The sequence below is a fragment of the Stutzerimonas sp. genome, assembly GCF_982611455.1.
Genome location: NZ_CEXBBO010000012.1, coordinates 1 through 57,671, shown reverse-complemented (window position 1 = coordinate 57,671; position 57,671 = coordinate 1). Strand labels below are relative to the sequence as shown.

Annotated in this window: 45 protein-coding genes and 1 pseudogene (1 of these 46 running past the window's edge); 21 read left to right on the top strand and 25 right to left on the bottom strand. The window is 61.4% G+C overall.

Annotated elements, in window-relative coordinates:
* From AC2LD7_RS09635 to bioB, 9 genes are all read right to left on the bottom strand, one after another.
* Positions 1 to 1,356, bottom strand: partial view of an acyl-CoA dehydrogenase C-terminal domain-containing protein gene (locus tag AC2LD7_RS09635; RefSeq protein ID WP_484597535.1) — the 5' portion only. 438 nt of this gene lie to the left of the window's left edge; the window shows 1,356 of its 1,794 coding nt (coding positions 1–1,356); it begins with the start codon at positions 1,354 to 1,356; its stop codon lies off the left edge, out of view.
* A gap of 106 nt (positions 1,357 to 1,462) precedes the next feature.
* Positions 1,463 to 2,764 (bottom strand): GGDEF domain-containing protein, encoded by a 1,302-nt coding sequence (locus tag AC2LD7_RS09630; protein WP_484597534.1) that lies wholly within the window; start codon positions 2,762 to 2,764, stop codon positions 1,463 to 1,465.
* 151 nt (positions 2,765 to 2,915) lie between these two features.
* Positions 2,916 to 4,721, bottom strand: coding sequence for a phenylacyl-CoA dehydrogenase (locus tag AC2LD7_RS09625; protein ID WP_484597533.1), 1,806 nt, complete (start codon positions 4,719 to 4,721; stop codon positions 2,916 to 2,918).
* A gap of 245 nt (positions 4,722 to 4,966) precedes the next feature.
* A complete protein-coding gene (locus AC2LD7_RS09620) occupies positions 4,967 to 5,224 on the bottom strand; it encodes a hypothetical protein (protein WP_484597532.1) in 258 nt (85 codons plus the stop codon).
* A gap of 138 nt (positions 5,225 to 5,362) precedes the next feature.
* Entirely contained in the window at positions 5,363 to 6,049 is a 687-nt protein-coding gene (bioD, locus tag AC2LD7_RS09615; RefSeq protein WP_484597531.1) for a dethiobiotin synthase, read from the bottom strand.
* On the bottom strand, positions 6,046 to 6,861 hold the full coding sequence (gene bioC / locus AC2LD7_RS09610) for a malonyl-ACP O-methyltransferase BioC (RefSeq protein WP_484597530.1): 816 nt from the start codon (positions 6,859 to 6,861) through the stop codon (positions 6,046 to 6,048). The genes bioD and bioC overlap by 4 nt, the downstream gene beginning before the upstream one ends.
* Positions 6,858 to 7,580, bottom strand: coding sequence for an alpha/beta fold hydrolase (locus AC2LD7_RS09605; RefSeq protein WP_484597529.1), 723 nt, complete (start codon positions 7,578 to 7,580; stop codon positions 6,858 to 6,860). Before AC2LD7_RS09605 ends, bioC begins: the two co-directional genes overlap by 4 nt.
* On the bottom strand, positions 7,573 to 8,754 hold the full coding sequence (gene bioF / locus AC2LD7_RS09600; RefSeq protein WP_484597528.1) for an 8-amino-7-oxononanoate synthase: 1,182 nt from the start codon (positions 8,752 to 8,754) through the stop codon (positions 7,573 to 7,575). Before bioF ends, AC2LD7_RS09605 begins: the two co-directional genes overlap by 8 nt.
* Before the next feature lie 91 nt (positions 8,755 to 8,845).
* A complete protein-coding gene (bioB, locus tag AC2LD7_RS09595) occupies positions 8,846 to 9,901 on the bottom strand; it encodes a biotin synthase BioB (RefSeq protein ID WP_484597527.1) in 1,056 nt (351 codons plus the stop codon).
* Between the two features lie 93 nt (positions 9,902 to 9,994).
* Here bioB and AC2LD7_RS09590 point away from each other — a divergent pair, with 93 nt between their 5' ends.
* Together AC2LD7_RS09590 and AC2LD7_RS09585 are read left to right on the top strand one after the other, a co-directional pair.
* Positions 9,995 to 10,699 (top strand): phosphoribosyltransferase family protein, encoded by a 705-nt coding sequence (locus AC2LD7_RS09590; protein ID WP_484597526.1) that lies wholly within the window; start codon positions 9,995 to 9,997, stop codon positions 10,697 to 10,699.
* 69 nt (positions 10,700 to 10,768) lie between these two features.
* Positions 10,769 to 11,743, top strand: coding sequence for a serine/threonine protein kinase (locus tag AC2LD7_RS09585; protein WP_484597525.1), 975 nt, complete (start codon positions 10,769 to 10,771; stop codon positions 11,741 to 11,743).
* A gap of 139 nt (positions 11,744 to 11,882) precedes the next feature.
* Here AC2LD7_RS09585 and AC2LD7_RS09580 read toward each other — a convergent pair whose 3' ends face one another.
* Positions 11,883 to 12,722, bottom strand: coding sequence for a 23S rRNA (adenine(2030)-N(6))-methyltransferase RlmJ (locus AC2LD7_RS09580; protein ID WP_484597524.1), 840 nt, complete (start codon positions 12,720 to 12,722; stop codon positions 11,883 to 11,885).
* A 147-nt stretch (positions 12,723 to 12,869) separates the two neighbouring features.
* On the opposite strand from AC2LD7_RS09580, the gene AC2LD7_RS09575 reads away from it, so the two are divergent.
* Both AC2LD7_RS09575 and AC2LD7_RS09570 read left to right on the top strand, forming a co-directional pair.
* Positions 12,870 to 13,913 carry an NAD(P)H-dependent flavin oxidoreductase gene (locus tag AC2LD7_RS09575; protein ID WP_484597523.1) on the top strand — a complete coding sequence of 348 codons (1,044 nt, stop codon included), beginning with the start codon at positions 12,870 to 12,872 and terminating at the stop codon, positions 13,911 to 13,913.
* Positions 13,914 to 14,009: 96 nt separating this feature from the next.
* Positions 14,010 to 14,531 carry a sterol desaturase family protein gene (locus AC2LD7_RS09570; protein WP_484597522.1) on the top strand — a complete coding sequence of 174 codons (522 nt, stop codon included), beginning with the start codon at positions 14,010 to 14,012 and terminating at the stop codon, positions 14,529 to 14,531.
* Here the strand turns inward: AC2LD7_RS09570 and AC2LD7_RS09565 are convergent.
* The 5 genes from AC2LD7_RS09565 to fni are packed head-to-tail and all read right to left on the bottom strand — an operon-like array spanning position 14,491 to position 20,478.
* Positions 14,491 to 15,423 (bottom strand): phytoene/squalene synthase family protein, encoded by a 933-nt coding sequence (locus tag AC2LD7_RS09565; RefSeq protein ID WP_484597521.1) that lies wholly within the window; start codon positions 15,421 to 15,423, stop codon positions 14,491 to 14,493. The two genes, AC2LD7_RS09570 and AC2LD7_RS09565, sit on opposite strands and share 41 nt — an antisense overlap.
* Positions 15,420 to 16,937, bottom strand: a complete 1,518-nt coding sequence (locus tag AC2LD7_RS09560) for a phytoene desaturase (protein ID WP_484597520.1) — start codon at positions 16,935 to 16,937, stop codon at positions 15,420 to 15,422. The genes AC2LD7_RS09565 and AC2LD7_RS09560 overlap by 4 nt, the downstream gene beginning before the upstream one ends.
* Positions 16,934 to 18,100, bottom strand: coding sequence for a lycopene beta-cyclase CrtY (gene crtY, locus AC2LD7_RS09555; protein ID WP_484597519.1), 1,167 nt, complete (start codon positions 18,098 to 18,100; stop codon positions 16,934 to 16,936). The genes AC2LD7_RS09560 and crtY overlap by 4 nt, the downstream gene beginning before the upstream one ends.
* Complete coding sequence (locus AC2LD7_RS09550) at positions 18,093 to 19,382, bottom strand: glycosyltransferase (RefSeq protein WP_484597518.1); 1,290 nt, start codon at positions 19,380 to 19,382, stop codon at positions 18,093 to 18,095. The genes crtY and AC2LD7_RS09550 overlap by 8 nt, the downstream gene beginning before the upstream one ends.
* A 46-nt stretch (positions 19,383 to 19,428) precedes the next feature.
* On the bottom strand, positions 19,429 to 20,478 hold the full coding sequence (gene fni, locus AC2LD7_RS09545; RefSeq protein WP_484597517.1) for a type 2 isopentenyl-diphosphate Delta-isomerase: 1,050 nt from the start codon (positions 20,476 to 20,478) through the stop codon (positions 19,429 to 19,431).
* Positions 20,479 to 20,593: 115 nt separating this feature from the next.
* Between fni and AC2LD7_RS09540 the strand changes: the two genes are divergently transcribed.
* The 12 genes from AC2LD7_RS09540 (at position 20,594) to AC2LD7_RS09485 (ending at position 40,917) form a co-directional block, all read left to right on the top strand.
* The gene (locus tag AC2LD7_RS09540) at positions 20,594 to 21,496 is read left to right on the top strand and encodes a polyprenyl synthetase family protein (protein ID WP_484597516.1); all 903 of its coding nucleotides are present in this window, start codon (positions 20,594 to 20,596) and stop codon (positions 21,494 to 21,496) included.
* Positions 21,497 to 21,616: 120 nt separating this feature from the next.
* Entirely contained in the window at positions 21,617 to 23,419 is a 1,803-nt protein-coding gene (locus AC2LD7_RS09535; RefSeq protein WP_484597515.1) for an acyl-CoA dehydrogenase, read from the top strand.
* A gap of 226 nt (positions 23,420 to 23,645) precedes the next feature.
* Positions 23,646 to 25,391 (top strand): potassium/proton antiporter, encoded by a 1,746-nt coding sequence (locus tag AC2LD7_RS09530; RefSeq protein ID WP_484597514.1) that lies wholly within the window; start codon positions 23,646 to 23,648, stop codon positions 25,389 to 25,391.
* Between the two features lie 112 nt (positions 25,392 to 25,503).
* Entirely contained in the window at positions 25,504 to 28,794 is a 3,291-nt protein-coding gene (gene mscK / locus AC2LD7_RS09525) for a mechanosensitive channel MscK (RefSeq protein ID WP_484597513.1), read from the top strand.
* Between the two features lie 84 nt (positions 28,795 to 28,878).
* On the top strand, positions 28,879 to 30,339 hold the full coding sequence (gene selO, locus AC2LD7_RS09520) for a protein adenylyltransferase SelO (RefSeq protein ID WP_484597512.1): 1,461 nt from the start codon (positions 28,879 to 28,881) through the stop codon (positions 30,337 to 30,339).
* A 281-nt stretch (positions 30,340 to 30,620) separates the two neighbouring features.
* Complete coding sequence (locus AC2LD7_RS09515) at positions 30,621 to 31,139, top strand: Hcp family type VI secretion system effector (protein ID WP_484597511.1); 519 nt, start codon at positions 30,621 to 30,623, stop codon at positions 31,137 to 31,139.
* A 190-nt stretch (positions 31,140 to 31,329) separates the two neighbouring features.
* A complete protein-coding gene (locus tag AC2LD7_RS09510; protein ID WP_484597510.1) occupies positions 31,330 to 33,423 on the top strand; it encodes a type VI secretion system Vgr family protein in 2,094 nt (697 codons plus the stop codon).
* A complete protein-coding gene (locus tag AC2LD7_RS09505; RefSeq protein WP_484597509.1) occupies positions 33,420 to 34,001 on the top strand; it encodes a DUF4123 domain-containing protein in 582 nt (193 codons plus the stop codon). Before AC2LD7_RS09510 ends, AC2LD7_RS09505 begins: the two co-directional genes overlap by 4 nt.
* Positions 33,998 to 36,676 (top strand): toxin VasX, encoded by a 2,679-nt coding sequence (locus tag AC2LD7_RS09500; protein WP_484597508.1) that lies wholly within the window; start codon positions 33,998 to 34,000, stop codon positions 36,674 to 36,676. Before AC2LD7_RS09505 ends, AC2LD7_RS09500 begins: the two co-directional genes overlap by 4 nt.
* The gene (locus tag AC2LD7_RS09495; RefSeq protein ID WP_484597507.1) at positions 36,667 to 37,626 is read left to right on the top strand and encodes a hypothetical protein; all 960 of its coding nucleotides are present in this window, start codon (positions 36,667 to 36,669) and stop codon (positions 37,624 to 37,626) included. Before AC2LD7_RS09500 ends, AC2LD7_RS09495 begins: the two co-directional genes overlap by 10 nt.
* Before the next feature lie 218 nt (positions 37,627 to 37,844).
* A complete protein-coding gene (locus tag AC2LD7_RS09490; protein ID WP_484597506.1) occupies positions 37,845 to 39,716 on the top strand; it encodes a di-heme-cytochrome C peroxidase in 1,872 nt (623 codons plus the stop codon).
* A gap of 52 nt (positions 39,717 to 39,768) precedes the next feature.
* The gene (locus AC2LD7_RS09485; RefSeq protein ID WP_484597505.1) at positions 39,769 to 40,917 is read left to right on the top strand and encodes a catalase family protein; all 1,149 of its coding nucleotides are present in this window, start codon (positions 39,769 to 39,771) and stop codon (positions 40,915 to 40,917) included.
* A 93-nt stretch (positions 40,918 to 41,010) separates the two neighbouring features.
* On the opposite strand, the gene AC2LD7_RS09480 is transcribed toward AC2LD7_RS09485, so the two are convergent.
* The 7 genes from AC2LD7_RS09480 to AC2LD7_RS09450 form a co-directional block, all read right to left on the bottom strand.
* Positions 41,011 to 42,207: a hybrid sensor histidine kinase/response regulator gene (locus AC2LD7_RS09480; protein WP_484597504.1), complete on the bottom strand. Its 1,197-nt coding sequence runs from the start codon at positions 42,205 to 42,207 to the stop codon at positions 41,011 to 41,013.
* 3 nt (positions 42,208 to 42,210) lie between these two features.
* The gene (locus tag AC2LD7_RS09475; protein WP_484597503.1) at positions 42,211 to 42,813 is read right to left on the bottom strand and encodes a chemotaxis protein CheB; all 603 of its coding nucleotides are present in this window, start codon (positions 42,811 to 42,813) and stop codon (positions 42,211 to 42,213) included.
* A complete protein-coding gene (locus tag AC2LD7_RS09470; protein ID WP_484597502.1) occupies positions 42,810 to 43,628 on the bottom strand; it encodes a CheR family methyltransferase in 819 nt (272 codons plus the stop codon). Before AC2LD7_RS09470 ends, AC2LD7_RS09475 begins: the two co-directional genes overlap by 4 nt.
* A 1-nt stretch (position 43,629) precedes the next feature.
* Positions 43,630 to 47,139, bottom strand: coding sequence for a response regulator (locus AC2LD7_RS09465; RefSeq protein WP_484597501.1), 3,510 nt, complete (start codon positions 47,137 to 47,139; stop codon positions 43,630 to 43,632).
* A gap of 207 nt (positions 47,140 to 47,346) precedes the next feature.
* The gene (locus AC2LD7_RS09460) at positions 47,347 to 47,505 is read right to left on the bottom strand and encodes a YqaE/Pmp3 family membrane protein (protein ID WP_131649596.1); all 159 of its coding nucleotides are present in this window, start codon (positions 47,503 to 47,505) and stop codon (positions 47,347 to 47,349) included.
* Positions 47,506 to 47,860: 355 nt separating this feature from the next.
* Positions 47,861 to 48,082, bottom strand: coding sequence for a hypothetical protein (locus AC2LD7_RS09455; RefSeq protein ID WP_484597500.1), 222 nt, complete (start codon positions 48,080 to 48,082; stop codon positions 47,861 to 47,863).
* Complete coding sequence (locus AC2LD7_RS09450; protein WP_484597499.1) at positions 48,082 to 48,915, bottom strand: MBL fold metallo-hydrolase; 834 nt, start codon at positions 48,913 to 48,915, stop codon at positions 48,082 to 48,084. The genes AC2LD7_RS09455 and AC2LD7_RS09450 overlap by 1 nt, the downstream gene beginning before the upstream one ends.
* Positions 48,916 to 49,127: 212 nt before the next feature.
* Between AC2LD7_RS09450 and AC2LD7_RS09445 the strand changes: the two genes are divergently transcribed.
* From AC2LD7_RS09445 to AC2LD7_RS09435, 3 genes are read left to right on the top strand one after another with little or no spacing between them, the layout of a single operon-like run.
* Positions 49,128 to 50,510: an NfeD family protein gene (locus AC2LD7_RS09445; protein WP_484597498.1), complete on the top strand. Its 1,383-nt coding sequence runs from the start codon at positions 49,128 to 49,130 to the stop codon at positions 50,508 to 50,510.
* A gap of 3 nt (positions 50,511 to 50,513) precedes the next feature.
* On the top strand, positions 50,514 to 51,281 hold the full coding sequence (locus tag AC2LD7_RS09440; RefSeq protein ID WP_484597497.1) for a slipin family protein: 768 nt from the start codon (positions 50,514 to 50,516) through the stop codon (positions 51,279 to 51,281).
* Between the two features lie 7 nt (positions 51,282 to 51,288).
* Complete coding sequence (locus AC2LD7_RS09435; RefSeq protein WP_484597496.1) at positions 51,289 to 51,792, top strand: LEA/WHy family protein; 504 nt, start codon at positions 51,289 to 51,291, stop codon at positions 51,790 to 51,792.
* Between the two features lie 129 nt (positions 51,793 to 51,921).
* Here the strand turns inward: AC2LD7_RS09435 and treF are convergent, their stop codons facing one another.
* Complete coding sequence (treF, locus tag AC2LD7_RS09430) at positions 51,922 to 53,547, bottom strand: alpha,alpha-trehalase TreF (protein WP_484597582.1); 1,626 nt, start codon at positions 53,545 to 53,547, stop codon at positions 51,922 to 51,924.
* Positions 53,544 to 54,310 (bottom strand): annotated as a pseudogene (locus tag AC2LD7_RS09425) (SDR family NAD(P)-dependent oxidoreductase). The gene treF and the pseudogene AC2LD7_RS09425 overlap by 4 nt, the downstream one beginning before the upstream one ends.
* A gap of 189 nt (positions 54,311 to 54,499) precedes the next feature.
* Between AC2LD7_RS09425 and rarD the strand changes: the two are divergent.
* The gene (rarD, locus tag AC2LD7_RS09420; RefSeq protein ID WP_484597495.1) at positions 54,500 to 55,393 is read left to right on the top strand and encodes an EamA family transporter RarD; all 894 of its coding nucleotides are present in this window, start codon (positions 54,500 to 54,502) and stop codon (positions 55,391 to 55,393) included.
* Between the two features lie 18 nt (positions 55,394 to 55,411).
* Here the strand turns inward: rarD and AC2LD7_RS09415 are convergent, their stop codons facing one another.
* Positions 55,412 to 55,930 carry a glycine cleavage system transcriptional repressor gene (locus tag AC2LD7_RS09415; RefSeq protein WP_484597494.1) on the bottom strand — a complete coding sequence of 173 codons (519 nt, stop codon included), beginning with the start codon at positions 55,928 to 55,930 and terminating at the stop codon, positions 55,412 to 55,414.
* Positions 55,931 to 56,212: 282 nt separating this feature from the next.
* On the opposite strand from AC2LD7_RS09415, the gene AC2LD7_RS09410 reads away from it, so the two are divergent.
* Positions 56,213 to 57,671 (top strand): malate synthase G (locus tag AC2LD7_RS09410; protein WP_484597493.1); only part of this gene is annotated, 1,459 nt, incomplete at its 3' end.

Sequence of the window (57,671 nt, the reverse complement as noted above, 5' to 3'; positions counted from 1 at the left end):
GCGACCCAGCAGGTCCAAGGCCTGGATGCCGTTGGTGCCCTCGTAAATCGGCGCGATGCGACAGTCGCGTACCAGCTGCTCCATGCCCCACTCGCGGATGTAACCGTGGCCGCCGAATACCTGCATACCGAGGTTAGTCACTTCCAGTCCGGTGTCGGTCATGAACGCCTTGCAAATCGGCGTGAGAAACGCGAGCAGACTTTCAGCCTCCTTGCGCTTGTTTTCTTCCGGGCTGTGCAGCTGATCGAGCAATTGCGCGGTGAAATAGGCCAGCGCGCGGTTGCCCTCGTTGAACGCCTTCATAGTCAATAGCATGCGCCGCACGTCAGGGTGCACGATGATCGGATCGGCCGGCTTTTCCGGAAACTTCGCGCCAGTCAGAGCACGCATTTGCAAGCGCTCGTTGGCGTACTGGATCGCGCCCTGGAAGCTCGCCTCACCGTTGCACAGGCCCTGCATGCCGGTTCCCAGACGTGCATGGTTCATCATCGTGAACATGCAGTTCAGGCCCTTGTTCGGCTCGCCGATGAGAAAGCCGGTGGCGCCATCGAAATTGATCACGCAGGAGGCCGAAGCCTTGATGCCCATCTTGTGCTCGATGGAGCCACAAGCAACGCCGTTACGCTCACCCGCCTTGCCTGCGGCATCAGGCAAAAACTTTGGCACGATGAACAACGAGATACCCTTGGTGCCGGCTGGCGCGTCGGGCAGTTTGGCCAGCACCAGATGCACGATGTTCTCGCTCATGTCGTGCTCACCGGCGGAAATGAAAATCTTCGTGCCGTTGATCGAATAACTGCCGTCGCTGCGTGGCGCGGCGCGGGTCTTGATCAAGCCTAGGTCCGTGCCGCAGTGGGATTCGGTCAGGCACATGGTCCCGGTCCAGCGACCTTCGGTCATGCGAGGCAGATAGGTCTGCTTCTGTTCATCGGTGCCGTGGGCTCCGATCGCCGCCATCGCGCCGTGGGTCAGCCCCGGATACATGCCGAACGAGGTATTGGCCGACCCGATCATCTCACCGATGACCAGCCCCAATGAATGAGGCAGACCCTGACCTCCAAATCGCGGGTCCGAAGCCAGCCCCATCCAGCCGCCTTCGGCATATTGGGCAAAGGCTTCCTTGAAGCCCTTGGGTGTGGTCACCATGCCGTTATCGAAATGACAGCCCTCCTCGTCACCGCTGCGATTGAGCGGTGCGAGCACTTGCTCACAGAACTTGGCACCCTCCTCGAGGATGGCGCCGACCATGTCCGGCGTGGCGTCATCCGCCCCATTGGCGGCATAGCTGCCGTGGAAGTCGAACACTTCATCGATCAGAAAGCGCATGTCGCGCAGGGGAGCCTTGTAAGCGGGCATTTTGTTCTCCAGGAATGCGCGATGCGCTGTTATCGCCGGCACGCTACTGGTAGATCAGCCTGTTCAACAATCACATTGCGGGCGATGAATGCGCCGTCATAACCGCCTAGGCGTCGGTGGCCGACTGTTTCGCTGTGCGCACCGCGCCGCGGCGATTCTCACCATGGGCGCGGATGCAGTTACGTCCCGCCCCCTTGGCACTGTAGAGCGCCTGGTCCGCCGTTTTGATGACTTCGTCCGGGCTGCGCTGTGTCGCCAATCGTTCGGCAACACCGATGCTGATGGTCACCGAAACCGCTTCGGCGGCGCTGCCACCGCGACGCTGCCGCCCCTGTTCAGTCGTCTTCGACCGGCTGGCCTTGTCGCGCAGTTGCAACGGATAGCCTTCGACCGCTTGCCGTAGAGCCTCCAGATGCGGCAGACAGTGCTGCAGATCACGGCCAGGAAACACCAGCGCAAATTCCTCACCGCCGTAACGGTACGCACGCCCGCCGCCGCCGACCTTGCGCAGCCGGCTCGCCACCAGCCGCAGTACCTGATCACCTACATCATGACCGTGGGTATCGTTGAACGCTTTGAAGCGATCAACGTCCGCCATGGCGATGACATATTGCCGGCCCAGCCGCTGCAGGCGCTCGTTCAGCGCCCGGCGCCCAGGCAGGCCTGTCAGTTCGTCACGGAACGCCATCTGGTAAGCCTCCTGTGCGATGGCCAGTGCCAGTATCAACATCATCAGACTGCTCATGACGTTAAGCGCGCCCGGTTGATCGAATACGTGCGGCAGCATCAGCAACAATCCGGCCAAGGCGACGAACTGGGCCGCATGAACCGGCCTTGGTCGCTGCAGGTATTGCACCAGCAACCCCACCAGCGCCAGCAGAAACACCGGATAGGCCAGCTGAATCAGTTGTAGCCAGTCCGCCTGCAGCAACGGCCAACGAACTTCCACCAACCAGTCGAGCATCGTGTCAGGAAAACGCCTCGCCAAAGCCAGTGCAACCGCAGCAACGGCAAACAGCACAGCAATCCGTGCTAGGCCATCCTGCAGCAGGTGTGTCCGCTCCTGCCACAGCCCATAAAGGCCGTAGAGCGCTGGCAGCAGCAGACTGCAAAGGTGAAAGGTCAATGCGGCCCCAGGCAGCAGCGCGCCGCTGGTACGATAATGGTCCGCCTGGGTATCCAACAGGAAATAGACGATATAGACCACCAGCAGCAGGCAGGTCTCGCGAACCCGTCCATAGGCGATGCAAAACGCGCCGCCAAGCAACAGTAGGACAGTGGGCAGCACGTTGAATAATGACGTGAAGAACTCGTTGAGGCTCGGTTGCCGCGCAGTCACCAGCCCGCCGAGCAGCAATGCCAGCGGGGCGTAGAAATGACTCAAGCGCGCGACATCCAGACGAGGCACGAAGGCTCCGCGATTGATCGTGGAAAGCAGGCATTGTGCCTGTATTCGATCATGCAATCACCCAACCAGATAGCAACATCGGGTGCAGGCTGGGTTTACCGAAGATAAAAAAACCGCTGCCGGGGCAGCGGTTCCTTTTCGTTGCGGGGCCTCAGTAGGCCAATTCGAAGTGAGCCTCGTCCATATCCATCAGGTTGTCAGCACCAGACAGCATGGTTTCAACGTGGGTGCGGGTACGCGGCAGGATGCGTTGGAAGTAGAAGCGCGCCGTCTGCACTTTGGCGGTGTAGAAGCCATCGCTGTCTTCGCCAGCTGCGATCTTCTCGGACGCCAAACGCGCCATATCGGCCCAGAAGTAGGCCAGGCAGGCGTAGCCGCAGTACATCAGGTAGTCCACTGAGGCTGCACCGACCTCTTCGCGATTCTTCATGGCCGCCATGCCGACTTTCATGGTCAGGTCGCCCCACTCCTTGTTCAGCTTGGCCAGCGGTTCGACGAACTGCTTGACCGACTCGTTGCCTTCGTTGGCCTGGCAGAACTTGTGAATCACCTTGGTGAATCCCTTCAGCGCTTCGCCCTGCGACATCAGCACCTTACGGCCCAAGAGGTCGAGCGCCTGGATGCCAGTGGTACCTTCGTACAGGCAGGAGATACGACTGTCGCGAACGTTCTGCTCCATGCCCCACTCGGCGATGAAGCCGTGGCCACCATAGATTTGCACGCCGTGATTGGCAGACTCGAAACCCACTTCGGTCATGAACGCCTTGGCGATCGGCGTGAGGAAAGCGAGCATGGCGTCGGCGGCCTTGCGCTGCTCCTCGTCTGCGCTGCGCTGGACGATATCGACCTGCTTCGCGGCAAAGTAGAGCATTGCCCGGTTGCCTTCGGCGAACGCCTTCATGGTCAATAGCATGCGGCGCACGTCGGGGTGAACGATGATCGGGTCAGCAGCCTTCTCGGGCGCCTTCGGGCCGGTCAGCGAACGCATCTGCAGACGCTCACGAGCGTACTTGATGCCGCCTTGGAAGCCGATCTCGGCGTGGGCCAGGCCCTGCAGGGCAGTACCCAGACGCGCGGTGTTCATGAAGGTGAACATGCAGTTCAGGCCCTTGTTCGGCGGGCCGATCAGGAAGCCGGTGGCGCCGTCGAAGTTCATCACGCAAGTGGCGTTGCCGTGAATGCCCATCTTGTGCTCCAGCGAGCCGCAAGACACGCCATTGCGCTCGCCTACGCTGCCTTCAACGTTCGGCAGAAACTTCGGCACGATGAACAGCGAGATGCCCTTGGTGCCTTGCGGCGCATCGGGCAGGCGAGCCAGGACGATATGGACGATGTTGTCGGCCATGTCGTGTTCGCCAGCCGAAATGAAGATCTTGGTGCCGGATACCTTATAACTGCCATCGGCCTGAGGCTCGGCCTTGGTGCGCAGCATGCCCAGGTCGGTGCCGCAATGCGGCTCGGTGAGGCACATGGTGCCGGTCCATTCGCCGGAAACCAGCTTGGTCAGATAAGTCTGCTGCTGCTCGGCCGTGCCGTGCTCATGCAAGGTATTCATCGCGCCGTGGGACAGACCGGGATACATGCCCCAGGACCAGTTGGCTTCGCCGACCATCTCGCTGATGGCCATGCCCAGCGACTCGGGTAATCCCTGACCGCCGTGCTCGACATCATGGGCCAGGCTCGGCCAGCCGCCCTCGACGAACTGCTGGTAGGCCGCCTTGAAGCCGGTCGGCGTTTTGACGCCGTTTTCGCTCCAGGTACAACCTTCGACGTCACCCACGCGGTTGAGGGGGGCGATCACCTGTTCACAGAACTTGGCGCCCTCGTCGAGGATAGCGTTGACCATGTCCGGGGTGGCGTCTTCACAACCCGGAAGGTTTTGATAATGCGCTTCGTAGCCGAGCAATTCGTCGCGTACGAAGCGGATATCGCGCAAGGGGGCCTTGTATTCAGGCATAGCGTAAACCTCAACGGTAGGTTCTTTGATTCAGGCGACCGGTCGACCAGTCACGCTTGGTTTGGGTTGTGACCGCCTAGCAGCAGCTCGGCAGATCAAACAGGCGTTTGAAACATACGTTTAGGCCTGAACGATGTCAAGCAGGGACCATGACGCCATTCGTCGGCATCTGGATCAGCATAAGCAGTGTTTCGGAGCATGCGCGCACAGGCGCAAAGAACGCCGGCCAGAAAGACCGGCGGATGTCAGGCTTTGGTGTTGACCAGAGTGCCGAGCACTTCATCAGCGGTCTGCAACATGCGCACACCCGCATTGGCTGCGTGCTCGCCGACCTTCATTTGCACAAGCTGCTCGGTGAGCTCGACCGTATCGGCTAAGGCTTGGGAGTTGCCGACGGCCGGCAAGGTTTGTTCAGCGATTGCGGCGCCGGCCTGGTCGATACGCTGCTGCCCCGCTTGGTAGGCACCAAGGCCGGCAGAGAGGAGGCTGTGATTGATCTGCATGGTGCTGCTCCGCGCAATCAGGTAGCCATCATTGAAGCAGAGCCATCCTTCTGACGCCAGTTCCACATCGCTATAAGGGCCTGCATTTCATTACCAAATGCACATCGGAGGGCGAGCGTTTGCGGACACGAGCAGGTTTCACTGCACCTCAAGCGGCCCAAGATCGAGATACGGCGCCACCTCGCAGGGACCTGCCGCTGCGAGGCGCGGCACCCGTCCGAGGCAAGGCGCCGATAAACGCTCGGCAAGCGTGGCGAGGTTTTGCTCCAGCCGCGACGTTTCGGGCTCGACGATATTGGCGACCCAACCCGCCAGGCGCAGCCCGTCGCGCTCGATCGCCTCTGCACTGAGTAACGCATGATTGATGCAACCAAGGCGCACCCCGACCACCAGGATGACCGGTAGGCCGAGCTGCATAGCGAGATCGGAAAGATTCTCGCGACCGGCCAATGGCACGCGCCAGCCTCCCGCCCCCTCGACTAGCGAAAAGTCCGCTTGCAAAGCCAACATTTGCCGTACCGGTTCGGCCAATTGCGCAACGCTTAGATCGACACCCGTCTCCCGCGCGGCCAGATGCGGTGCAATGGCCGGTTCGAAGGCGAACGGATTGACCTGCTCGTAACGCATCGCAAGCGTGCATTCGCCGAGCAGCGCCAACGCATCGCCATTGCGTAGCCCCTCGGCTGTCATTTCACAGCCCGATGCCACCGGTTTCGCCGCAGCCGTGCTGAGCCTCATCAGCCGCGCCGCATGCAGCAGGCCGGCAGCAATGGTGGTTTTGCCGATCTCAGTGTCGGTGCCGGTCACGAAAAACGCAGCAGTCATGAGGATTCCTTGCGCAACACGCCGTAAACCACTTGATAGGTCGCCGGCAGTCCGCTGGGCGTGCGGAACCGTTCGTAGGCATCGATCAGGGCGCGAACCCGCGCCCGACCGGTGAGCCCCCCGGGACGGCCGGGGTTGAGATTGTGCGCACCCAGCGCTTTGAGTTCACCGGTCAGTTGGCGCAGTTCGGGGAAATGCAGTATCTGCGGCTGCACGTCCAAGCCAACCAGACCCAAGCCACTGGCCGCGCAGAGCTGCTGATACGCCTCGAAGGAGCGGAAACGATTGACGTGAGCAAAGCCATCCACCACTTGCCAGCTGTCGCGCAGCTCCTGCAGCGTGCCGCTGCACAGGCTGCTGAAGGCGAAGATGCCGCCAGGTCGCAACACCCGCGCCGCCTCGCGAAGCACCGCGGCAAAGTCTTCGCACCATTGCAACGCCAGGCTGGAGAAGATCAATTCCACCGACTCGCCGCGTAGCGGTAGAGATTCAGCGTCACCGGCCACGAAAGCGGCGGCGCCGCCCAGCGGCCGTGCGTGGCGTAACATGCCTTCGGCAATATCCAGCGCGATGCCCTCACTAGCAGCAAAGCGACTCGCCAGCGTCCGGGAGAAATAGCCAGTGCCGCTGCCCAGGTCGAGCCAGCACGATGGCTGCAATCCAGCGGGTAACCGCTCGATCAACGCATTGCCAACCATCCGCTGCAATTCAGCCACGGCGTCATAGCTGGCAGCCGCGCGGGAAAACGAAGCGGCGACCTGGCGCTTGTCGGGCAATACCGATGCGCTCGCCACAACCACCGGCTCAGTCATTTGCGCCTTCCGTTGATGAACGCGACCATCGTTGCGGCCACATCCTCGGGGCGCTCCAGCGGTAGCGCATGGCTGGCATCGGCCACCACCTCGGTAACCGCTCCAGGCATCCAAGTGCGCAACGCAGAGGCAGCAGCAGCCGGCACCAGAGCATCCCGCCCGGCGAAGATATGGAGCTGAGGGCCGAAATAACCGTTTAGTGCCTCGCGCCCGTCCAGTTGCGCCAGGAGCTGCAGGCCCGCGTCGAGCACCGCGACGGGCAACTGCAACTGGCTCACTTGCAACTGGCGAGCAAGGGTGCGCGGATCGAAGCCACCTCGGCTACAGAGCGAGCGGAAGCGTTTGAGCGTCTCGTCCGGATCGAGCTTGAAGGCTTCATGGAACGCGTCGAAAATTTCTGCAGACATCGCTTCAGGCCATTTCGGGCGCGCCCGGAAACAGGGATTACTGGCAATCGTGATCAATCCGCTGCAGCTGTCGATACGCCGTTCGGCCAGTTGCGCCGCCAGCATGCCGCCCAGCGACCATCCGGCCAGCCAACAATCCGCCGGCAAACGCCGATTTAGCTCATCGAGCCAGGCATCGGCAGTGGCTAGTTCCGGTAAAGGCTCGATCGTCACATCGAGATCAGGTTCCAGTTCGGCCAAGGTCTCGCACAACGGCTGCAAGGCCGCCGGACCGAACGCCCAACCGGGCAGCAAAATCAGCTGATCACGCATCCGTTTCAGGCTCCTCGGCCAATCGATTCCAGCATTCGGCCAGGATATCCAGCAGTCGTTCCACCTGAGTCTCGCTATGCGACGCACTGAAGGTGACGCGCAGCCGAGCGCTGCCGGCCGGCACCGTTGGCGGGCGGATGGCGCCAACCAGAATCCCACGCCCGCGCAAGGCGGCGGAGAGCTCTAGGGCGCGCTCGCTGCTGCCGACCAGGATCGGCTGGATCGGCGTTGGGCTGTCCATCAGGGTCAGCCCAATGTCGGCCGCGCCCTGACGGAAGCGCGCGATCAGTTGATTCAGGTGCTCGCGGCGCCAGCCTTCGCCACGCAGCAGCTCCAGGCTTTTCAGCGTTGCGCAGGCGACCGCCGGTGGCTGGCTGGTGGTGTAAATATAAGGACGAGCGAACTGGATCAACGTCTCGATCAATTCCTCGCTGCCCGCAACGAAAGCACCCGCTGTGCCGAAGGCCTTGCCGAGCGTGCCGACCAATACCGGCACGTCATCCATGCTCAGCCCGAAATGTTCGACGATGCCGCCGCCTGTGGCGCCCAGCGGGCCGAAGCCATGGGCATCGTCGACCATCACCCAGGCGTTGCGGGCTTTCGCGGTGGCGCAAAGGGCCGGCAGATCAGCCAGATCGCCGTCCATACTGAACACGCCATCGGTCACCACCAAAGTATTGCCGGTCGCCTTCTCCAGGCGCTTGGCCAGGCTGGCCGCATCGTTGTGCAAGTAGCGCGAGAAACGCGCGCCGCTGAGCAGGCCGGCATCGAGCAGTGAGGCGTGATTGATGCGGTCTTCAAGCACCGTATCGCCCTGCCCCACCAAGGCGGTCACGGCAGCCAGATTGGCCATGTAGCCCGTGGAGAACAGCAAGGCCCGCGGCCGCCCGGTGAACTCGGCCAAGGCTTCTTCGAGCTGATGATGCGGCGTGCTGTGGCCCATCACTAGATGCGAAGCCCCGCCACCGACACCCCAACGCTCGGCGCCCTGCTGCATCGCACGGATTACTTCGGGATGGTTGGCCAAACCAAGGTAATCGTTAGAGCAGAAGGCCAGCAGCGGCTCGCCATCAACTATCACCTCCGGCTGCTGCGGAGTTTCCAGCAGCGGCCTATGGCGATAGAGATGAGCGGCTCGGCGTTCAGCGAGACGGGAAGCGAGATCGAAAGGCATAGAAACAGGCTCCAGGCCGCAGGCTTCAGGCTTCAGGCTTCAGGCAACGTCGACCAGCCTGCAGCCTGTCGCCTATGGCCTGCAGCCGCTTTTATACCGCGGCGTTATAGAACAGCTTGGAATCGCGCTGCTCGACCAATGCCTGCTCGATGACGGCCTGGTGCAGCTCGTCGTCATGCTCCTCGCGCGCTTCGGGCTGAATGCCCAGGCGCTTGAACAGCAGCATGTCCTTGTCGGCCTGAGGGTTGCCGGTGGTCAACAGTTTTTCGCCGTAGAAGATCGAGTTGGCACCGGCGAGGAAGGCCAGGGCCTGCATCTGCTCGTTCATCTGCTCGCGACCGGCAGACAGCCGTACGTGGGATTTAGGCATCATGATCCGCGCCACGGCGAGCATACGGATGAAGTCGAAGGGATCGACATCCTGCTCGTCGGCCAGCGGCGTACCCTTCACTTTAACCAACATGTTGATCGGTACCGACTCCGGATGCTCGGGCAGGTTGGCCAGTTGGATCAGCAGGCCGGCGCGGTCGTTCAGCGACTCACCCATGCCGAGGATGCCACCGGAGCAAATCTTCATGCCTGAGTCGCGCACGTAGCTCAGCGTCTCCAGTCGATCGGCGTACGTGCGCGTGGTAATGATGTTGCCGTAGAACTCCGGCGAAGTATCGAGATTGTGGTTGTAGTAATCGAGACCAGCTCCGGCCAGCGCCTTGGTCTGCTCCTGGTCGAGCTTGCCGAGGGTCATGCAGGTTTCCAGCCCCAGCGCTTTAACGCCTTCGACCATCTTCAGCACATAGGGCATGTCCTTCGCGGATGGATGCTTCCAGGCCGCGCCCATGCAGAAGCGCGTAGAGCCAATCGCCTTGGCTTCGGCCGCGGCTTCCAGCACTTTTTGCACTTCCATCAGTTTTTCTTTATCAAGACCGGTGTTGTAGTGGCCGGACTGCGGGCAATATTTGCAGTCTTCCGGACAGGCACCGGTCTTGATCGACAGCAGCGTGGACACCTGGACGCGGTTCGCATCGAAATGCTGGCGATGCACGGCCTGCGCCTGAAACAGCAGGTCGTTGAAGGGTTGTTCGAAGAGCGCTTTGACTTCGGCGAGGCGCCAGTCGTGACGAGTAACGGAAGCGGAGGTGGCGCTCATAAGCATTCCTTGTAATTAATAGCGGCTCGGCGGCCTGGCACGGATGCGAAATGGTTAGCCAAGCCGATGACGCTGTCAACCTGGAAAGGAATCATGGTTTACAACTGGTTAAAAATTGAACATTTCTGCCAGCTTTGCGACGAGCGCTGCGAAACCGGCCAATCACTGTGTGGACCCTGCGAGACCGAGTTGCCCTGGCTCGGCGGGCAATGCTCGATTTGCGCACTGCCATTGCCGGCAACCGGGCTGATCTGCGGTCAATGCCTCAAAAAGCCGCCAGCGTTCGATCATGTTGCCGTGCCCTGGCGCTTCGCGTTTCCGGTGGACAGCTTGATCACTCGCTTCAAACATCAGTCGCGTTGGCCGCTGGGACGGCTGCTAGCCGAGCATCTGGGCCGCCATCTGCAGCACGCCTTTGATGAAGGTCTGCCGCGCCCGGACAGCCTGCTACCGGTGCCGCTGGCTCGCAAGCGGCTGCGCCTGCGCGGCTTCAACCAAGCGCAGATGCTTGCCGACTGGTTGAGTCCCGCCCTGAATATCCCGACTCGGAATGAGCTGCAGCGCATTCAGGACACCCAATCGCAACAGCAACTGGACGCCGCCAGCCGACGTCGCAACCTCCGCCAAGCCTTTGCCCTGACCGACGAGCGGCGGATCGCTGGCCGGCATGTCGCGGTCATAGACGACGTATTGACCACAGGCGCCACCGCGGAGGCGCTGGCCCGCCTGTTGAAACGCGCCGGTGCCGTACGAGTCGATATCTACTGCCTGGCCCGCACCCCAAAACCTGGTGAGTAGGCGGGGCCGAGCCCTGGTTGTGTAAACCCACCAGTGCAATACACTGGCCGCCCATTTGCGGAGCCGACCATGAGCCACCCTTTCGACACACTCACGCCTGACCTTGTGCTCGATGCGGTGGAAAGCGCCGGCTTCATCAGCGATGCCCGCGTATTGGCTCTGAACAGCTACGAAAACCGCGTCTATCAGGTGGGCATAGAAGATGGCATCCCGCTGATCGCCAAGTTCTATCGCCCCGATCGCTGGAGCAACGCGGCAATCTTGGAAGAACATCAATTTTCCAAGGAGCTGGCCGACCGCGAGATCCCGGTGGTGGCGCCGCTGGAGCGCGACGGGAAAACGCTGTTCGAGCATGCTGGCTTTCGCTTCGCGCTGTTTCCTCGGCGTGGCGGGCGGGCGCCGGAGCCAGGCAATCTCGATCAGCTCTATCGACTCGGCCAGCTACTCGGACGTATGCATGCGGTCAGTGCCAATCGGTCGTTCGAGCATCGTGAAACACTGACCGCCCAACACTTCGGCCATGATTCGCTGGCTACTCTGTTGGAGGGTGGTTTCATTCCGAAAAGCCTGCTACCGGCGTACGAATCGGTGGCGCGCGATTTGCTCAAGCGGGTCGATGACGTTTTTGCCCGCACGGAATTTCAGCCGATTCGCCTGCATGGCGATTGCCACCCTGGCAACATTCTCGCCCGCGATGATGCCTTCCATCTGGTCGATCTGGACGATTGCCGCATGGGCCCGTCGGTGCAAGACATCTGGATGATGCTTGCCGGCGAACGTCACGAGCGGCTCGGGCAGCTCTCCGAACTGGTCGACGGCTACAACGAATTCCACGATTTCGCCCCACGCGAATTGCCGCTGATCGAAGCGCTGCGCGCCCTACGCCTGATGCACTACAGCGCCTGGCTGGCTCGCCGCTGGGACGATCCGGCGTTTCCGATGAGCTTCCCCTGGTTCGGCACCGAGCGTTACTGGGGCGACCAGATACTTATCTTGCGCGAACAGATGTCGGCGCTGCAGGAAGAGCCGTTGAAGTTGTTCTAGACGGGGTCGAAACTTCCTTCGGTGGGCTGAAGCCCACCCTACCGATACCGCGCATTTCTCCCGTATCGGCTGAGTGACTCCGTAGGGTGGGCTTCAGCCCACCGAGACGACACCAGCCTCCAGCGCTTTTGCCGGCGGCTCAGGCCTCTTCGATCAACCAATCCAGCCGCCACCCGCCTTCGCTCTGTCCAAGCAGCTCGGCCAGCCAAGGCAACAACTCGCGCAACTCCTCCTCCAGCCCCCATGGCGGATTGCTGATGGCCAGGCCGGAGCCGTTCAGCCGCAGCTCATCATCGGTGGGATGAACGAACAACTCGGCGCGCAACAGTTTCGGCGCGCCGCTGCGCGACAGGTCTTGATAGAACCGCTTGAGCTGACGCTCATCCTTGATCGGATACCAGATCACGCCGATGGTCTGGCGCATGCGCCCCAGCGCTTCGGACAGCGCCTGAACACAGCGACTCAGCTCGTCGGCCTTCTCGAACGGCGGATCGACCAGCAGCACGACGCGTTTTTCCGCCGTCGGCATCAGCGCTCGCGGCACGTGCCAGCCTTCGCCGAGGTGCACCGCCACGCGGTGGTCGCCGGCCATGTTGTCTTTCAGCAGACGACCATCTTCCGGGTGTTTCTCGTTGAGTTGCAGACGATCCTGCGGGCGCGTTAGCTGCCGCGCCAGTTCCGGCGAGCCGGGGTAATAGCGCAGCGTTCCGGCCGGATTGAGCGCGCGGATTACATTCAGATAATTCTCCGCCATCGCCGGCACGTCGCCGGCCTGCCACAGCTGGGCGATGCCCTGCAGCCATTCGCCGGTACGACTGGCCTGGTCGCCAGCCAAGTCATACAGACCGACACCCGCATGGCTGTCGAGATAAGCGAAGGGCGCTTCCTTGCGGGCGAGCAAGGCAAACAGCCGGGACAACACGAGATGTTTGAAGACGTCGGCGTGATTGCCGGCATGAAAAGCGTGGCGGTAGTTCATCGGGCACTCCTGAAGAGCGCACAGTCTAACTGCGCGGCGGCGCGAATCAGAGGTCCGCGCGCAATCATTGATGCAATCGCCCACGCAAAATAGCCGTCGACCACTGCTACAGTGACGATGCCTTAAACAAGAGATAAGGACACCAGGATGGACATACGGGACCTTTTCAATACTTCGCTGCCGATCATCCAGGCGCCGATGGCTGGTGCGCAGAACCATCAGTTGGCGGCAGCGGTGTCCAGCGCCGGCGGGCTCGGCTCGATCCCCGCCGGCATGCTCACAGCCGAGGTGTTGGACGCCGAGCTCACCGCAATGGCGGGGCTGACCGACAAGCCTTACAACGTCAACTTTTTCTGTCACCGAACGCCTGCGGCTGATCCTCAGCGCGACGAAGCCTGGTTGGCGATGCTAATGCCGTTTCTGCAAGAACTGCAGATCGACCCGGCGACCATTCCCAGCGGCGCGACGCGCAAGCCTTTCGACGCCGCGATGGCCGATGTGATCGAGCGTCATCGCCCAGCCGTGGTCAGCTTTCACTTCGGCCTACCCTCGCCGGACCTGCTGCAGCGCGTGCGCGCCACCGGTGCGAAGATTCTTTCCAGCGCCACAACTCTTGAAGAAGCCCTCTGGCTACAGGCGCAGGGCATCGACGCGGTGATTGCCCAGGGACTCGAAGCCGGTGGCCATCGCGGCATGTTTCTCAGCGACCACATCGATAGCCAAGTCGGTACGTTGGCGCTACTGCCGCAACTGGTCGCCGCGCTGAACATACCCGTGATCGCTGCCGGTGGCATTGCCGATGCGCGCGGCGTCGCAGCCGCGCAGACGCTCGGCGCCGCGGGCGTGCAGGTCGGCACCGCCTATCTATTGTGCGATGAGAGTCGCATCAGCCAATTGCACCGCCAGGCGCTGCAAAGCCCCGCGGCACACAGCACCGTGCTGACCACCCTGTTCTCCGGTCGCCCTGCTCGCGGCATCGTCAATCGCCTGATTCAGGAACTCGGCCCTCGGCCCGACGCGGTTCCGACATTCCCCCTGGCTGGTAACGCGATCAGTGTTTTGCGCGCCAAGGCAGAGGGCCAGGGACTCGATCATTTTTCTCCGCTCTGGGCCGGTCAGAATGTCAGCGGGTGCCGATCAATCCCCGCCGCAGAGTTGACCGCTGCGCTGACGGCCGGTTGGCGCGCTTGAGCGGAGCCCACGCCGGCACCGCCAAGTGTCGGAGCCGGGTCGACGGGTGTCGTCCAACGAGTAGACTGTGTTGTCTTCGATACGAACGGACCGGATATGACCGTGCTGATCAACGCGCTGGTATTTCTCGCCACCCTGGCCGGGATGGAGCTGTTTGCCTGGTGGGCGCACAAGTACGTCATGCACGGCTGGGGCTGGGGCTGGCACCGCTCGCACCATGAGCCGCGTGACGGTTGGTTCGAGAAGAATGATTTGTATGCGGTGGTCTTCGCCGGGGTCGCTATCGCCCTGATCGCACTGGGTACTGCCGGCTATGGCCCGCTGGAGTGGATCGGTGCCGGCATGACCGCCTATGGCTTTCTGTATTTCGTCGCCCATGACGGGCTGGTGCATCACCGCTGGCCGCTGCGCTACGTGCCGCGCAACGGATATCTCAAGCGGCTTTATCAGGCTCACCGCCTGCACCACGCGGTAGAAGGCAAGGAGCGTTGCGTGTCCTTTGGCTTTCTTTACGCACCGCCGCTGCCCGTTCTCAAACAGCAATTGCGCGAGCTGCACGACGGGCCGTTACGCAAGGCTAGCGTGGACGCGTCCACAGAGAAGCCGGACGCGGTTTGAACCGCATCCGCCGCGACGCGAGCGCAAGCGCAAGCACCCCACCACCGAGCAGAAATTGCAGCTTTTGCGCCTTGCTCGTCGAGACCCGCATATCCCAAGCCGCCGCACCGCGCGCCTTCACTTCGATGCCGATCTGGCGGTAAACGCCGTGTGCCGTGGCGATCGACCAGGCCGAGCGCAATGGCAGGTCGCGCAACCCCTGGGAAGCCGATTGGTAATAAGGCTCGGCCAGATCGATCAGCCGTGCCGCCAATATCGCCAGTGCAGCCCTGTGCTGCGGCAGACTGACTTCATCGGCTGGAATTCCAGCTTCGGTGAGCCAGTCCCCGGGCAAATAGACGCGCCCGATTTCGGCATCCTCGACGATATCGCGCGCAATATTGGTCAGCTGAAAGGCCAGCCCTAGATCGCAGGCACGATCCAGCGTTGCCTCCCCTTCGGCGCCCATCACCCGCGCCATCATCAAACCGACCACGCCGGCCACGCGATAGCAATACAGCAGCGTGTCGTCGAGGGTCTGGTAGCGGTACTCCTGCACATCCATGCGAAAGCCGGCCAGGTGCTCCAGCGGGTACTCCTTGGGAATCTGGTGTCGATGGATCACCTGCTGAAACGCAGCGAATGCCGGATCGCTCATCGGCTCGCCGGCGTAGGCGCGTTCGGTGAGGCACACCAGTTCCGCCAATCGCGCCTCGCCAGTCGAGCGATCACCCTCGGCCTGACCGTGGCCCAGCGTCTGACCATCGATCACATCGTCGCAATGACGGCACCAGGCGTAGAGCATCACCGCACTTTGGCGAGTGCGCTCGTCGAACAGTTTCGCTGCGGCGGCGAAGCTCTTGGAGCCGACGTTGATTACCTGGGTCGAATGGTCGATGACTTGCTCGTTCATCCGGCCTGATCCTCCAACATGAAATCCTCCAGCATCAGCCCGGCAGTGGCCTTGGCCGAGCCCACCACGCCAGGTACACCCGCGCCAGGATGAGTGCCGGCACCGACGATATACAGGTTAGGAATCACATCATCCCGGTTGTGCGGGCGGAACCAGGCGCTCTGCGTGAGGATCGGTTCCAGCGAAAACGCCGAACCGAGATGCGCATTGAGCTCGTCACGGAAGTCGTGCGGGGTGAATATCCGATGCGTGACCAGATCGTCCCGCAGCCCAGGAATATAGTGCCGCTCAAGATATTCGAAGATGCGGTCACGGTATTTCGGCCCCTCCACCGCCCAGTCGATATCGGCCGTTCCCAGGTGCGGCACCGGCGCCAGCACGTAATGGCTGGCGCAGCCTTCCGGCGCCAATGACGGGTCGGTAACGCAGGGTGCATGCAGATACAGCGAAAAATCGTCAGCCAGGGTTTCGCGCTTGAATATCTCGTCGATCAGTTCTCGGTAGCGCGGACCGAAACACACCGTGTGATGCTGAAGATGCTCGTGGCGGCGCTTGAGGCCGAAGTGAATGACAAACAGTGACATGGAGAAGCGCTTGCCGCTCAGCCGCTTGGCCTCGTCGCGACCGCGCTGCTCGTGGCCCAACAGCTGCTTGTAGGTGTTCACCACATCGGCGTTGGAAGCGACCGCATCGGTGTCGAAGCGACGACCGTCATGGGTAATCACCGCATTCGCGCGCCCCGCTGTCAGCTCGATGCGTGCCACTTCAGCATTCAGCTCCAGCGTGCCACCAAGATCCTCGAACAACCTGACCATGCCCTGCACCAGCGCACCGGTGCCACCGCGTGGAAACCAGACGCCGCCCTGGCGCTCCAGTGCGTGGATCAGCGCGTAGATAGATGAAGTTTCAAAAGGATTGCCGCCCACCAGCAGCGAATGAAACGACAGCGCCTGACGCAACCGGTCGTTCTCCACGAAGCGCGCCACCATGCTGTACACGTTGCGCCACGCCTGCAATTTCGCCAGCTGCGGAGCGACGCCGATCATGCTGCGAAACGACAGGAAGGGCACGGTGCCGAGTTTGACGTAGCCCTCTTCATACACTGCACGGGAATAGGCGAGAAAGCGCTGATAGCCGGCGACATCCTTCGGGTTCAACGCATGGATTTGCCGATCCAACGCGGCCTGGTCGTTGACGTAATCGAAGCTGTAACCGTCTTCCCAGCACAGCCGATAGAACGGACTGACCGGCAGCAGCTCGACGTAATCGGCCATACGCTTGCCGGCACCGGTGAAGAGTTCTTCCAGGGCCGGCGGATCGGTGATCACCGTGGGCCCGGCATCGAAGGTAAAGCCCTGGTCGTGATAGACGTAGGCGCGGCCACCCGGCTTGTCGCGTTTCTCCAGCAGGGTGGTCTGTACGCCGCTACGTTGCAGGCGGATCGCCAGCGCCAAGCCGCCGAAACCAGCGCCGATAACCACGGCCCGTCTCACTCCGCCTGTGGCCTCATTCATCGCTTGTCCTTATGGTGCAAATTACTGGCGGCCAGCGCGCGTAGCGCCTCACGCACCGGTACGGGAGGTTTGCCCGAGACGATGCGCAAGCGGTCCCAGGTGGTCAGGTTCGCGGCATAGAAACGCTGGATCAGCGGCTCGCGCAGCCGGTAGAAGCGCTGCATCACTGCCCAGCGGCGATCGGCCGGGCCTGCCATGAACAGCATTCGATTGAGCAACCGGAAAAAACCTCGCCGATGCCATTGCTTCAGCGAGTACGCACGTATTGCCGAAAACAGCTCGGGTGCGCTCCAGCGATCTAGAGCTATCAGATGGTCGGCAAGGCGCACGGCATCCGGCAGTGAATAGCCTGTCGTGGGATGAAACAGCGCGGCGGCCAAGCCGGTCTGCGGTACGCCGCCGGCTTCGTCCCAGAATGCGGATACATCACCGGACAATACGATGGGCAGCACGCCTTGCTCTTCACGCAGCAACTCGGCGATCGTCCAGCCCCGCGCCGCGGCATAGTCGGCGATGTTGCGCCGCAGCGTGTCGGGCGCTACCGCGTCGCCGTCGGCGTAATAGGTGTCCTCGATCAACAACCTGTCGGCGCTGAGCGGCAGCACATAAATGAAGCGGTAACCGTCCTGCTGCGCCACGCTGGCATCCATGACGATTGGCACCTTCAGCCCATGCGGCTGGCTCAGCTGCAATTCCTGACCAAGAAACTTCTGGAAGCCCAGCGCCAGGTGATGGCTGAGCCGTGCGCCGCGTCCGTCGATCACCGCACCTGCTCGTAAGGTCTCGCCACTGGCCAGGCGCACCTGTTGCGGGCCGACCTCTGCCACCTCGACGTTCAGCCAGACGCTATCGCTCAGGTCGGCCATCAGGCATTGATGAAACCGCGCCGAAAAAATGCTCGCGTATCCGCTGTCGAGACGCCGTTCGAACGCAGGAAAGACCACCTCATAGCTCGGCCAGCGATTGCAGACCAATGGCTCCAGCCAGGCGTGCTGCGCCGGTGTCAGGTCGTGCTGATGGAACGACCATGTGTGGTTGCCACCCAGCGTCGCGCCTCGCTCGAGGACCAGCACGCGCAGGTCCGGACGCTGTTGGTGCAGGTGCCAAGCCAGCAAGCCGTTGGCCAAGCCGCCGCCAACCAGGATCAGGTCCGGATCAGCCATGCTCCGCCCTCTCGATCCGTGGTCGGTGGATGCCGAACGCCTCTTCGATCAGTTGCGCGGCGTGGGGTGCACCGCCGGCTGCGCGGACCTCAGCTCCGAGGAGCTGCGCGCGTTGGCCGAAGCTCGGCTCGTGTAACAACCGGCGCAATGCCTGCACGATGCGTCGACGGCTCGCCCATCGCCGATCGAGACGCAACCCGACTCCCGCATGTACTACGCGAGCTGCGACTCCTGGCTGATCGAAGGCGATCGGCAACGCCAGGCTCGGCACGCCAGCTTCGAGCGCATCGAGAACAGTGTTCAGTCCGGCATGGGTGATCAGCGCATCGGCCCGCGCCAGCACCGTGCGCTGCGGCGCGAAATCGGTGACCCAACTGGCGCCAGCTTGCAGCAACCGCGCCTCTTGCGAGGAATCCAGGCGTCCACAATGAGCAATCAACAGCTGCACATCCAACTCGCGACACGCCTCGGCGATGCGCAGGAACAAACCGAAACGATCGCCCTGCAAGGTACCCAGCGAAGCGAAGACAAACGCCCTGCCAGCCTTCACCGAAATGTCCAACGCCGGCTCGGTAGCCCGTATCGAACGCAGCGGGCCAACCGCGTGAAAATGCGCGGGCAAGGATTGACGCGGGAAATCGAAGCCGGCGGTGGTCTGGCTCAGTTGCAGCAAGGACGACAGGCATTCATCGAGGCGCGCTCGCGGCGGCAAGCCAAACGCTGCCGCATGGCGGACAATGACGTCGGCATGCGCCTGCATTGCCCGATCGTAAACGCGGCTGCTGTGGTGGTTCAGCTGCTCGCCCCACGCCGTGGCTCGATAGCGCCAGGGCATCACCGGCAGCGGCACCTGCGCCTCCCGGTTGACTGGCAGCGCACAGGCCACCGAGACGAACGGCAGCCCGAGATGCTCGGCCAACAGCCCACCCGCGGGCTCCATCTGATCGGCAATGACCGCTTCGGCTCCTAACGAACGCAGCACCGCCGGCGCGTCGCGGCAGAGCATGTCGGTCGCAGCCGCCATATCGGCGATTACTCGGCGAATTCCCCAAGGCCCGCCGGGCCGCGCGGCGCGGTCGATTACAGCCTTGAGCGATCCCGGCGGGTGCGAACCGAGGCCAACCGCGGCGAAACCCACACGCGGGTTGCACAACGCAATCCCGACATCGGCCTGCTGCACGAACGTGACACGATGCCCGCGCGCCGCCAGTTCGTCGGCGATCGCTTCCATCGCGCGCAGGTGGCTATGAAACGGCAACGTAATCACCGCGAAATGGGTCATCGAACCGCTCCTCGCCAGCGGTGAACTAAACGCCTTTGTGAGGGCATCAGAGCGCGGACGGATCGAAGGGCGGCACCAGCGGCGCCTGCCCCAGTGCGGCAAGATCGGCCGAGCCGGTACAGAAGCAGGCGATGCGCAGCTGCTGGATCAACACCTGGAAATGCTCAATGACCGCTTGGGGTCCGATGAGCGCCGCATCGAGCACGCCTGCGGCCTGGCCGACGACGTTAGCGCCGAGGCGTATCGCCTTGGCCACGTCGACCCCGTCGCGAATACCGCCGGACGCGATCAGCCGTGCTTCGGGGCAAGCCCGGCGCACCGCCGCGATCGCCTGAGAGGTGGGGATGCCCCAGCCAACGAACGCTTGGGCGACGGCGCGCTGCTGCGGGTCCGCAGTACGCTCGGCCTCGACGGCGGCCCAGCTGGTACCGCCTGCGCCCGCCACATCAATGACCGAAACGCCGGCATCGAGCAGGCGCCGTGCCACACCTGCAGAAATGCCCGCGCCCACTTCCTTGGCCACCAGCGGTACCGGCAACCGTGAGGCGAGCGCTTCGATGGCATTCAATACGCCACGCCAATCGCGGTCGCCGCCGACCTGCACGGCTTCCTGTAGCGGATTGAGATGAATGATCAGCGCATCGGCTTGAATCATTTCCACGGCACGCTGCGCCTCGTCCAGGCCATAGCCCGCCACTAACTGCGCCGCGCCGAGATTGGCCAGCAATGGAATGCTCGGTGCCAGCTGCCGCAGTTGTCTGGTCAGCCCCTGATCCGCACCGGTTTCCAGCGCGATGCGCTGCGAGCCGACGGCCAGAGCGATACCCAGCGCCTCAGCCGCTTCGGCCAAGTTGCGGTTGATCTGCGTGGCCCGCGCCGCGCCACCGGTCATCGAACTGATCAACAGCGGCGCGGCCAGCGTTTTGCCGAACAAGGTGGTTCGAATATCCACCTGATCCAGGCGCAACTCCGGCAGCGCGCAATGCTCGAAGGTCAGTGCGGCGAACCCAGTTTCCACGCGCGAACAGGCGCGGTGAGGATCCAGAACGATATCCAGATGATCGTTCTTGCGTGCCGCGAGAAGCTCTTTGCTCATACAGCGCCTCGTTCGGATGACCTTATGTGGACGGATGCGGTCGGTAAAAGTGCCAATACCTGTACAGACTGTATAAGATTTGTCACAGTTTCCACAAACTACACAGGAGGTCGCCATGGCTATCGCTATGTCGAACACGCAACCTGACTTCGAGCAGATGCTCAGAGCATTGCGTACGCGGGTCGACGGCAGGCTGGACCGATGGCTGCCTCAATGCCCTGCACATGACCTCATCGGCGCCGCCATGCGCGACGGCACGCTGGCCCCCGGCAAGCGTATTCGCCCCCTGTTGCTTCTGTTGGCGCTCAAGGATCTGCAGCAGGAGCAAACCTTCGATGCCGCCCTCGATCTCGCCTGCGCACTGGAGATGGTCCATGCCGCTTCGTTATTCCTCGACGACATGCCCTGCATGGACAACGCTGAGCTGCGCCGCGGCCGTCCGACCATTCATCTGCAGTTCGGCGAAGACGTTGCCGTGCTCAGCTCGGTCGCGCTGCTCAGCCATGCTTTCAGCATAGCGGCCTCTGCCGATGGCCTCGGCCATTCGCTGCGCAACCAACTGGTGCAGCTGCTCGCTCAGGCCACCGGCGCGCAGGGGCTGGTTCGCGGCCAGTACCACGACCTACGCGAAGGCCATCGCGCCAGGCCGCTGGAAGCCATCGCCCAAACCAACCGACTGAAGACGTGCCCATTGTTCACCGCCGCACTGGGATTCGCCGCCCTGCTGGGAAGCGCCGATGCCAGCTGCGCGCAGCATCTGGACGGCTTCGCCACCGAGCTGGGGTTGGCGTTCCAGTTGCTCGACGACCTGGCCGATGGCCTTACGCCGCAACAGATTGGCAAGGACACCGGCAAGGACCGCGGCAAAAGCACCGTAGTCGCCCTGCTCGGCCCGGAGGCGGCGCGCCAGCACGTCGAAGAACACTTGGCTCGCGCGGAAAGCCACCTGATCGATGCCGGGCTCGGTGGTGGATACCTGGCCCAGCTGCTTGAATATTGCTGCGCACGGCCACACTGAAACGGCATCAGGCAAGCGCTAGAAAGCGCCGCTGTGTCGTTCCATCACTCGAATGTATGGTGCTAGGCAGCCATCTCGCCGCCTCCTTAGACTCCGGCGCATGAAAACGGAGGAATTTCCATGCCCGAGACTCTGCTTTGCCCGCGCAACCTGGCGTTCGAACTCTATGAAGTGCTCGACGCCGAGAGCCTGATCCAGCGCGAGCGCTTCGCCGATCACAGCCGCGAAACCTTCGATGCGGCGCTGGGCACCGCGCGCAGCATCGCCGAGAACCTCTTCGCCCCGCACAACCGCAAGGCCGACGAGAACGAGCCGATCTACAAGGACGGCGAAGCGGTGCTGATTCCCGAGGTGAAACCCGCCGTCGACGCCTTCATCGAAGCCGGTTTCCACAACGCCTCGCGCAGTTTCGAAGACGGCGGCATGCAGCTGCCGAACCTGCTTTCACGCGCCTGTTTCGCACATTTTCAGTCCGCCAATATCGGCACCTCGTCGTACCCGATGCTGACGATGGGCGCCTCGCACCTGATCGAAGTGTTCGGCAGTGACGAGCAGAAGCAGCGCTTCCTGAAGCCGATGCTCGAAGGGCGCTTCTTCGGCACCATGGCGCTGACCGAGCCGCACGCCGGCTCGTCCTTGTCCGACCTGCGCACCCGCGCCGAGCCAGCCGGCGACGGCACCTACCGCCTCAAGGGCAATAAGATCTTCATTTCCGGTGGCGACCATCCGCTATCGGAAAACATCGTGCACATGGTGCTGGCCAAGCTGCCGGACGCGCCGCCGGGCGTAAAGGGCATCAGCCTGTTCATCGTGCCCAAGTTTCTGGTCAACGATGACGGCTCGCTGGGCAAGCGCAACGATGTGATTCTCGCTGGGCTGTTCCACAAGATGGGCTGGCGCGGCACCACCTCAACGGCGCTGAACTTTGGTGATAATGGCGAGTGCGTCGGCTATCTGGTCGGTGAGCCGCACAAAGGCCTGTCGTACATGTTCCAGATGATGAACGACGCGCGCATCGGTGTCGGCATGGGCGCGATCATGCTCGGCTACGCCGGCTATCTGTACTCGCTCAACTACGCCCGCGAGCGTCCGCAAGGGCGCCTGCCGGACGGCAAGAACCCGGCCTCGGCGCAGGTGCCGATCATCCAGCACACCGACATCAAGCGCATGTTGCTGACGCAGAAAGCCTATGTCGAAGGTGCGTTCGATCTGGGTCTGTATGCCGCGCGCCTCGTCGACGAACAACACACCGCGCAGACCGAGGAAGAACGCAAGAACGCCCACGAATTGTTGGACCTGCTCACACCCATCGTCAAATCCTGGCCCTCGGAGTTCTGCCTCAAGGCCAACGAGCTGGCGATCCAGATTCTCGGCGGCCACGGCTACACGCGTGAATATCCGGTCGAACAGTACTACCGCGACAACCGCCTGAACCCAATCCATGAAGGCACCCACGGCATCCAGTCGCTGGATCTCCTGGGCCGTAAACTCATGCAGAACGGCGGCGCCGGCCTGCGTCAGTTGCTCGGCTTGATTCAAGGCACCTGCAAGCGGGCCGGCGAGCACAGCTCGCTCGATGCGCTGCGTGAACCCTTGGAACGACTGATTGCACGCCTGACCGAGGTCACCCAGGCGTTACTGGGCGATCTGATGGCCGGCAAAATCAACCAGGCGCTAGCCAATTCGGCGCTCTATCTGAAAGTCTTCGGCCATACCGTGATCGGCTGGCGCTGGCTGGAACAGGCGATTCACGCCGAACAGGGACTGGCGAACGGCAACGCGGCGGACGTCGACTTCTACCGCGGCAAGCTGCAGGCCGCACGCTACTTTCTGGCTTGGGAAGTGCCCAGCTGCCATCACGAGCTGGATTTGCTCGCCAGCCGCGACGACACCTGCCTTGCCATGCAGGACGGCTGGTTCTAACCGTTCCAGACGGAGCGCACCCAGCCGGTCTTCGAGGCCAGCTACCAGGGTGAGCTCCGCATCGAACCAGCCCTTCGTACCGAAGCGTCGCTCCCTTCCCAACAGCGCAAACAAAGACGCCTGTCGTTCCGCCGGCTTTTTTTGACAGCTCGCCAAATCAGCAGGTTAGAATCGCTGGCATGCACCCTGCATGACTGTCAGCGGCACTAACCCACGGAGAGCGCGCTTGGATATCGGCAACATCAACCAACTGTTCTTTATCGGTGCCCTGTTGGTTGCTGCGAGCATTCTGATGAGCTCTTTGTCGACCCGCCTCGGCGTGCCGATTCTGGTGATTTTCCTCGCAGTGGGCATGCTGGCCGGCGTTGACGGCATTGGTGGCATCGTCTTCGACGACTATTCGCTAGCCTTCCTGATCAGCAACCTGGCGCTGGCGATCATTCTGCTCGATGGCGGCATGCGGACCCGCGCCGCGACTTTCCGCGTAGCGCTCTGGCCAGCTTTTTCCCTGGCCACCGCCGGCGTGGTCATCACCTCCGGCCTGACCGGTTTGGCCGCGGCATGGCTGTTCGAGCTACCGCTGATGCAGGGGCTGCTGATCGGTGCCATCGTTGGCTCGACAGACGCTGCGGTGGTTTTCAATCTGCTCAACGGGCGCGGGCTGAACGAACGCGTCGGCTCGACACTTGAGATCGAATCGGGCAGCAACGACCCCATGGCGATGTTTCTCACGGTCGCGCTGATCGACATGTTCGCGTCCGGCGAAACCGGCTTCGGCTGGGGCTTCTTCGTCAGTCTGCTTCAGCAATTCGGCATCGGCACCCTACTCGGTCTGACTGGCGGCTGGCTGCTGTTGCACCTGATCAATCGTCTCTCGGTCGCCGATGGGTTGTATCCGCTGCTCGCGGTCAGCGGCGGCATCATGATCTATGCGTTATCCGGTGTGATCGGCGGCAGCGGAATTCTCGCGGTCTACGTCTGCGGGCTGCTGCTGGGCAACCGGCCGATCCGCAATCGCCACGGCATTTTGCATATGTTCGACGGCCTGGCCTGGCTGAGCCAGATTGGCATGTTCCTGGTGCTCGGCCTGCTGCTAACCCCGAGTGAACTGTTGCCGATCGCCTTGCCGGCATTGGCACTGTCGTTGTGGATGATCCTCTTCGCTAGACCGCTTGCGGTGTTCATCGGCCTGCTGCCCTTTCGCAGCTTCCATCTGCGCGAGCGGCTGTTCATCTCCTGGATCGGCCTGCGCGGCGCAGTGCCAGTCATCCTGGCGGTGTTCCCGCTGATGGCCGGGCTGGAAAACGCTCAGCTGTTCTTCAATGTAGCGTTCTTCATCGTGCTGGTATCGCTACTGCTACAAGGCACCACGCTGACCTGGGCGGCGAAGAAGGCCAAGGTCGAGGTGCCGCCGTCGCCACTGCCGGTTTCAAGGGCGGGCCTGCAGATCCACACAACCAGCCAGTGGGAAATGTTCATCTACCGGTTGACGGCTAAAAAGTGGTGCGTAGGCGCCGCCCTGCGCGAGTTGAAGATGCCAGAAGGCACACGCATCGCCGCACTCTTCCGAGGCAAGGCGCTGCTGCATCCCTCCGGTAGTACACGCCTGCAAGTGGATGACATTCTCTGCGTGATCGGCCACGAAGAGGATCTGCCATCGCTCGGCAAACTGTTCAGCGAAGCGCCGCAGCGCGGCCGCGACATGCGCTTCTTCGGTGACTTCATCCTCGAAAGCGAAGCCGAGATGAGCGCCCTCGCTGCGCTGTATGGCTTGAAGCTGGGCGATGTGGATGGCAATCAGCAGATAGGCCAGTTCCTCACCGAGCGTGTCGGCGGCAAACCGGTCATCGGCGACCAGATCGAGTGGAGCGGCCTGACCTGGACCATCGCCGCGATGGAGCACGGCGAAGTGCGCAAGGTTGGTTTGAAATTCCCCGAGGGCAACAAACCCGGTCCCGCGCTGCACTTCTAAAAGATGGCCCTGGGCCGCCTGCAACATGGTTGGGACGTTCCGATCTATGGACTCGCCTCGGCCCTCGGCAGCCCTTAGACTCCGCACTCTTTTCGACACTTCGACAGGACCCATGGCCTCCTTGCGCACCTTGTTATTGGCGACGCTGCTCGCCATTACTCCCGTTTATGCATTTGCCCAGTCCGTGCCCGGCCTGAGCGCTGGCCAGCCCGCCGAAGACGAAGCGGCAAAATCGGCGCAACCCAGTACGGATGATCGCGCCAAGCGGCTCGCCGAACAGGCCGGAGAAGCACAGCAACGGCTGACCGAACTCAAGACCGAACTAGCCGGCGCACCGAAGGAGATCGCTGCGGCGCAGCGCGAACTGAGCAAACTCAAAGGCAGCGATACCAGCGACCTGGCCGCGAAACTGGCCAAGCTGGCGGTTCCTGCGCTCGAAAAGCGATTGTCCGAGCGCGTCGATGAGCTGGCGACCTGGCAAACGGCACTGACCGCTGCCAACAGCATGATCATCAGCGCACAGACGCGCCCAGAGCGCGCCCAGGCCGATATCAGCAACTCTCAGACACGCATCGATGAAATCAACAACCTGCTCAAGACGGGCCGTGAAAGCGGCAAACCGCTGACGGATGAACGCCGTGAGCTGCTCACGGCGGAGAAATCTGCCCTCAACGCGCAGATAGAGCTACGCCGCAACGAGCTAGCCGGCAACAGCTTGCTGCAGGACCTGGGTGTCGCGCGCCGCGATCTGCTGTCCGAGCGCATCGCCCGTGCCGAGCAGGAAACCATGGCGCTGCAGACGGCAATCAACAACAAGCGCCGGGAAGAATCAGAGCAGACCGTCGCCGAAATCACGCTGAAGGCCGAGAAGACCGGCTCCGGCAAGCTTCTCCCTGCCGAAAGCGCCGAGAACCGCAAACTTTCCGGTTATCTGCTCCGAGCCACCGAGCGCCTCAATGATCTGACTCAGGAAAACCTGCAGACTCGTCAGCAGCTCGACACGCTGAACCAGGCTGACCAGGCATTGGAAGAGCAGATCGCCGTGCTCGAGGGCAGCTTGCTGCTGTCGAAGGTTCTATACCAACAGAAGCAGGCCCTGCCGCAGCTAAGTCTGGATAAGGATCTGGCCGATGAAATCGCCGACATCCGCCTCTATCAGTTCGAGCTGAACCAGAGTCGCGAGCTCAGCGGCAACATCGAAGATTACGTCGACCAGTTGCTCGCCAGCCAGTCACCGGAGGAGGTCAACCCCGAGGTGCGCAGCGCGCTGCTGGAGCTGATGCGCACCCGCAGTGAGCTGCTCGACCGGCTCAACCACGAGCTCAACGCGCTGCTCAGCGAATCGATCACGCTGCAGTTGAACCAACGCCAGCTTCAGACCAAGGCTCAAGCCCTGCGCGAAACGCTGGACGAGCAGATGTTCTGGATTCCGAGCAACAGGCCGCTGGATCTGGACTGGTTCAAGAACGTCCCGACGCTTCTGGATCGCCAGTTGCGGGCGATGCCCTGGGGTTCCGTGTTCGAGGCGCTCGGCGCCGGGCTGCTGGAGCGGCCGCTGTTCTTCGTGCCGCTGCTACTGGTGATCGGTTTACTGCTTTGGCGCCGCAACGCCATCAACGCCAAGCTCGATTCGCTCAGCGACGACATCGGCCATTTCCGCCATGACAGCCAGCTGCATACGCCGCTGGCCCTGCTGCTGAACCTGCTGCTGGCGCTCCCCGGCGCGCTGTTCCTGGCGCTCTGTGGTTACGTCCTGCAAATGGACGGGCGCGGTCAGAACATCAGCCTCGGCGCCGCCTTTTACCAGATGGCCCAGGCCTGGCTGGTGTTCTACAGCGCCTATCGCATGCTTTCTCCCAACCGGGTGGCCGAGGCGCATTTCGGCTGGTTCCGCCCGCAAGTGGCCTTCCTGCGCAACGAGATTCGTCGGCTGGGGCTGGTGGTCATGGCACTGGTAGCGGTCGTGGCGATTGCCGAACATCAGCCAGGCAGTTTGGTCGACGACGTGATCGGCATCGTCGTCGTACTCACCTGTTATGCGCTGATGAGCTGGCGCCTGACGCGCCTGCTGCTGAAAGGCCCATCGAGCCAGAACGCATCACCGGTGCGGCGCATCATCGGCCTCCTGTTCAGCATGCTTCCATTAGCGCTGATCGTAGTCGTGGGCCTGGGTTACTACTACACGGCGCTGAAGCTGACCGGCCGACTGATCGATACCCTGTATCTGTTACTGGCCTGGGTGGTTATCGAGGCCGCCTTGATTCGTGGGCTGACGGTGGCTGCGCGGCGCCTGGCCTACAAGCGAGCAATTGCCAGGCGAGAGGCAAATGCTGATGAAGGGTCGGCTTCGAATGAGGAGGCTGCCGAGCCAGGCCTGGCCATCGAACAGGTCAACGAACAGTCTCTGCGCTTGACCCGATTGGCCATGTTCGGCCTGTTCTTCGTCGTGCTGTATTGGGTCTGGGCCGACCTTATCAGCGTGGTGTCGTACCTCGATAACGTCACGCTGTATGAATTCACCAGCGGCAGCGGTGAGACCGCCAGCACTTCCGCCATAACCCTGAATAACCTGCTCGGTGCGCTGGCGACGGTCGTTATAACCTTCGCGCTGGCGCGAAATCTGCCAGGGCTCCTCGAGGTGCTCGTGCTGTCGCGGATGCGCCTGGCGCAGGGCAGCGCCTATGCGACTGGTACGTTGCTCTCGTACACGCTGGTCGGCATCGGTATCGTCACGACGCTGTCGACGCTTGGCGTGAGCTGGGACAAGCTGCAGTGGCTGGTCGCCGCGCTATCGGTTGGATTGGGCTTCGGCCTGCAGGAAATCTTCGCCAACTTCGTCTCCGGCCTGATCATTCTGTTTGAAAAACCGGTACGCATCGGCGACGTGGTGACCATCGGCAATCTGTCCGGGACCGTCAGTCGCATCCGCATTCGAGCGACGACCATCACCGATTTCGACAACAAGGAAATTATCGTCCCGAACAAGACTTTCGTGACCGACCAACTCGTCAACTGGTCGCTCAACGACACCATTACCCGCGTCACCGTTCGCATCGGCGTGCAGTTCGGTTCCGACCTCGAAGAGGTTCGCAGCCTGCTGTTCCAGGCCGCCCGAGAAAATCCTCGCGTGCTCAAGGAACCTGAACCGCAGGTCTTCTTCCTCAACTTCGGCGAGAGCCGCCTGGACCATGAATTGCGCCTGCATGTGCGCGACCTGGGCGACCGCAACCCGGTAATAGACGAAATCAACCGGCGCATCGACCATGAATTCCGGGCGCGAGGAATCGTCATCGCGTTCCGTCAGCTGGACGTGCATCTGAAAAATCCGCCGCCTGCTCTGGAAATCCAGCAGGCCAATAAAGAAGCAGATCCTATCGGGGCATCTGCCAACGGTCAGTCCTGAGGAACGCCACGACAGGCGCGACCTCCAAAATTCAAATGCGCTCGCCCTGCGGGCGCTACCTTTCAGGTCAGCGCCGGAGCCAACGTGAAGACCCTTAGCGAGCTGAATTTCGACAACCGCTTCGCCCGTCTCGGCGATGTGTTCTCTACCGCCATAACACCTCAACCGCTGGACGAACCGCACCTGGTGATTGCCAGCGAGGCCGCCATGGCGCTCCTCGATCTCGACCCAGCGGTGGCGAAAGATCCACTGTTCGCCGAACTGTTTTCCGGCCACAAGCTTTGGAGCACGGCCGAGCCACGCGCGATGGTTTATTCCGGCCATCAGTTCGGCAGCTATAACCCGCGCCTGGGCGACGGTCGCGGTCTGCTGCTGGGCGAAGTGGTCAACGACGCTGGCGAGCACTGGGACTTGCACCTCAAGGGCGCTGGCAAGACACCTTATTCACGCATGGGCGATGGCCGCGCCGTGCTGCGCTCCTCGATTCGTGAATTCCTCGCCAGCGAGCACCTGCATGCGCTGGGCATTCCCAGCTCGCGCGCGCTGTGCGTGACCGGTTCGGACACGCCGGTCTATCGCGAACGCCAGGAGCGTGGCGCCATGCTGCTGCGCCTGGCCCAAAGCCATGTGCGCTTCGGCAATTTCGAGTTTTTCTACTACACCAAACAGCACGACGAGCTGAAGCAGCTGCTCGATCACGTCGTCGAATGCCATTTCGCCGACTGCCTGGAACATCCCGAGCCCTACCACTCCTTCTTCCGCGAAGTACTGGAGCGCACCGCCGAGCTGATCGCCTATTGGCAGGCGTATGGCTTTTGCCACGGCGTAATGAACACCGACAACATGTCGATCCTCGGCATCACCTTCGATTTCGGTCCCTACGCCTTCCTCGACGACTTCGATGCGCGTTTCATCTGCAACCATTCCGACGATGCCGGGCGCTACTCCTACGAGAACCAGGTGCCTATCGCGCATTGGAACCTGGCCGCACTGGCTCAAGCCCTGACGCCTTTTGTCGCGGTGGAACAGCTGCGCGAGACGATGGACCTGTTTCTGCCGATCTACGAAGCCGCCTGGCTCGACCTGATGCGCCGGCGCCTGGGCTTCCAGACAGCGGAAGAAGACGACAAGACGCTGGTGCAACACCTGCTGCAACTGATGCAGGCCAGCGCCATCGACTACACGCGATTCTTTCGTGAACTCGGCGACAGCGCACCGGAGCAGTCTTTGGCTCGCCTGCGCGAAGATTTCATCGACATCAAGGCCTTCGACGACTGGGCCGCAGCCTATCGCCAGCGTGCTGAGCGTGACAGCGGCGACCAGAGCGAACGCCGGACACGTATGCATGCGGTCAACCCGAAGTACATCCTGCGCAATTACCTAGCCCAGCAGGCAATCGAAGCAGCCGAAGCGGGAAACTACGGTCCGGTTCGCGAACTGCATGCGGTGCTCAGCCATCCCTTCGACGAGCAACCAAACATGGAACGCTACGCCGAGCGGCCACCGGAATGGGGCAAGCATCTTGAAATCAGCTGTTCGTCTTAACGTTCGGACGCTGCGCAAGAAGCTGCTCAAAGAGCTGTGGATAAGCCTGTGGAAAACTCGGCAAACGCATTGATGGCGGCAGTGCTGTGGCCGCTGCGCCATGTTCTGCACATCCAGCGGCAAGTTTTTGCACAAGTTAATGTGACGCCAGCCGCATCGTGTCACGCGCCGAAGCTTGCCTTTAATTATCTATTTGATAATTAAAGCTTTTTATTAACTGGCACGCCCCTTGTACTCCTTTACTCGCCATCCCGGCATTCAACAAGGCAAGGAGAGCGTTCATGCCAACACCCGCGTATCTGTCCCTCGAAGGCACCAAGCAAGGTCTGATCACCGCAGGCACTTTCACCGAGGACTCGGTCGGCAATATTTTCCAGGAAGGACATGAGGACCAGATTCTGGTTCAGGCATTCAGCCATCAGGTCATCATTCCGCGCGACCCGCAGTCCGGTCAGCCCACCGGCCAGCGTGTACACAAGCCGCTGATGATCACCAAGGTATTCGACAAGTCGTCGCCGCTGATCTTCAACTCGCTGACCTCCGGCGAGCGCCTGAGCAAATGCCGCCTGGAGTGGTACCGCACTTCCTCCACCGGTACCCAGGAGCACTACTACACCATCGAACTCGAAGATGCGGTGATCGTCGACGTGCAGTCGCGCATGCCCAACTGCCAAGACCCGAACATGTCCCACTTCACCCATCTGGAAGACGTGTATTTCACCTACCGCAAGATCGTCTGGACCCACGAAGTCTCCGGCACTTCCGGCTCCGATGACTGGCGTACACCGATCGCCAGCTAAGGTGATCGCGGCATGAAAGGCTTCGGTCGGGCCCGGCCTGACCGAAGCTTTTTTGCGAAGCAGTAGCGGAAATTCGACTCGCGACGCGGCAATACACGACCCAGCACGTAGCCGCGCCGCCAGCCTGTGGTACATCGAGCCCCCGCATGCGCCCTGGCGCAAATCATGGACGGATCCAGGAGGAACAAGGATGTTCGCCCCCGCCAACCAAGCCCATTTTTCCCTGCATATCGAAGGCATCGAGCATGATCTTCAAGTGCTCGAATTCAGCGGCCGCGAAGCCATCAGCCAGCCCTATCGCTTCGAGCTGGAACTGGTCAGCGAACGCCCAGACATCGATCTGGAACGCTTGCTGCAGCAGCCTGCGTTCCTGGCATTCACCGAAGACGGCACCGGCATTCATGGCCAGATATATCGCGCCGCGCAAGGCGAGTCCGGCAAACGCCTGACTCGCTATCAACTGGTCATCGTCCCGAGACTCGCCTATTTGGCGCACCGGACCAACCAGCGCATCTTCCAACACCTCACGGCGCCGCAAATCATCGCGCGGATGATCGAGGAACACGGCATCCTCGCCGGTGACGGCTACCGATTCGACCTTGGTCCGGTGATCTACCCAGAACGGGATTACTGCGTTCAGTACGACGAAACCGATCTGCACTTCATCCAGCGGCTATGCGAGGAAGAAGGCATTCACTACCACTTCCAGCACAGCGAAGCCGGCCACACGCTGGTGTTCGGCGATGACCAGACGGTGTTTCCAAAGCTGGCATCCGTCGCCTATCAGCAGGATTCCGGACTGGTCGCAGATGAACCAGTGGTCAAGCGCTTCGGTGTGCGCGTAGAGACCCGTACCAGCCGGGTGACACGCCGTGATTATGATTTCGAAAAGCCACGCCTGACCATGGAAGCGGCCGTTCGGAGCGACGCCCAGCCCGACCTTGAGGATTACGACTATCCCGGCCGCTTCGTCGATCGTGAGCGTGGCAAGCACCTGTCTCTGCGCGCTCTGGAACGGCACCGCCATGATTTTGAGCTGGCCGAAGGCGAGAGCGATCAGCCGCTGCTGGTCAGTGGTCACTTTCTTCCGTTCACCGAGCACCCGCGGATCGACTGGAACCAGCTCTGGCTGATCAACGAGATCTACCATGAGGGCAAGCAGCCTCAGGTATTAGAGGAATCAATTACCAGTTCCGGCCTACGCAGACAGCCCCCTCTCCCTCTGGGAGAGGGTTGGGGTGAGGGCGCTTTCGAACAAGGCTACCGCAACCGATTCTCCGCCACGCCTTGGGCCGTTCCGTTCCGCCCGCCCATCAAGCACCCGAAACCACGCATCTTCGGCAGCCAGAGCGCTGTAATCACCGGTCCCGCCGGTGAGGAAATCCACTGCGACGAATACGGTCGGGTGAAGGTTCAGTTCTTTTGGGACCGCGACGGTCAAGCCAACGACAAGACCAGTTGCTGGCTACGCGTCTCCAGCAGTTGGGCCGGAGATCGCTATGGCGGCATCGCCATCCCCCGCGTCGGCATGGAAGTGCTGATCACCTTTCTCGAGGGCGACCCTGATCAGCCGTTGGTAACCGGCTGCCTGTACCACAAGGAAAACGCGGTTCCCTACGACCTGCCGGCGAACAAAACCCGCAGCGTATTCAAGTCCCTCAGCAGCCCCGGCGGCGATGGTTACAACGAGCTGCGGATCGAAGACCGCAAGGGCCAGGAGCAGATCTACATCCACGCCGAGCGCGACTGGGACGAAAACATCGAGCACGACCAAAAAATCCGCGTCGGCCACGAACGCCACGACACGGTCGAGGCCAACAGCTACAGCGAATTCAAAGCCGAAGAACACCGCACCACTCACGGCGACCGCAGAAGCGAAATCAAAGCCAACGATCACCTCACCGTCGGCGGCAACCAGCACGTCAAAATCGGCACTGGTCAGTTCATCGAAGCCGGCAACGAAATCCACCTCTCCAGCGGGCTCAAAGTCATCCTCGAAGCCGGCAGCGAACTGACGTTCAAAGCCGCCGGCAGCTTCATCAAGCTCGATGCGAGCGGCATCACCATGGCCGGGCCGGTGATTAAGATCAACTCGGGGGGTGGTCCGGGGAAGGGAACCGGCGCGGCGGCCATTCTGCCAGGGCAGGTGAAGCCGGCGGATGCGGATGAGGCGGGCATACCTTTGGAAGCTCTGGTGAAACAGAACCTATTGTTTCGCAGCACCCGGGCGGGTGTGTGTGAAGTCTGCGAAGCAGCCAAGGCAACGCCTGGAGACAATGCATGAGCTCGTCCACGACCAGCTGCAACGGCCACGGTGCACTTTTGCTGGATGGAGCTCGCTACGAAAGCGCGACGGCCTGGCTCTATCACTCCTTTCCAAGCCACCAGCCGCTGCCACTGCTACTCGGTACCGCCTACTATCCCATAGCAGACGCGGGCCCCATTCTATTGGACGCCCCCATGGGCAGCCCGGCTTACGAAGCATGGAAGCACGGCAACGGTATCGAGGACGGCGTCTGGCTGGAAAGCGACGTCCCGATAGACGCCTTACAGCGCATCCTGCAAAACCGTTTGCGCATCTTTACCCCTGAGCATCGCGAACTCTGGCTGCGTCTCGGCGACGCCCGTCCGCTGTATTCGGCATGGCAGAGCGGGGCGAAGTGGCCGGAGGGCTTCTGGCATCGTATCCAACGCATCTGGCTTCGTCACGAACACAGCACTTTTTGCGCCTGGCATAACGAATACCCAGAAAGGAACAATGCGCAGGCCGACTTGGGCGTCGTTGCCCAGCTGATGCTCGACTGGCCACTGCTGGAAGCACTCGCCAGCCAGGACGACCCGGCACAGGAAACTGCCATATGACCGCTCAAGCCCCACACCCATCCGGTTCGATAGTGGCCGCCTGCCCATTGCTCAGCGCTGTGTTGCCCCTACGCTATGCGCTCGGCCCTACCCTGCCGGTGGACACTAGCGCCTATGGACTGCCGCCGTTGCAAGGAGTGTTCCCCAATATCGGCGTTTATTTCGAGTCTTTGCAGGGCCGCTCGCTAAATTACACCACCCGCCTGTTACGTGACGGCTGGCTGTATGTCTGGCAGAGCGGGCTGAAACAAATGATTGAATACCGCGTCAACCGGGCCACGTTTACCCAAACTCCGCGTGCCGGAAAAATCATCGACGGACGCAAGTTGCCCTATCTACTACTTCCTTCCGGCGAGTCGGCCATGCTGGCCTGGTCTCCCACCCAGTGGAGCGATAACCAGTTCGCTGCGGCCAAGACGAAGGCGGACGTGCGCCAACGAGTAATGCGCGCATTTATGCCTGGTGCAGCTCCTTTCAGCGGCCAGGCCCGTACTGTCCACGAGCGTATCGGCGATTACATGGACGCTACCTGGTATGGCTGGAGCTGCGAACCCTCTACTACGCACCGCCCGGACTGGCCACAACTACTGGACGACATGCAGCGCTGCGAACAGCAGTCCTATGCCTTGATCGACGATCCCTGGGGCGTACTGCTGGATCTGGCTGAATTACTCCGCGCCTGCCAGCAAGCGTTTAAGGTCACCCGTGAAATACATGGCGAGAATTGGGCCATGGCCGGCGTGATCAAGTCTCTGGCTGAGAGCGACCCGCAAATCGATGGCCAGCTGCGCAGCATGACCAACTACCGCAAATTACAAACCGCCTGGCAGGAGCAAACGCAGGAAGAGGACGAATACAGTGTCGATGTGCGTCGTCTCAGTGAGCTCTGGGCTGCCTGGTTCAATACTCTGGCAGAACGTGGTCCCGCAAGCCTGGACACCGCGTGTGGCCACTTCGACATTACCCAGCCGGCACCGCGAGCGGAGCTAGAGCTGCACTTCGCCGCCGCCTGCCTTGGTCCCGCGACAACCGGCCCTGGTGCGCAAGCCATCGCCAACGCCTTGATGCTCCAACAAAAAGCAGGCAAACCCTGGTTGGTCTGGTCACTGTTGGGGCTGGGGAAGCGGCTGGGCATTGGCGAAGTCAGCAGCATCGCCGGGCTGGCAGACGGCGCCAGAGACAATGGTGACAGCGCACTGGCTGAAGCGCGCAAACTGGCGGAACTGCTTAACAAGGCGGCTGGGGGCTTGGCTCGCCATGTTCAGGGCACTCTATTGGAGGCGCTGTTCGCCGCCCTTGCGCCTATTGCCGGCCTGAGCCTGAGACAGACCGACAATGGCTCCAACGCAGCTGGCCGTCTTTACCTAGCCGCCGCGCTTGCACGCAGCCAGCAGCGCCTGGCAATCGAAGCGGTTACTCAGCGCCAGGTTGGCGAGTGGATGAGCGACCTGATGGACACACGTCCCCGACTGCCCGCCAACCTCAGGCACACACCATTAAGCGTTGCGGTCAGTGACGCCTTGCCATTTTTCCGCCTGTTACCGGCAAAAGACCTACCCGCTTTGACAGGACACTTGGCCGCCGACGTCAACCTCAAGGGGATGTTCGATCTGAGTAAGGGGGCGATGGAAAAGGCCCCGATCAAGTGTCTGGTGGCGCTAGTCGCAGGGGTGAATTTTGCTTGGGGTGGAGTGCAGGTTTTAGATGGCACGACGAAGAGCAGGCTCAACTTTCTAAGTGGCCTCTCTGGCATTTCGTCTGCTACATCCGCAATGGTGCAAAAGGTTACCGAAGTCGACTGGGAGGTAACGATCAGGGCTGCAGGTACCCATTCTTTTTCGTCTCAAGCAGCTCTGTCCAAGGCATTGGGTGTTGGCGCCACCACTGCGTTTCTACAATCAGTCACTTCAGGTCTCGATGTATTGGTCTTTGGTATCGAGGCCATGGAATCCTACCAAACCGGCGATATCGATACCGCGAGCATCAACGCGGGGCTTACCCTGGCCTCCGCCGCCAACCTGCGCCTGTACGTGAAAAGCTTTCGCGCCATTCGTGCCGCTCGTGCCGCAGTGATTGCCGGCGAGGCTGCTGCAATAGGGCGAGGTATCAGCGTGGCACCGCACCTGGCCGCCCGCGCACTAGGCTGGACCATCCTGATCGTCGGAGGAGTTATCGCCCGGCAATACACCCAGGACACGCCATTGGAAGCCTGGATCAAACATACTCGCTTCGGCACCCACCCAGCGGAGTGGGCCAATAGCTATGAGAAATCGATGACCGAGTTGTACAAGATCGTTTTCCCCATCAGCCTCCAGGCTTACCGGCTCAACGAGCTGAACCCCTATCGCGGTATGCAGACCATTACCTATGTACTGCTGCACCTACCGGGCAGGGATGTCCTGAGCGAAGATATGATCTACTTCAAAGGACACGAAACCTGGGGCAGCTTTTTCGGCCTTGGCGGCACTCGCAGGGCAGTGGAATGGACGGGCAAGCACTTCGATCATCACAGCGGCACCCGGGTGACAACCGAGCCTGGCGTTGCCGTTTACCGCCGCGTTTACCATGAAGAAAACAGCCTCGAGCTCGATGCCATTAGCGGCGAACTGAGCTATTCGCCCGTCGAAGGACTGACCCTGCCGCCCATTGAAATCAAGGAACTCGCATGGCTGTAAGCGACCTGATCCAGCAAGCCCGTGCCCGCTTCGGGCAAGCGCCTAACGTGGTGCTGAGCGCCGACCAACCTACCGGTGAAAAGCCTTGGGAAATGTTCGTTACCGACGAACACACCGAGCATTATCTGGCATTAAAAGCAGGAGGAGACGCTGATACGGGGATGTTTGCTGGGATATTGGGTGGGCTTGGAGTTATGGCGGTACTTTCAATCAGCATAATAGCGTTGTTTGCCCAGCGCTGGGATGTCGTGCCACCCATGCTCTTGATATGCGCCATTATGTTTATTGTCCCCTTTTTCTGGGAGGTTCGCCGCCCGCTGCCTCTGCCCATCCTTTTCAATCGCCGTACCCGCGAGGTCTATTTCGACCATAACGGCGAGCTTTACCACACCCCCTGGGACGGCGTTCAAGCGCTGGCCGGTGAGTATGTGATGGTTGGCCCTCAAACCGGCGGCATGCGTAACGCCTCTTTGGAAATTCTCGTGCGCCGCCTGGGTGAGCCAGACGACGCGTTGCTGGTAAGCCTCGGTCTGCCCATGGGCAAGACCTTGCAAATGCAAAAAGGCTTCTGGGAATGGCTGCGCGCCTATATGGACAATGGGCCCTGGTTCGATGAACACGGCCAGCGCAGCGATTCAGACGCCTATGTCAGGGAGATGCTCAAGGCCAGCAGCATTAAACGCACCGACTGGCACAGGCTCACCTTGGCCAAGATCGCCGACAAAAAGGCGGCCAATGGCGGCAAGAACTACCTCGAGTGGACCGACGCCTTCATGCTGGCGTGGGAAGTGTGGTCCTATCCGATGAACTGGCTGCACGAGTTCACCTACAACGTCGCTAAGCGCCGCTCCCGTAATCGCTGGCCTCAGATAGTTACTGAGCGTTTGCAAGCCGTTGGCCCAACCACGCGTTTAATTGATCTGGAGCGTGAGCGCGGGCTGGATGTTTAACCAAATGATGGCGTGCTCGCTAAGGGCTCGGACGTCTGGTTCGGCTTTCCGGCTTTTGTTGGCTATATCCAATTGCAGTTCTATGGAGTCCGCTGATCCCAGATCATGCGTTCCACGCTTTCCGGGCGAAGCAAAAGCGTTACGGGCAACATGGCATATTGCTATTAGGCAAATTGATTGGCATAAAGCCTGACTGCCTGACTACATGGATGTTCACCATGCGACTGCTCCGCCGTGCCCTTTTCTGGCTGCTGTTGTTAGTAGCGTTGCTCGCGTTGATTGGCGCCTATTTTGTCGCCTTCCCCAGCCTGCCCGCTTACCAACAGCCCAAGCAGCTTCATTATCTGGACCAGTGGAGTGAGGAAGACCGACAAACCTTCTACTACACACCGCAGGGCACACAGGTCAAAGGCTTGAGGTACGAATGGTTCCAGGCGCTGGAAAAGCCATTTGGCCGGGAAAAGCTCGCCGCGCCGGACTATCTGGCCAGGTTCGGCTTTCTCGTTGACCCGCAACAGCAGCCGTCGATGCGCAATCCGGCCAACTTGCCCGTTGGCTTTGCACGACATGAAGACAGCGAAACCGGGTTTGCCTATCTCGATATAAGTTGTGCCGCATGCCATACGGGCGAGCTGCGCCACCGCGGCCAAGCCATACGTATCGATGGCGGAGCGGCATTGCACTCGCTTGCCTCGACGGTACCCACATTGAGAGGCGGAGCGTTCGGTCAGGCGCTAGGAATGAGCATGGCCGCAACGTACTACAACCCGGTCAAATTCAAACGGTTCGCACAGGAAGTTCTCGGCGACAACTACGCACACGACCGCGAGCAGCTGCGTATCGACTTCAAACGGGTGCTGGATCGGTTGCTCAGCACGGCCTTCAACGACTGGCATCGCGGCCTCTACCCAACAGAAGAGGGCTTCGGCCGTACCGATGCGTTCGGGCGGATCGCCAACACCGTATTTGGCGATGCCATCGATGCGGGAAACTATCGGGTCGCCAACGCACCGGTCAGCTATCCCCAGGTATGGGATATATGGAAGTTCGACTGGGTTCAGTGGAATGGCTCGGCCATGCAGCCTATGGCGCGCAATATCGGCGAGGCATTAGGCGTGGGCGCGCGCCTGCACCTGCTGCACGAAGATGGCAACCCCATACCGCTCGCCGAACGTTACTCATCGAGCGTTCGCGTGCGAGATCTCGATAAGCTGGAGCAGACGCTCAAACACCTGAAGCCGCCGCGCTGGCCCGAAGAGGTACTGGGCAAGGTCGATATCGAAAAGGCCAGCTTCGGTCGCGCACTGTTCGAGGAAAATTGCGCCTATTGCCACGCAGCCGCCCCCAAGCCCGTGGGCGAGCGCTTTGCTGCAAGCAGAGACCCTGAATGGCGCATGCGAATCGTCCCGACTGAGATCATCGGCACCGACCCCACAACCGCAGACAATATTGCCGATCATCGCTTCGACGTCAGCCGGTTAGGCTGGACGCAGGACGAATTGAAAGAACTGGACGTCCAGCTCTTTGGCGCCTCGCCAGCGGAGCTGGACCTGCAAAAGATATCCAGCGCAAAAGGGCTGGCTTACATCACGGCCTATGTCGAACAGCGCGCCTACCGCGACGCCGGCATCCATCCTGACGAGCGTGCCAGCATGGACGGGTTCGGCCTGCCCATCGGTGTGCAGGAAATACGCGGTTATAAAGCCCGCCCCCTCAATGGTATTTGGGCCACGCCGCCTTTTCTTCACAATGGATCGGTCGCGAACCTGTTCGAATTATTGTCGCCGGTGGCCGAACGGCAGAAGGAGTTCTGGGTGGGCTCTTTCGAGTACGACACCAAGCGCCTCGGCTTTGAAACCAGCGCCTTTCCCGGCGGTTTCCTGCTCGATACGGCGATTACCGGCAACAGCAACCAGGGCCATGAATTTCGCGCTGGTTGCCGTGGGCAAGGCGTTATAGGGCGCGCCCTGCTGCCCCATGAACGCTGGGCACTGATCGAATATTTGAAAGTGCTGGGCGACGACCGATTCGAGCCGCGACTGCAAGACCTGCCAGCCAAGCCATGGACACCGGGGCCCAACTGCGGGTGACGCCACGTGCCGCAGCGTTGCATCAAACTTGAACGGTCAAAGGGACTTCACCATGCTTAAAAAACTCTGGATCTGCCTGGGTAACTGGCTCGGCAAAATACTCTTGCTGGTTCTGGCCTTGGGCCTTGGCGGTTGGCTGATCAGCAGCCTGTTCTACGGCTGGAAATTTTCCGGCCCGGTGTCACGCGAGGAGCAGATTCCTGCCACCGAAAAGGCAGACACGCAGGCCATCATCGCCGATGCGATCCGGGTCGTCGAACAACACAGGGACAACACTCGGGTGCTACGCGACGCGCACGCCAAGGCGCATGGTTGTCTCAAGGCGGAGGTTTCCGTCCGCAGCGACATTGACAGCGATCTGCGCCATGGCGTGTTCAGCCAACCCGGACATCGCTGGCAGGCGTGGGTAAGGCTGTCCAACGGCAATGCCTACCCTCAATTCGATCGTGCCCGAGATGCCCGAGGAATGGCGATCAAACTGCTCGATGTTACGGGGCCAAAGTTGTCAGCGAACCCGGCCCATGCAGATGAACAGGATTTCGTCATGTTCAATCACCCGGCATTCTTCGTCCGTGACGTAGCCGAATACCGGAGCAATTTCGCCGCCCAGGCCGAGGGCAAGAAAGTGCTGGCGTTCTTTCCAGGCTGGGATCCCCGCCACTGGGAAATCCGTCACCTGACGATTGCGCTGAAGACCCTGTCGCCAGCGCCTGACAGCCCAGTGGCGACCACCTACAACTCGGTGGCGCCGTTCAAGCTTGGGCCGCTGAACATTAAATACCGCGTGATACCTGCGCCGGAGAACTGCCCGGCTTATCAATTGCCCGAACAGAACCGCGACTTGCCCAACTTCTTGCGCAACGCGCTCTATCAGCAGCTTTCGCTCGACCAGACGCCCGCCTGTTTCACGTTGCAGATACAACGGCAAAACGCCGAGTTCTACATGCCTATCGAGGACCCCAGCGTCGAGTGGGACGAGTCGGTTTCGCCGTACGAACCCGTCGCCGATATCCGCCTTCTCGCCCAGGATTTCGACAGCCCAGGGCAGAATATCGATTGTGACAACCTGTCCTTCAACCCTTGGCATTCACTCCCTGAACATCGGCCAATCGGCGGCATCAACCGCTTGAGAAAAGTAGTGTACGAAGCCATTAGTGCTTACCGCCTGGACCGCAACGGTGCCTTCCGAACTGACCATTAGTACTGCTGCTCTGCCTGCCCGAGCGAGTTGACCCGCGGTTACGCGAGCCTCTCGAAGCCAGAAGCTATCGATGTTCGCCTGGAGCGGGCTGTTTCAGCTCTCGGCGCCCAACGGCAGCAGAACTCGGAATAGCGCACCCTGGCCTTCTTCGCTTTCCACCTGGATACGACCGTTGTGGGCTTTGACGATCTGTTCGGCGATGAACAGGCCAAGCCCCAACCCGGCACTGCTTTCGCTGCCTTCGGCGCGCTCGAACTGGCAGAAGATCCGTTCCAGGCTTTTCTGGTTGATGCCGATGCCCTGGTCACTCACTTCGATACAGGCGTCTGTCGATGTGGTGCGCACGTTGATTTGCACGGGTCTGCCCGCGCCGTAGCGCATCGCGTTGGTCAGCAGATTGGCCAACACCTGCTCGATGCGAAACTCATCCCAGACGCCGAAGATCGGCTCCGGGCGCTGGAACAGCAGCGTGCAGCCGCTGGCTTCCATCTGCGGCGCAAAATTTTCCACCACACTGGCCACCAGTTTGCCCAGATCCACACGGGTGGGCCTGATCGACAGCTTACCGGTGCGAATGCGCGATACGTCGAGCATATCGTCGATCAGGCGGATCAGGCTTTGCACCTGCCGCTCATCCTTGTCGACCATCTGCCGCAGCTTGTCCTCACTGAACGCGGCGAAGTTGCTCCGCCCGAGCTGCAGCTTGCGCAGCTGCACCTCAAGGATGAGGGTGTTGAGTGGCGTTTTCAGCTCGTGGGAGACGATCGACATGAAGTCGTCGCGTATGCGTACCGCATCTTCCAGCTCGGCCTTGGTGCTGCGTAGCTCGTCGAGCAGGACTTCCTGTTCGCGGCGGCTGCTTTCGAGCGCTTCGAGCTGGCGCGCCATGCGCTTGCGGTTGCGATAGAGATCGACGAATACACTGACCTTGCTACGCACCGCATGGGTGTCCAGCGGTTTGTGCATGAAGTCGACGGCGCCGCTCTCGTAGCCTTTGAATGCGTAGTTGAGCTCGCGGCCGGCGGCGCTGACGAAGACGATGGGAATCTGCTTGGTGCGCTCGGTGCCGCGCATCAGCTCGGCCAGCTGAAAACCGTCCATGCCGGGCATTTGCACGTCGAGGATGGCCAGGGCGAACTCATGCTGCAGCAACAGCTCGAGCGCCTGCTCCGCCGATTCGGCCTGATGCACGTGGATGCCCGGTGCCTTGAGAATGGCATCCAGTGCCAGCAGATTCTCCGGCAGATCATCGACGATCAGCAGATTAGCTTCATCGGTGTGGTTGGGCATGGGTCACTCCAGTTCACGCAACAATCGATGAATATCGCGCAAGGGCAAAATGTAGTCCGGCGCAAAGCGCTGGAGCGCTGCAAGCGGCATTGTCTTAACTTCGGCTTCGCCGGGATCCTGGACGACAGTGGTGCCACCGGCACGTTTGATCGCTTCGAGGCCGGCCGCGCCGTCCTCGTTGGCACCAGTCAGCAGGATACCGGCAACGCGCTCGCCCCAGGCATCGGCTGCCGACTCGAACAGCACATCGATCGAGGGGCGAGAGAAATGCATCGCATCATCCTGGCTGAGCGAGAGGGTCAGGTCCGCCTCCACCAGCAGGTGGTATCCGGGCGCGGCGAAATACAGGGTCGCACCGCACACCGGCTCTTTATCGTCCGCTTCCTTGACCTTCAGGTTGGTCTTGCGCTGGAATATCTCAGCGAGCTGCGTCGGCCCGCTGGCGGGCACGTGTTGCACCATCAACAGCGGTAGCCGAAAGCTTGCCGGCAGTCCGCTGACCAGCACGCTCAGCGCGGCCAGCCCGCCCGCCGAGGCACCAATCACCACGGCATCGATGGGGCGGGCGGGTGGGCTGGTAGAAGCACTGGTGGTCGCGCGTGTCATAGCTTGCGGAAGATCCTCTCCTGCTTGTCGAACGCCTCGTAACGGTCGGCATAGCCGGAGAACTCGACGGTTTCCTTGCTACCCAGGCCGAGAAAGCCGCGATGGCAAAGAGAATCATGAAACAGCCCAAACGCGCGGTTCTGCAGTGGCTTGTTGAAATAGATCAGCACATTGCGGCAGGAAATCAATTGAGTCTCGGCAAAGACGCTATCGGTCGCCAGACTATGGTCGGCAAAAGTCACCTGCTCCTTCAAGGACTTATCCATGATCGCCGAGTCATAGGCGGCCGTGTAGTAGTCGCTGAGGCTGTGCTTGCCACCGGCGCGCTGGTAGTTGGTCGTGTACTGCTGCATGTCGCCAATATCGAAGATGCCCTGGCGCGCCTGTTCCAGCGAGCGTGGATTGATGTCGGTGGCGTAGAGAATGGTGCGTTCCAGCAAGCCCTCCTCCTTGAGCAGGATCGCCATCGAGTAAACCTCTTCGCCCGTGCTGCACCCGGCAATCCAGACTTTCAGCGACGGATAAGTACGCAGCACCGGAACCACCTGCTCACGCAACGCCAGGTAATAACTGGGGTCACGGAACATCTCGCTCACCGGGATAGTGAGAAACTGCAGCAGCTCCATGAACGCCTGCGGATCGTAAAGAATCTTGCGCTGCAGCTCCGAGATGCTCTCGCATTGCATCTGTTGCAGCGCCAGCAGCACCCGGCGCTTGAGCGAGGCGCCGGAATAGTCACGGAAATCGTAGCTGTAGCGCAGGTAGATCGCTTCGATCAGCAGCTTCAGCTCGATGGCTTGGTTGCGGTCCGGCATGTCACAGCAGCTCCATTTTCGGCAGCCAGACACGGATCAGCGAGAACAGGCGGTCCAGATCGATGGGCTTGGCCAAATAATCGTTGGCCCCGGCGCGCAGGCAACGATCCTGGTCATCCTTCATCGCCTTGGCGGTGACCGCGATGATCGGCAGCTTGGCGAAGCGCGAGTCCTTGCGAATTTCCTGCATCGCGGTGAAACCGTCCATCTCCGGCATCATGATGTCCATCAACACTAGGTCGATATCCTCGACGTTTTGCAACTGAGCGATAGCCTCGTGGCCATTGCGGGCGATTTCGATCAGCGCGCCCTTCTGTTCCAGCGCACTGGTCAGTGCAAAAACGTTACGCACATCGTCGTCGACCACCAGAATCTTGCGGCCCTCGAAGGCCTTTTCACGGCTGCGCACGCTTTTCAGCATCTTCTGCCGCTCCGGCGCCATATCCGATTCGACCTTGTGCAGGAACAGCGTGACCTCGTCGAGCAGCCGCTCCGGCGACCGCGCGCCCTTGATGATGATCGAGCGCGAATATTTCATCAGCGCCGCCTCTTCATCGCGGGTCAGGTTGCGCCCGGTGTAGACGATGACCGGCGGGAAGGAACAGATGTCCTCGCGAGCCATGCGTTCGAGCAGCTCGTGACCGTCCATGTCGGGCAGCTTGAGGTCGATGATCATGCAATCGAAGAGCGTGGAGCGCAGCAGCTCAAGGGCCTGCTCGCCGAATTCCACCGCGGTGATTTCGACGTCGATGTCTTCGATCAGCCGCGACACGCTTTCACGTTGTCGGGCATCGTCCTCGACCAGCAGGATGCGCTTGACCTTCTGGGCCAGCTTCGCTTCCAGCCGGCCGAAGACCTGCTTGAGATCGTCACGGGTGGTCGGTTTGACGGCGTAGCCGATGGCGCCCATCTGCAGGGCAGTTTCTTTGCGATCTTCGACCGATACGATATGCACCGGAATATGTCGAGTGATCGGGCTCTCCTTGAGCCGTTCGAGTACGGTCAGGCCGGAATGATCGGGCAGACGCATGTCCAGCAGAATGGCGTCGGGACGGTACTGCACGGCGGTATCGAAGCCGTGATCGGCGTTCTGTGCGATCAGGCAGCTGTACTTCAGCTCGTGCGCCAGATCGCGAAGGATGCAGGCGAATTGCGGCTCGTCCTCGATCACCAGCACCGAGCGCGCGCTGAACGGGAACGCATCGCGGTCGTCAGCCAGGGGTTGCACGGCTTGCTCGTCGGCCCGTCGCGGAGCAGCCAAAGCTGGCGCCTGGGACTCCGGTACTCCCGGTGTCGCCCGCTCGGCTGGTATCGGGGCGGGAAGCGACTCCGGCTGCTCAATCTCCTCCGGTTCGCTGTAATTTTCCGGCACGATCAGCGTGAACACGCTACCAGCGCCCGGCTGGCTGCTCACTTCGATGGTGCCGCCCAGCAACTGTGCCAGCTCGCGGGAGATCGACAGCCCGAGGCCTGTACCGCCATAACGCCGGTTGGTGGTGCCGTCGGCCTGGCGGAACGCCTCGAAGATCACCGCCTGCTGGTCCTCGGCAATGCCGATGCCCGAATCGCGCACGGCAAACGCGAGCCGCTGCTCGTCATGGCGCGTCACGCGTAGGACCACCGAGCCCTTCTCGGTAAATTTGAAGGCGTTCGACAAGAGGTTCTTGAGCACCTGCTCGAGACGCTGGCGATCGGTATACAGGCTCGAGGGCAGCCCCTCGTCCAGCTCAACGTTGAACTGCAGCGACTTTTCCAGCGACTGAGCCAGGAACAGGCTTTTCAGCCCATCGACCATTCGCGTCAGGACCAGCAGCTCGGGATGAACATCGAGCTTGCCGGCCTCGACTTTGGAGATATCCAAAATGTCATTGATCAGGTTGAGCAGGTCGTTGCCGGCCGAATAGATGGAACGCGCGAACTGCACCTGATCGTCGTGGAGATTGCCGTCGGGGTTGTCCGCCAGCAGCTTGGCGAGAATCAGCGAGCTGTTCAGCGGCGTACGCAGCTCGTGGGACATGTTGGCGAGGAATTCGGACTTGTAGCGGCTGGCACGTTGCAATTCGTCGGCGCGATCCTCGAGCATCAGTTGCACTTCGTGCAGACGATTGTTCTTTATGTCCATTTCGTCGCGCTGACGCGCCAGTTCCTGCGTGTGCTCGGCGAGTTGCTCGTTGGTCTGTTCCAGCTCGGCCTGCTGCTCTTCCATGTGCGCCTGCGACTCGCGCAGCGCACTGGATTGCTCTTCGAGCTCTTCGTTGGCGGCGCGCAACTCCTCCTGCTGCACCTGCAGCTCTTCGTTGAGCTGCTGAGTTTCGGCCAGTACACGCTGCAGACGTTGCCGGTAGCGCGCAGCCTCGATGGCCGAACCGACGCCCTCGCTGATGCGCCGCAGCAACTCGCTGTCTTCTTCGCGCAACGGTCGTAGGAAACCGATTTCCAGCACCGCGTTGAGCATGCCGCTGTCCTCCACCGGAGCGATCAGCACGGACGTGGCATCGGTGCTGCCCAGCGCGGAACTGACCTTCAGGTAACCGGGCGGCAGGCTGTCGAGCTTCATCGCCCTGCGTTCCAGAGCCGCCTGCCCGACTAATCCCTCACCGAGCTCCAGGGTATGGCCGCTGTGCAGCTTGTCCTTGTCCCAGCCGAATTCCGCGACCCGCTGCAACTTGCCGTCTTGGGTGACATAGAGCGCACCGACCGCGACCTCAAGGTAGCGAGAGAGGAAGCTGAGCACGTTCTGACCCAGCGTCGGCAGCGCCTGTTCGCCGATGATCGACTCGCTGAGCTGAGTTTGCCCGGTGCGGTACCACGCCTGTTTCTCCAGCGCCGCCGCATGGGCCTGTTGTTGCTCCAGCGACTCGGCATAGCTGTCGGACAGACTGAGCAGGTCGCGCCGACCGAAATACACCAGCAGCCCACTGAAAATCAGGCTGAACAGCAGGAAGCCGCCGATCAGGGCGGTCGTTATCAATTCCGACGTTCCTGTACGCTCGGCGCGCAGCTGCCGCTCGCTGGCGATGAAATCGCCGAGCAGCTTGCGTTGCTCGTCCTTCAGCTCCATGCCGCTCTTGCTGCGCACATACTCATCGATCGGCAGGTTCTGAACTCGGCGGGCAATGGCCGTTTCGGCGTAATCGACCCATTGCCGATGCAATCGCTCAGCACGCTCGACCCGGCTCAGCTGGACCGGGTCATCGCCGGCGTAGCTCTTGAGCAGCTCCAGCTGTTTTTCCAGCATCGGCAGTTCTCGCCGATAGGGCTCGAGAAAAATATCCTCGCCAGCGATGAGATAGCCGCGCAACGAGGCCTCCAGATCGCCCATTATTTTCAGCGTCTCGTGGGCATAGGAAACCCCAACGACCGAGCGCTCGACCCAATGGCTGACGTTCAGCAGAAAATAGACGATGGCACTGAAGAAAAACGCGCTAAGAAAGCCGAAACCGAGGGGAACTGCCACGTTGCGGTTGAGGATGCGTCTGAAGTTGTTCTGCTCGATGAAAGAGTCGCCCATCTGGTTTCCTTTCCGGGTGCTGCGCGATGACAGTTACCCACCGCAGCACACGGCGTGTGCTGCGATCCCGGCATATTTGAAGTATTTCGCGTGAATTGGATTCACACATGCAAGTCGACCGAGGACTTTACCACCGGCTCGCTTGCAAGCACAAAAAAGCCCGACCGAACGGCCGGGCGGGCGGGCGGGTTATCGCGTTCCGTCCACTCAGCGTCTGGCGATGATCCAGACCGCGTGGATGATGCCTGGGATGTAGCCCAGCAGCGTCAGCAGGATATTCAGCCAAAAGGCGCCACCGAAGCCGACTTGCAGGAATACTCCGAGCGGCGGCAAGAGTATTGCGATGATTATTCGGATCAGGTCCATCGTTGGTATTCCCCTCGGGTCTGGTTCTGGCTGGAAGCCTACTGTGAATCGACCCGATCACGCCGTGGGGGTTCCTTGGCTGCCGCTGACAATAAGCGCTGCGCCTTATTGCAATAAATGAGCGCAACAGACAAGAAGGAACGGCAACCGTTTGAGTCACCGGGGCGCCAGACGGGCCCATACGAGGTAGGCGACACGACTGGCAGCACGGTTGAGCCAGTTATTGCGTCGATACGAGTCGCCTTGTAAGCAGCGCGTATCGCCAAGCATTTCGCTTAGCCTGCTAACTATCGCACCAACGACAATCCGCTTCCATTCGCGGAAAGTCGAACAGCGCTGCGCTGTCCCTCTGTGTCTAGCGATCCACTGGCGGCTTCTCTGCCTGCTCGCCCCGCGTGCGGCGAATGTTGATCCACGACAGCACGGCCAACGCCAGCATCAAGCCGGCCATGTTGAGGTTGCCTACCAGGATGTAGCCCAGACCCGCAACTGAGCACGCCACCAGGCCGATCCAGCGAACGTACTTCATCATGCCGCGTACCGGCCCGCCCAAGCGTTCCTTATCGTGCTGCGACATCAACCCTGCCTCGCGCGCATGCGCTCGAGTTCTTTAGCGTCGTGGCTGCAGAACAGCGCGACCTCGTCCCTGTGTTCCAGCGAAAGTGTCCAGAGCCGATGCTGATTGGACAGACGCGCCGGACGATCCACCTCCATCATGCGCTGGTACAAACGCAGTCCCGGCGTACAGTGGCGCTCGGTCTGGCCCACTTCGTCGCGGTAGAAATAGGCATCACCGGCATGCAGCAACCAGCCGTTGCCGGTCTGCAGCGCGACGCCCGCATGGCCGTGGGTATGGCCGGTCAGCGGAATGATCAAAAACTCTGGCGGCAGACCGCGCAATGCCTTGACCGCCTGGAAACCGAACCAAGTATCGCCGCCCGGCTCGTAAAACTGCCAGTTACGCACCTCATCCCATTGCCGATGGCGATAGCGCCGATGACCGATGAAGCTATGGGTCGAGCGCGCCGCGTCCATCTCTCGCTGCAGCACGTGGACCTGGGCGTCGGGGAAATCCTCGAGGCCACCGGCGTGGTCGAAATCCAGATGAGTCAAGAGGATGTGCCGCACATCTGCAGGTTGGAAGCCAAGCTGCCGCACCTGCTCCAGCGCCGTGAAACGACGCTCGAACTTGATGTTGTTGAAGGCGATGAAGAACCGGCTGAGCCGCTTGCTTGGCTCCAGCACATCGCAGCTGCCGAATCCGGTATCGACCAGTACCAGCCCGTGCTGCTCGGTCTCGATCAACAGGCAGTGGCAGACCAGGCTGGCCGTCAGCCCATCGCTGAAGCCATCGAACAGCTTGCCCCCCACCGGACACATGCAGCCGCAATTGAGATGGTGAATACGCATGGAAGACTCCTCATGGAGCGGGCCGGCGCGGCAATCCCGCGCAGATATCGGCCTCGTGTGACGTGTGAGGCCCGATTGCACCGCAGAGTTCAGACGTCTGTCCCGCGGGCGATCCGACGTCATGACAGGAACCTCGCGCCAGCTGAACTATCCTCTCTGGTACTGCGGCCATTCACCGTCGCGCCATTCGTAAAGCCGGGAGGATCACGCCAATGCGCCGCCGCCCCATTGATCGCCTGGCCGGGCTGCTGACGCTCTCGCTGATAACCTGGCTGGGTTTCGCAGGCGCGGCGCTGGCTGCGGCTCCGGTGACCGTGCTGCGGGTCGACGGAGCGATCGGTCCGGCCAGCGCCGACTACATCATCGGCGGTATACAGCGAGCCGCCGAAACCAATGCGCAGCTGCTGGTATTGCAGCTCGACACACCTGGCGGGCTGGACAGTTCGATGCGCGCCATCATCAAGCAGATCCTGGCCAGTCCGGTGCCGATTGCCACCTACGTCACGCCCAGCGGATCGCGCGCCGCCAGCGCCGGGACCTACATGCTCTATGCCAGTCACATCGCCGCGATGACTCCGGGCACCAATCTCGGCGCCGCCACGCCGGTGCAGATCGGCGGTGCTCCCAGCGGACCGCCTGAAGAACAGCCAGACGTGCAAAAACCGGACGCCAAGGCCGACGGCGACGCCATGAGCCGCAAACAGGTCAACGATGCCGCCGCTTACATCCGCGGCCTGGCGCAGCTACGCGGACGCAACGCCGAATGGGCGGAGCTGGCGGTGCGCGACGCGGTCAGCCTGTCGGCCAGCGAAGCACTTGAGCTCAAGGTGGTCGATTACGTCGCGACCGATCTTCAGGATCTGCTTGGTCAGCTCAATGGCAAGAGCATCGAGACCAGCGCCGGCGCGCGCACGCTGCAGACCGCCAACGCCACGCTCGACCACCACGAGCCGGATTGGCGGGTGCGCCTGCTGGCGGTGATCACCAACCCCAGCGTGGCACTGATTCTGATGATGATCGGCATCTACGGGCTGATATTTGAATTTGCCAACCCCGGCACCGGGGGTGGCGGTGTGGTAGGCGGCATCTGTCTGCTTCTGGCGTTGTATTCGCTGCAGCTGTTGCCGGTCAATTACGCCGGAGTGGCGCTGATTCTGTTGGGTCTGGGCTTCATGATCGCCGAGGCGTTCATACCCAGTTTCGGCGTGCTCGGCCTGGGTGGCGTCGCCGCATTCGTCACCGGCTCGGTAATCCTGATCGACACCGAAGTGCCGGGCTACGGCATCCCCCTGGCCTTGATCGGCACGCTGGCGGTGGTCAGCGCGTTGCTGGTATTCGTCATCGTCAGCATGGCGCTCAAGGCTCGCCGGCAACGCGTGGTCAGCGGCGATGCAGAGCTGATCGGCAGCCTGGCGCCGGTGAGCCGTATTAAGACAGGCGACACGGCTTGCGGCTGGGTGCAACTGCAGGGCGAACACTGGCAGGTTCGTAGCACCGCCCCGTTGAGTGTGGGTCAACAGGTCCGCGTCGTGGCGAGACATGGGCTGCAACTGGACGTCACTGCGGCCGACGCGCCGCCAATCGAGAAGAGGTGAACCATGGGTTTCGGTTTTGAGATGAGCTTCATTGCGGTGCTGGTATTGCTGATCGCGCTGCTCGCATCGACCTTCCGCATCCTGCGCGAGTACGAGCGCGGGGTGGTGTTCCAGCTGGGACGTTTCTGGAGGGTCAAGGGGCCGGGGCTGATTCTGGTCATTCCCGGCATACAGCAGATGGTGCGGGTCGACCTGCGCACCCTGGTGCTGGACGTACCGACCCAGGACGTGATCTCGCGGGACAACGTCTCGGTCAAGGTCAACGCGGTGGTTTACTACCGCGTACTGGATGCCGAGAAGGCGATCATCCAGGTCGAGGATTACCATTCGGCGACCAGTCAGTTGGCCCAGACCACGCTGCGCGCCGTGCTCGGCAAGCATGATCTGGACGACATGCTGGCCGAGCGCGAACAGCTGAATAACGACATCCAGCAGGTGCTGGATGCGCAGACAGACGCTTGGGGCATCAAGGTGGCCAACGTCGAGATCAAGCATGTGGATCTCGATGAATCGATGATCCGTGCCATTGCCCGCCAGGCCGAAGCGGAACGCGAGCGGCGGGCCAAGGTCATTCATGCTGAGGGCGAGTTGCAGGCATCGGAGAAACTGATGCAGGCGGCCGAGATGCTTGGCCGCCAGTCCGGGGCGATGCAGCTGCGCTACATGCAGACCCTGAGCAACATCGCCGGCGACAAGAACTCGACCATTGTCTTCCCGCTGCCCATGGAGCTGTTGCAGGGCCTGGGCAATTTAACCAAGAAACCTGAGTGAGCCCCTTATGCGCATGCGCTCGGTTGTACCCGTTGCACATCTGCTGCCGGTCATTCTGCTGGCGCTGAGTCTGGCCAGCTGTGCGATTTTTACCCAGCGCGACCCGCTCAATGTGCAGGTCGCCGGTATTCAGCCGCTGCCTGGCGAAGGGTTGGAGCTGCGCATGGCCGTCAAGCTGCGCATACAGAACCCCAACGATATGGCGCTCGACTACAACGGCGTGGCACTCGATCTGGAAATCAACGGTCGACGCCTGGCCAGCGGTGTCAGCGACGAGCGCGGCAGCGTGCCACGCTTCGGCGAAACCGTGCTGACCGTTCCGGTGACCATCTCCGCGTTCTCCGCCGCGCGCCAAGCGCTGGGTCTGGCCGAAAACATCGGCACGGAGAAGGTGCCCTATGTCTTGCGCGGCAAGCTCGCCGGGGGCTTGTTCGGCACCCAGCGCTTCGTCGAAAAAGGCACGCTGGACCTGTCCGGCGCCATGGCTAACCCCTATCGACGGGAACCCTGAGGACTATTTGTCTGCAAACCTTCGCGCCGGGTCGGCCCTCCTACGGAAGCGAGAGCCTGAAACCTGCCGCCTTTTGTGGGAGGCGCGACCCGCGGCGAAGGCGGAAGCCGGTTAATAACGGCTGCTCGCCTAGCTTTTATCGTTCGTCGACTCGGCCCACTCCGGCCGGCACTGGCCCGCGCGGCAGCGATGGGCTTCGTGGGCCGGGTCTTCCTGCATCAGCTTGAGGGTCACCCCGTTGGTCCAGCCGAAGCCATCTTGCAGCGGATATTCCCCGCCAGTGGCGTGCTCGACACAGGGTCGCAACACATATTTTTCCACCAATTTGCTTTCCTGCTCGAACAGATGCGAGACGATGCTCAGCCAGCGCTCTTCGATCTGCAGCGCCAGCGCATCGTGACCGTAGCGCTGCAACCCGCGGATACCGATCCACTGCAGCGGTGCCCAGCCGTTCGGACGGTCCCATTGTTCGCCGGTGCCGCTGATCTCGGTCGTCGACAACCCGCCCGGGGCGAGCAAGCGTTCACGGACAACGTCGGCAACCTTCCTCGCCTGTTCATCGCTCGCCAGTTGCACGAACAATGGCGTCAGGGTCGCCGCGGTGAGGTTGTCGCGCGGTGATTGCAGGGTCCAGTCGTAATCGAAATAGGCGCCGTCCCGGTCGTCCCACAGGTACAGGTCGATCGCTGTCTGACGCGCTTCGGCACGCTGGCGGAATTCTTCGGCACACCCATGCCAGCCTTTCTGATCGCTGAGACGGGCAATTTGACGCTCGACCTTATAGAGGTAGCTGTTGAGATCAACTGGAATGATGTTGGTGGTGCGAATGCTCGACAGGCGTTGGGGGTCGCCTAGCCAGCGCGAGCTGAAATCCCAACCCGATTCGGCGCCCGCACGCAGGTCGCGATAGACCTCGTGCGCCGGCCGGCTCGATGAGCGCGCGGTTTCGACGTCTTCGAGGTAGGACTCCTCACGGGGCGTATCACGTTCGTCCCAGTAGCGGTTGAGCACGCTGCCATCGGGAAGGCAGACGCAACGCCGATGCGCCTCGCCGGGGCGCAACTTATCGCCACCCTCGGTCCAGAAGGCATATTCCTTGCGCAGTTGCGGCAGATAATCGCTCGCGCGATGCACACCGGTGTCCTCGAACAGATCGATCATCAGCGCGAAGACCGGCGGCTGCGAGCGGCTCAGGTAGTAGGAACGATTGCCGTTGGGTACATGGCCATAGGTATCGATCAGGTAAGCGAAGTTGTCGGCCATCGAACGCAGCAGATCGCACTGCCCGCTTTCGTCCAGACCGAGCATGGTGAAATACGAGTCCCAGTAGTACATCTCGGTGAAACGACCGCCGGGTACGACGTAGTCATGAGGCAAGGGCAACAGTGAAGAAAACTCCGGGTGATGCCTGGGATGGCGCGTCAGCACGGGCCAGAGCCGGTCGATATGTTCGCTCAGGCTATCGTCGGAGTTGGCCACGAACTCGGTTGGCGCCATTTCGTAGACCTGAAAATGCTCCAACACGAAGGCCTTCAGATCGAAACCGGGCTCGCTGCTGCGTGCTCGATAGCTATCGAGGATTCGTTCCGGATGCTGGCGTGGCGCACAGTCGACGAACGTTTTGCTGTCGGGGAATACGCGCTGCGTCTGTACCGCCACGAAGAGTTCCTGGTAGCGGTCCGCCGGGGTCAGGGTATCGGCAGAGGAGACCGCACGCGTGTCGTAATCGAAGGGTCTTGGATCGGTATCGGTCATTGCTCGCTGTAATTCCATAGCAGTCCGCCATCAATCACCAGTGTAGTACCGGTGATGTAGTCGGCCTCGTCAGAGGCGAGAAAGGCCACCGCACCCGCCACGTCGCGCGGCTGGCCGAGACGGCCAGCCGGAATGTTGCCCAGTAGGCCGGCAAGCTTTTCCGGCTGGTTCATCAGCGAGCGGTTGATTGGGGTCTCGATGGCACCCGGCGCGACGTTGTTGACGGTGATGCCCAGCGGCGCCAGTTCGATCGCCAGGTTGCGCATGAGCATTTTCAGCCCGCCCTTGCTGGCGCAGTAGCTGGTGAAGTTGGGAAACGGCAGCTCCTCGTGAACCGAGCTGTTATTGATGATGCGCCCGCCCCGCCCGCTGTCGCGCAGATACCGTGCGAACGCCTGAGCGATGAAGAACGGCCCGCGCAGATTGACGTTGAGCACCGAGTCGTAATCCGCTTCGCTGGCGTCGAGAAAGGCGCTGTGCCGTTGCACGCCGGCATTGTTGACCAGAATGTCGAGATGCCCATCTGCTCGATCGCTTGTTCGACCAACCGCTGGCAGTCGGCGACCACGCCGACATCGGCGGCGATGAAACAGGCTCGGCGGCCCAGAGCCCGAACCTGCGCGACGGTTTTGCGAGAATCATCGTCATCGTGCCGGCCGTTGATGACCAGATCGGCGCCCTCCTCGGCCAGGCGCACGGCAATGCCCCGGCCGATGCCCTGGGAGCTGCCCGTAACCAGCGCAACCTTGTTCTGTAATTTCATCGAATACCTCGTGAGATCGTGGCGTGGCGCCCGAAGCCCTCCAAATTGAGACGGGCTGCCACCCGCTGCGTTCAATACGCATGTTCCAGCAATGCCTGGCCACGACCGACGAGCAGTCGCAACGGCAGACAAAAGCCCTTACGCAAGCGCAAAATGACCGGCTCTCCGTTGCTCCGTTTCGGGACATTCATGGCCACTGCCGATCTGCGTAAAGGGTATCTACTGGGTCTGACGACCTTCTCCATCTGGGGCATGTTCCCGCTGTACTTCAAATCCATCGAGCAGTACGCGGCGCTGGAGATCGTCACCCAACGCGCCATTTGGTCGGCGCTGTTCGGCACGCTGGTGTTGATGCTTTGGCGCCATCCGGGCTGGTGGCAGGAGCTGCTCGCACACCCGCGCCGGATCGGCGTGCTGATGATTTCCAGCGTATTGATTGCGACCAACTGGCTGATCTACGTCTGGGCGGTGAACAACGGCCACATGCTCGAGGCGAGCCTGGGTTACTACATCAACCCGCTGGTCAATGTGCTGCTCGGGCTGATCGTGCTACGCGAACGGCTGCGCCCGCTGCAGTGGCTGGCGGTAGCCATGGCGGCGGTCGGTGTGCTGCTGCAGCTGATCACCCTTGGCGATTTCCCCTGGGTGTCGATCATCCTGGCGTTGAGCTTCGGCAGCTACGGCCTGTTGCGCAAGCAGGCGCCCGTCGCGGCCCTGCCTGGTCTGGTGGTCGAAACCTGGCTGTTATTGCCGATCGCCCTGGGCTGGCTGTTCTTCTTCGGCAGCGGGCCCAGTACCGAATGGTCGTTCTGGGCCCAGCCGCAGGCGCTTTGGCTGATGGCAGCCGGACCCGTGACGCTACTGCCGCTGCTGTGCTTCAACGCAGCGGCACGTCACTTGCCTTATTCGACTCTGGGCTTTTTGCAATACATCACGCCGACTCTGCTGCTGGTGTTGGCGGTGTGGGTGTTCAACGAGCCCTTCCCCGCTGACCGTCAGCTGGCATTCTTCTGCATCTGGGCGGGCCTGGCGGTATACAGCTACGACGCCTGGCGATTGATGCGCAAAACGGTCGCGAGCTGAGCAAGACCCTGCGGGCGGTCAGTTGGCCGGCTGCAGTTTCAGCTCCACCATCAGATCGTCGGCCAGGGTTTCCAAATGCTCCTGCAGCTCTTCCAGCGATAGCTCGGTCGGCACCGCCAGGCGCGCATCGGCATGGAATAGCAATTCATTGGTCATTGGCGCGGGCAGCACATCGGTGTCCAGGCTTTCCAGGTTGATGCCATGCCCCGCCAGCAGCCGGGTGATGTCGCGAACGATACCGGGGCGATCATTGCCCACCAACTGCAGTTGGATCATCCGCCAGCTGCGCTCGGGCTCCTCGCCGCTGTGGGCGAACAGTACGCGGATGCCCTCGCGCTCCAGTTGCTGCAGCGCATCGATCAGCCCGGCATGAGCATCGGCTGGCACCGCGACCCGCAAAATCCCGGCAAACTGACCAGCCATCCGCGACATGCGACTTTCCAGCCAATTGCCGCCATGCGCGGCGATGCACTTGGCCACACGTTCAACCAGCCCCGGCTGGTCTTCGGCAATGACGGTTAGGACGAGATGATCCATCGGTGGCTCCTCTTTTATGTATATGCGCGAGCGGCGACAACCGCACGCATCAATGAATGAGACGGCGCGCCTGCGGAGCCCGGCTTGATAGGTATAGAACAAAGTACCGGTTTCGCCGTCCTGACGCAGCCGAAGACGCCCTTAAATACCCCGCGCCGCGGAGCCGAAGGCTGGCCAAGCGGGACGGACTGATTTTCCGAACGGCTTCATGTAGTATCCCGCGACTCGGACTACAAGAAATGAATCTGTCCGTCGAATTAGAAGAACCAAGTGAGGCGAGTAATGACTGAGCGCGTTCAAGTCGGTGGCCTGCAGGTCGCCAAAGTCCTGTACGACTTTGTGAATAACGAAGCGATTCCTGGTACCGGTGTTGATGTCGATGCCTTCTGGGCCGGCGCTTCCAGCGTCATCCACGACCTGGCGCCAAAGAACCGCGCACTGCTGGCCAAACGTGACGACCTGCAGGCGCAGATCGATGGTTGGCACCAGGCCCGCGCCGGCCAAGCCCATGATCCGGTGGCCTACAAATCCTTCCTGCAAGAAATCGGTTACTTGCTGCCGGAAGCTGAAGACTTCCAGGCCACTACACAGAACGTCGACGAAGAAATCACTCGCATGGCCGGCCCGCAGTTGGTCGTGCCGATCATGAATGCGCGCTTCGCCCTGAACGCCGCCAACGCCCGCTGGGGCTCGCTGTACGACGCGCTCTACGGCACCGATGCCATCAGTGAAGAAAACGGCGCGCAGAAGGGGCCGGGCTACAACGAAGTCCGCGGCGCCAAAGTCATCGCATACGCCCGTGCCTTTCTCGATGAAGCCGCACCGCTGGAAAACGGCTCGCACGCCGACTCCACCGGCTACCGCATCGACGGCGGCAAGCTGGTCATCTCGCTGAACAACGGCCGCAGCACCAGCCTGAAGAATCCGGCCCAGCTGCTCGGCTTCCAGGGCGAAGCCAGCGCGCCGATCGCCGTGTTGCTCAAGCACAACGGTATCCACTTCGAAATCCAGATCGATCCGTCCAGCCCCATCGGCCAGACCGATGCCGCCGGCGTCAAGGACGTGCTGATGGAGTCGGCCCTGACCACCATCATGGACTGCGAAGACTCGATCGCCGCGGTCGATGCCGATGACAAGACCATCGTCTACCGCAACTGGCTCGGCCTGATGAAGGGCGATCTGGTCGAGGAAATGAACAAAGGCGGCAAGCGCATCACCCGCGCGATGAACCCGGATCGCGTCTACACCAAAGTAGATGGCGGCGAGCTGACCCTGCACGGCCGCTCCCTACTGTTCATCCGCAACGTCGGCCACCTGATGACCAACGACGCCATCCTCGACAAGGAAGGCAACGAGGTGCCGGAAGGCATCATGGACGCCCTGTTCACCAGCCTGGCCGCGATCCATAACCTCAAAGGCAATACCAGCCGCAAGAACACCCGCACCGGCTCGATGTACATCGTCAAGCCGAAGATGCACGGCCCGGAAGAAGTCGCCTTCGCCAACGAGCTGTTCGGTCGCGTCGAGGATGTCCTCGGCCTGCCGCGCAACACGCTCAAGGTCGGCATCATGGACGAAGAGCGCCGCACCACCGTCAACCTCAAGGCCTGCATCAAGGAAGCGCGCGAGCGCGTGGTGTTCATCAACACCGGCTTCCTCGACCGCACCGGTGACGAGATCCACACCTCCATGGAAGCCGGCCCGGTCGTTCGCAAAGCGGCGATGAAGGCTGAGAAGTGGA

Coding starts and splice junctions, on each gene's coding strand:
- AC2LD7_RS09625 (WP_484597533.1), bottom strand. CDS start 4,721: ATGCCTGAATACAAGGCCCCCTTGCGCGATATCCGCTTCGTACGCGAC.
- AC2LD7_RS09620 (WP_484597532.1), bottom strand. CDS start 5,224: ATGCAGATCAATCACAGCCTCCTCTCTGCCGGCCTTGGTGCCTACCAA.
- bioD (WP_484597531.1), bottom strand. CDS start 6,049: ATGACTGCTGCGTTTTTCGTGACCGGCACCGACACTGAGATCGGCAAA.
- bioC (WP_484597530.1), bottom strand. CDS start 6,861: ATGACTGAGCCGGTGGTTGTGGCGAGCGCATCGGTATTGCCCGACAAG.
- AC2LD7_RS09605 (WP_484597529.1), bottom strand. CDS start 7,580: ATGCGTGATCAGCTGATTTTGCTGCCCGGTTGGGCGTTCGGTCCGGCG.
- bioF (WP_484597528.1), bottom strand. CDS start 8,754: ATGCCTTTCGATCTCGCTTCCCGTCTCGCTGAACGCCGAGCCGCTCAT.
- bioB (WP_484597527.1), bottom strand. CDS start 9,901: ATGAGCGCCACCTCCGCTTCCGTTACTCGTCACGACTGGCGCCTCGCC.
- AC2LD7_RS09590 (WP_484597526.1), top strand. CDS start 9,995: ATGGTTTACAACTGGTTAAAAATTGAACATTTCTGCCAGCTTTGCGAC.
- AC2LD7_RS09585 (WP_484597525.1), top strand. CDS start 10,769: ATGAGCCACCCTTTCGACACACTCACGCCTGACCTTGTGCTCGATGCG.
- AC2LD7_RS09580 (WP_484597524.1), bottom strand. CDS start 12,722: ATGAACTACCGCCACGCTTTTCATGCCGGCAATCACGCCGACGTCTTC.
- AC2LD7_RS09575 (WP_484597523.1), top strand. CDS start 12,870: ATGGACATACGGGACCTTTTCAATACTTCGCTGCCGATCATCCAGGCG.
- AC2LD7_RS09570 (WP_484597522.1), top strand. CDS start 14,010: ATGACCGTGCTGATCAACGCGCTGGTATTTCTCGCCACCCTGGCCGGG.
- AC2LD7_RS09565 (WP_484597521.1), bottom strand. CDS start 15,423: ATGAACGAGCAAGTCATCGACCATTCGACCCAGGTAATCAACGTCGGC.
- AC2LD7_RS09560 (WP_484597520.1), bottom strand. CDS start 16,937: ATGAATGAGGCCACAGGCGGAGTGAGACGGGCCGTGGTTATCGGCGCT.
- crtY (WP_484597519.1), bottom strand. CDS start 18,100: ATGGCTGATCCGGACCTGATCCTGGTTGGCGGCGGCTTGGCCAACGGC.
- AC2LD7_RS09550 (WP_484597518.1), bottom strand. CDS start 19,382: ATGACCCATTTCGCGGTGATTACGTTGCCGTTTCATAGCCACCTGCGC.
- fni (WP_484597517.1), bottom strand. CDS start 20,478: ATGAGCAAAGAGCTTCTCGCGGCACGCAAGAACGATCATCTGGATATC.
- AC2LD7_RS09540 (WP_484597516.1), top strand. CDS start 20,594: ATGGCTATCGCTATGTCGAACACGCAACCTGACTTCGAGCAGATGCTC.
- AC2LD7_RS09535 (WP_484597515.1), top strand. CDS start 21,617: ATGCCCGAGACTCTGCTTTGCCCGCGCAACCTGGCGTTCGAACTCTAT.
- mscK (WP_484597513.1), top strand. CDS start 25,504: ATGGCCTCCTTGCGCACCTTGTTATTGGCGACGCTGCTCGCCATTACT.
- AC2LD7_RS09515 (WP_484597511.1), top strand. CDS start 30,621: ATGCCAACACCCGCGTATCTGTCCCTCGAAGGCACCAAGCAAGGTCTG.
- AC2LD7_RS09510 (WP_484597510.1), top strand. CDS start 31,330: ATGTTCGCCCCCGCCAACCAAGCCCATTTTTCCCTGCATATCGAAGGC.
- AC2LD7_RS09505 (WP_484597509.1), top strand. CDS start 33,420: ATGAGCTCGTCCACGACCAGCTGCAACGGCCACGGTGCACTTTTGCTG.
- AC2LD7_RS09500 (WP_484597508.1), top strand. CDS start 33,998: ATGACCGCTCAAGCCCCACACCCATCCGGTTCGATAGTGGCCGCCTGC.
- AC2LD7_RS09495 (WP_484597507.1), top strand. CDS start 36,667: ATGGCTGTAAGCGACCTGATCCAGCAAGCCCGTGCCCGCTTCGGGCAA.
- AC2LD7_RS09490 (WP_484597506.1), top strand. CDS start 37,845: ATGCGACTGCTCCGCCGTGCCCTTTTCTGGCTGCTGTTGTTAGTAGCG.
- AC2LD7_RS09485 (WP_484597505.1), top strand. CDS start 39,769: ATGCTTAAAAAACTCTGGATCTGCCTGGGTAACTGGCTCGGCAAAATA.
- AC2LD7_RS09480 (WP_484597504.1), bottom strand. CDS start 42,207: ATGCCCAACCACACCGATGAAGCTAATCTGCTGATCGTCGATGATCTG.
- AC2LD7_RS09475 (WP_484597503.1), bottom strand. CDS start 42,813: ATGACACGCGCGACCACCAGTGCTTCTACCAGCCCACCCGCCCGCCCC.
- AC2LD7_RS09470 (WP_484597502.1), bottom strand. CDS start 43,628: ATGCCGGACCGCAACCAAGCCATCGAGCTGAAGCTGCTGATCGAAGCG.
- AC2LD7_RS09465 (WP_484597501.1), bottom strand. CDS start 47,139: ATGGGCGACTCTTTCATCGAGCAGAACAACTTCAGACGCATCCTCAAC.
- AC2LD7_RS09460 (WP_131649596.1), bottom strand. CDS start 47,505: ATGGACCTGATCCGAATAATCATCGCAATACTCTTGCCGCCGCTCGGA.
- AC2LD7_RS09455 (WP_484597500.1), bottom strand. CDS start 48,082: ATGTCGCAGCACGATAAGGAACGCTTGGGCGGGCCGGTACGCGGCATG.
- AC2LD7_RS09450 (WP_484597499.1), bottom strand. CDS start 48,915: ATGCGTATTCACCATCTCAATTGCGGCTGCATGTGTCCGGTGGGGGGC.
- AC2LD7_RS09445 (WP_484597498.1), top strand. CDS start 49,128: ATGCGCCGCCGCCCCATTGATCGCCTGGCCGGGCTGCTGACGCTCTCG.
- AC2LD7_RS09440 (WP_484597497.1), top strand. CDS start 50,514: ATGGGTTTCGGTTTTGAGATGAGCTTCATTGCGGTGCTGGTATTGCTG.
- AC2LD7_RS09435 (WP_484597496.1), top strand. CDS start 51,289: ATGCGCATGCGCTCGGTTGTACCCGTTGCACATCTGCTGCCGGTCATT.
- treF (WP_484597582.1), bottom strand. CDS start 53,547: ATGACCGATACCGATCCAAGACCCTTCGATTACGACACGCGTGCGGTC.
- rarD (WP_484597495.1), top strand. CDS start 54,500: ATGGCCACTGCCGATCTGCGTAAAGGGTATCTACTGGGTCTGACGACC.
- AC2LD7_RS09415 (WP_484597494.1), bottom strand. CDS start 55,930: ATGGATCATCTCGTCCTAACCGTCATTGCCGAAGACCAGCCGGGGCTG.